General features: G+C 40.8%; 35 protein-coding genes and 1 pseudogene (1 of these 36 only partly in view). 22 read left to right on the top strand and 14 right to left on the bottom strand.

The genetic code is table 11. The features are described from left to right. The 4 genes from DXC10_RS02220 to DXC10_RS02205 form a co-directional block, all read right to left on the bottom strand. Positions 1 to 2,751, bottom strand: partial view of a chondroitinase family polysaccharide lyase gene (locus DXC10_RS02220; RefSeq protein WP_370448197.1) — the 5' portion only. Its footprint begins 300 nt before the window's first position; the window shows 2,751 of its 3,051 coding nt (coding positions 1-2,751); its start codon is at positions 2,749 to 2,751; its stop codon lies beyond the left edge, outside the window. Between the two features lie 42 nt (positions 2,752 to 2,793). Continuing rightward, positions 2,794 to 3,483 (bottom strand): DUF6250 domain-containing protein, encoded by a 690-nt coding sequence (locus DXC10_RS02215; RefSeq protein ID WP_117737264.1) that lies wholly within the window; start codon positions 3,481 to 3,483, stop codon positions 2,794 to 2,796. A gap of 172 nt (positions 3,484 to 3,655) precedes the next feature. Then, positions 3,656 to 4,162, bottom strand: coding sequence for a DUF4348 domain-containing protein (locus tag DXC10_RS02210; protein WP_117737263.1), 507 nt, complete (start codon positions 4,160 to 4,162; stop codon positions 3,656 to 3,658). Positions 4,163 to 4,219: 57 nt separating this feature from the next. Next, on the bottom strand, positions 4,220 to 5,497 hold the full coding sequence (locus tag DXC10_RS02205; RefSeq protein ID WP_101542110.1) for a DUF2851 family protein: 1,278 nt from the start codon (positions 5,495 to 5,497) through the stop codon (positions 4,220 to 4,222). A gap of 96 nt (positions 5,498 to 5,593) precedes the next feature. Between DXC10_RS02205 and dapB the strand changes: the two genes are divergently transcribed. The 4 genes from dapB (at position 5,594) to DXC10_RS02185 (ending at position 9,862) form a co-directional block, all read left to right on the top strand. After that, positions 5,594 to 6,355, top strand: coding sequence for a 4-hydroxy-tetrahydrodipicolinate reductase (gene dapB / locus DXC10_RS02200; protein ID WP_117737262.1), 762 nt, complete (start codon positions 5,594 to 5,596; stop codon positions 6,353 to 6,355). Positions 6,356 to 6,375: 20 nt separating this feature from the next. Beyond that, on the top strand, positions 6,376 to 7,869 hold the full coding sequence (gene lepB, locus DXC10_RS02195) for a signal peptidase I (protein WP_117737261.1): 1,494 nt from the start codon (positions 6,376 to 6,378) through the stop codon (positions 7,867 to 7,869). 39 nt (positions 7,870 to 7,908) lie between these two features. After that, positions 7,909 to 8,841 carry a signal peptidase I gene (lepB, locus tag DXC10_RS02190; protein WP_117737260.1) on the top strand — a complete coding sequence of 311 codons (933 nt, stop codon included), beginning with the start codon at positions 7,909 to 7,911 and terminating at the stop codon, positions 8,839 to 8,841. Between the two features lie 394 nt (positions 8,842 to 9,235). Further along, entirely contained in the window at positions 9,236 to 9,862 is a 627-nt protein-coding gene (locus DXC10_RS02185) for a WbqC family protein (protein ID WP_117737259.1), read from the top strand. A 60-nt stretch (positions 9,863 to 9,922) separates the two neighbouring features. Here the strand turns inward: DXC10_RS02185 and DXC10_RS02180 are convergent, their stop codons facing one another. Beyond that, positions 9,923 to 12,763 carry a triple tyrosine motif-containing protein gene (locus DXC10_RS02180; RefSeq protein ID WP_233519848.1) on the bottom strand — a complete coding sequence of 947 codons (2,841 nt, stop codon included), beginning with the start codon at positions 12,761 to 12,763 and terminating at the stop codon, positions 9,923 to 9,925. A gap of 346 nt (positions 12,764 to 13,109) precedes the next feature. On the opposite strand from DXC10_RS02180, the gene DXC10_RS02175 reads away from it, so the two are divergent. The 9 genes and pseudogenes from DXC10_RS02175 to DXC10_RS16275 form a co-directional block, all read left to right on the top strand. Next, complete coding sequence (locus DXC10_RS02175; RefSeq protein WP_117737257.1) at positions 13,110 to 16,247, top strand: TonB-dependent receptor; 3,138 nt, start codon at positions 13,110 to 13,112, stop codon at positions 16,245 to 16,247. A 15-nt stretch (positions 16,248 to 16,262) separates the two neighbouring features. Beyond that, positions 16,263 to 17,969 (top strand): RagB/SusD family nutrient uptake outer membrane protein, encoded by a 1,707-nt coding sequence (locus DXC10_RS02170; protein WP_101542103.1) that lies wholly within the window; start codon positions 16,263 to 16,265, stop codon positions 17,967 to 17,969. Between the two features lie 45 nt (positions 17,970 to 18,014). After that, positions 18,015 to 18,536, top strand: a complete 522-nt coding sequence (locus DXC10_RS02165; RefSeq protein WP_233519847.1) for a hypothetical protein — start codon at positions 18,015 to 18,017, stop codon at positions 18,534 to 18,536. A 201-nt stretch (positions 18,537 to 18,737) separates the two neighbouring features. Next, complete coding sequence (locus DXC10_RS02160; protein ID WP_233519864.1) at positions 18,738 to 21,335, top strand: glycoside hydrolase family 2 TIM barrel-domain containing protein; 2,598 nt, start codon at positions 18,738 to 18,740, stop codon at positions 21,333 to 21,335. 18 nt (positions 21,336 to 21,353) lie between these two features. Next, a complete protein-coding gene (locus DXC10_RS02155) occupies positions 21,354 to 23,720 on the top strand; it encodes an alginate lyase family protein (protein ID WP_117737256.1) in 2,367 nt (788 codons plus the stop codon). A gap of 104 nt (positions 23,721 to 23,824) precedes the next feature. Further along, positions 23,825 to 24,634 carry an SDR family oxidoreductase gene (locus DXC10_RS02150; protein ID WP_101542099.1) on the top strand — a complete coding sequence of 270 codons (810 nt, stop codon included), beginning with the start codon at positions 23,825 to 23,827 and terminating at the stop codon, positions 24,632 to 24,634. 81 nt (positions 24,635 to 24,715) lie between these two features. Continuing rightward, the gene (uxuA, locus tag DXC10_RS02145) at positions 24,716 to 25,888 is read left to right on the top strand and encodes a mannonate dehydratase (RefSeq protein ID WP_101542098.1); all 1,173 of its coding nucleotides are present in this window, start codon (positions 24,716 to 24,718) and stop codon (positions 25,886 to 25,888) included. Positions 25,889 to 25,998: 110 nt separating this feature from the next. Next, a complete protein-coding gene (locus DXC10_RS02140; protein ID WP_117737255.1) occupies positions 25,999 to 26,181 on the top strand; it encodes a hypothetical protein in 183 nt (60 codons plus the stop codon). 251 nt (positions 26,182 to 26,432) lie between these two features. Next, positions 26,433 to 26,642, top strand: a pseudogene (locus tag DXC10_RS16275) (hypothetical protein); the annotation flags it as partial. Between the two features lie 34 nt (positions 26,643 to 26,676). On the opposite strand, the gene DXC10_RS02135 reads toward DXC10_RS16275, so the two are convergent. From DXC10_RS02135 to DXC10_RS02120, 4 genes are all read right to left on the bottom strand, one after another. Beyond that, positions 26,677 to 28,899: a glycoside hydrolase family 3 C-terminal domain-containing protein gene (locus DXC10_RS02135; RefSeq protein ID WP_101542096.1), complete on the bottom strand. Its 2,223-nt coding sequence runs from the start codon at positions 28,897 to 28,899 to the stop codon at positions 26,677 to 26,679. Positions 28,900 to 28,920: 21 nt separating this feature from the next. Further along, positions 28,921 to 30,171 carry a glycoside hydrolase family 5 protein gene (locus DXC10_RS02130; protein ID WP_117737254.1) on the bottom strand — a complete coding sequence of 417 codons (1,251 nt, stop codon included), beginning with the start codon at positions 30,169 to 30,171 and terminating at the stop codon, positions 28,921 to 28,923. 31 nt (positions 30,172 to 30,202) lie between these two features. Continuing rightward, entirely contained in the window at positions 30,203 to 31,687 is a 1,485-nt protein-coding gene (locus DXC10_RS02125; RefSeq protein ID WP_101542094.1) for a glycoside hydrolase family 30 beta sandwich domain-containing protein, read from the bottom strand. A 186-nt stretch (positions 31,688 to 31,873) separates the two neighbouring features. Beyond that, positions 31,874 to 33,466 (bottom strand): DUF6377 domain-containing protein, encoded by a 1,593-nt coding sequence (locus DXC10_RS02120; RefSeq protein ID WP_117737253.1) that lies wholly within the window; start codon positions 33,464 to 33,466, stop codon positions 31,874 to 31,876. Between the two features lie 93 nt (positions 33,467 to 33,559). Here DXC10_RS02120 and DXC10_RS02115 point away from each other — a divergent pair, with 93 nt between their 5' ends. Beyond that, positions 33,560 to 34,744, top strand: a complete 1,185-nt coding sequence (locus DXC10_RS02115) for a DUF5009 domain-containing protein (RefSeq protein WP_117737252.1) — start codon at positions 33,560 to 33,562, stop codon at positions 34,742 to 34,744. A gap of 36 nt (positions 34,745 to 34,780) precedes the next feature. Continuing rightward, positions 34,781 to 35,365 (top strand): epoxyqueuosine reductase QueH, encoded by a 585-nt coding sequence (locus tag DXC10_RS02110; RefSeq protein ID WP_117737251.1) that lies wholly within the window; start codon positions 34,781 to 34,783, stop codon positions 35,363 to 35,365. A 1-nt stretch (position 35,366) separates the two neighbouring features. On the opposite strand, the gene DXC10_RS02105 is transcribed toward DXC10_RS02110, so the two are convergent. Beyond that, positions 35,367 to 36,908, bottom strand: a complete 1,542-nt coding sequence (locus DXC10_RS02105; RefSeq protein ID WP_117737250.1) for an arylsulfatase — start codon at positions 36,906 to 36,908, stop codon at positions 35,367 to 35,369. 130 nt (positions 36,909 to 37,038) lie between these two features. On the opposite strand from DXC10_RS02105, the gene DXC10_RS02100 reads away from it, so the two are divergent. Then, entirely contained in the window at positions 37,039 to 41,064 is a 4,026-nt protein-coding gene (locus DXC10_RS02100) for a two-component regulator propeller domain-containing protein (RefSeq protein ID WP_117737249.1), read from the top strand. 340 nt (positions 41,065 to 41,404) lie between these two features. On the opposite strand, the gene DXC10_RS02095 is transcribed toward DXC10_RS02100, so the two are convergent. The 3 genes from DXC10_RS02095 to DXC10_RS02085 all read right to left on the bottom strand — a co-directional run bounded on the left by DXC10_RS02095 (position 41,405) and on the right by DXC10_RS02085 (position 49,608). Continuing rightward, entirely contained in the window at positions 41,405 to 43,282 is a 1,878-nt protein-coding gene (locus DXC10_RS02095) for a RagB/SusD family nutrient uptake outer membrane protein (RefSeq protein WP_101542088.1), read from the bottom strand. Between the two features lie 11 nt (positions 43,283 to 43,293). Next, positions 43,294 to 46,506, bottom strand: coding sequence for a TonB-dependent receptor (locus DXC10_RS02090; protein ID WP_101542087.1), 3,213 nt, complete (start codon positions 46,504 to 46,506; stop codon positions 43,294 to 43,296). Positions 46,507 to 46,659: 153 nt separating this feature from the next. Then, complete coding sequence (locus tag DXC10_RS02085; RefSeq protein ID WP_117737248.1) at positions 46,660 to 49,608, bottom strand: glycoside hydrolase family 88 protein; 2,949 nt, start codon at positions 49,606 to 49,608, stop codon at positions 46,660 to 46,662. 236 nt (positions 49,609 to 49,844) lie between these two features. Here DXC10_RS02085 and DXC10_RS02075 point away from each other — a divergent pair, with 236 nt between their 5' ends. Together DXC10_RS02075 and DXC10_RS02070 are read left to right on the top strand one after the other, a co-directional pair. Further along, positions 49,845 to 50,441, top strand: coding sequence for a YhcH/YjgK/YiaL family protein (locus tag DXC10_RS02075; RefSeq protein ID WP_117737247.1), 597 nt, complete (start codon positions 49,845 to 49,847; stop codon positions 50,439 to 50,441). A gap of 43 nt (positions 50,442 to 50,484) precedes the next feature. Next, positions 50,485 to 51,390: an alkaline phosphatase gene (locus tag DXC10_RS02070; RefSeq protein ID WP_101542083.1), complete on the top strand. Its 906-nt coding sequence runs from the start codon at positions 50,485 to 50,487 to the stop codon at positions 51,388 to 51,390. Between the two features lie 5 nt (positions 51,391 to 51,395). On the opposite strand, the gene DXC10_RS02065 is transcribed toward DXC10_RS02070, so the two are convergent. After that, the gene (locus tag DXC10_RS02065) at positions 51,396 to 52,643 is read right to left on the bottom strand and encodes a pitrilysin family protein (protein ID WP_101542082.1); all 1,248 of its coding nucleotides are present in this window, start codon (positions 52,641 to 52,643) and stop codon (positions 51,396 to 51,398) included. 193 nt (positions 52,644 to 52,836) lie between these two features. Here DXC10_RS02065 and DXC10_RS02060 point away from each other — a divergent pair, with 193 nt between their 5' ends. From DXC10_RS02060 to DXC10_RS02045, 4 genes are all read left to right on the top strand, one after another. After that, positions 52,837 to 53,442, top strand: a complete 606-nt coding sequence (locus tag DXC10_RS02060; RefSeq protein WP_101542081.1) for an SIS domain-containing protein — start codon at positions 52,837 to 52,839, stop codon at positions 53,440 to 53,442. Beyond that, entirely contained in the window at positions 53,430 to 54,353 is a 924-nt protein-coding gene (locus DXC10_RS02055; RefSeq protein WP_101542080.1) for a carbohydrate kinase, read from the top strand. Before DXC10_RS02060 ends, DXC10_RS02055 begins: the two co-directional genes overlap by 13 nt. A gap of 195 nt (positions 54,354 to 54,548) precedes the next feature. After that, the gene (locus DXC10_RS02050) at positions 54,549 to 55,616 is read left to right on the top strand and encodes a tyrosine-protein phosphatase (RefSeq protein ID WP_101542079.1); all 1,068 of its coding nucleotides are present in this window, start codon (positions 54,549 to 54,551) and stop codon (positions 55,614 to 55,616) included. 129 nt (positions 55,617 to 55,745) lie between these two features. Then, the gene (locus tag DXC10_RS02045) at positions 55,746 to 57,659 is read left to right on the top strand and encodes a DEAD/DEAH box helicase (RefSeq protein WP_101542078.1); all 1,914 of its coding nucleotides are present in this window, start codon (positions 55,746 to 55,748) and stop codon (positions 57,657 to 57,659) included. Positions 57,660 to 57,671 lie beyond the last annotated feature (12 nt).

The following is a 57,671-nucleotide window of genomic DNA, read 5'->3' as shown; positions in this document are numbered from 1 at the left end:
CATCACAAGGCAGGAGGTATCAACTTTCTGTAACAATCCTTCCGCAGGTAGTTCCTGGGGAGTTTCAAACAATACGTATGAAGTCAAATTATCTGCTAAGGAACGAACGATATGTGCGTTACGGTCTTTTTGGAGAACCTTATAAGTAGGTTTCTTGGCGAAAACTTTCAAAGAAATAACATCAGTATGGGGCAACACAGCATATTCATAAGAAGCAGCTTTGGGTGCTATACCATGTTCCAAGACAAGTGACACCCAATTGCCAGAAGTAGATTTGGTACTACGCTCACCTACAGTTACTTGCGGAAAATTCTTTTCATAACGTGCGTTTGCCATAGAAGTCTTAGACAAATAATATCCTACCCCATTCGGATCTATATAAGTGCATCCGTCACTCCGGTAATTATCCCAATAACGATGAGTTTCAGGAGTAGTGGCAGCTAGCTGGAATACAGTGGTTTCTGTAGGATATTCAGTATTTGTATTCTCAATATCGGTACCGAGACATACAATAGTACCATCAAAGAAGTGGAAAGATTTACGCGCACGATGTGAACCGTTATACTTATCATGTTCGTGCAACTTCATGCCGAAATTGCCATTGAGACGCGCTTGTGACAATCCTCCAGCAAATGCTTCATCGGAATAGAGCATCTCCTCCATACCTGAAAAAGTATCTACATTCAACACCTTAGCACGTAACTGGTCGAAAGGCAAATGAATACTGGTTACCCCCGGAATACGATTCCAATCAAAGCCGTTTTCTTGCCAACCACTAGTAGCAAAAGTAACCATTTCATCGGGCTTTCCAGTCAAGATCTGCATGCTACCGTGTGCCAAATAACGCCCGTAGAAGTTGGCTGGCAGATAATGTTCGGCAGCCCATAGATAGCGAGAATGCCCGCGTACCACCGCCGCCCAATTATCACGACGCTGCACAGATACACACCCGTAACCCAACGCAAGATTACCCTGTGGGTCAGGTTCAGGACGGAAACCTTGTGTTTCGAGTAACTTTTTCATTTTCAGTTCTTGCTTAGTAGAAGCTTTCGGCAAGTAATCGGGAACATCCTTATCCGGTGTTTCCGTATAAGCAACCAAACGCAGATAAGCGGTAGCCATTTCAGAGTCATATTTTTGTTTACCATCCGGTGTACCAGCCATTGCCATAGTGGCGTAGTGAATGGGGATCAGTTCTCCCTTCCCATTAGGATGACGACCAGACATAGAAAGTGGCCATTGTTTCAGGTTACAATAGAAACGCATTGTAAGGAGTACATTTTTCACCGTTTCGTGTGCTAACTCGGAAAGTTTGAATTCCGTACCACTCAACAGGTAAATCATACTTGTAGCGCCATCCAACCCACCTACTGCATATGCAGGATAATTATTACAATGGTGGAAACATGCTCCGTCTTTCTTAAAAGAACCTCCCAAGCCTATTGCCGGACGGCATCCATAGTCTAACCAACGGGAAAAAGAGCGTAGATATTGCAATTTCTCAGGAGTATCTTCCATAATCAAGATACTGGCAACACGACCTTGTAGCTTCGTATTAAAAGTATCTATATCAATACCATTGACAGTCGGTTTAGGATATACTTCATTCGTAATGGCATACCAATTCAACGTACGTTCCGCTTCATCCAGCTTACCGGCATCACGCAATACATCTTTCATCAGGAAATAAGAGACAAAGAGTCCGCGCATACTGTATCCATAATGATGTATATTCCCCCAACAACTACCATATGCAACTCCTTGATCAGTAATATTGTCATACATAGCCAGAAATTTCTGTTTCAACTCACTTTTCACAGCTATGTCATGCGCATCCAGATAAGCTATAGAAATACGTTTCATCAGATTAAAGTAGTCACTCATCTCCACTCCCAGTTCAGTAAACATACCTTGGTTCCAGTCAGGCAACATTCGTTCATACGCCTCTGAATGGCGCACAAAGTACACGGGAATTCCCGATACCTTTCCATTCTTGTAAGTTATCTTGTAAAAATCGTATTTCTTACGAATTGTCTCCATTTCTTTTTCCGAAAGCTTGGAAGGGGTATAAAGCATATCTCGAAAACGATTTTCCATGATTTGTATATCCCGCTTTTGTTTCCCGGTGATAGGCGTAAGAGGAATTTCCGGTTTCCAAAGAGAATGTTCATAGATTACTAACCAGTGATTGGTAGTTCCCTTGTTGACAAACGGAACCTGCACATCGGCCGTTTGCTGGCGGGCATCCACCTTACTGGCAGTAACGACATGATCCAGAAAAAGTTTTCCTTTTATATCCGGAGCAATAATACGTATCTCATTCATCCCTTCTTCAGGTATGCCCTCCATATCCCGTTCATAGCACACCCATGCGGCACGCCATCCGGTGAAATTAATTCCAAAAGGGAAAGAGGTACATTTCTTACCGTCTTTCAGGAATTCAAACTCTATCTTCTTGTCTTGTGCCTGTTCGTTGTATACCCACACAATAAAAGCGGAAAGATAAGTATCTTTTCCTGTCGGATCTTTCTTCTCAAATCTCAAATCTTTCTCAATGGTAAGGACTGCTCCCGGTCGAAATGTCCAACTCAAGCTTTGCCGTCCATCTCTATAATGTTCATCACTAATACCCAGTTGGGAGTTTGTTCCTGTAATGAAAGCCGGTACCTGTGTATCTTCAAAAGAAAGTAAACGTTCATTTTTCACTATCTGAGCTTCACCTTTCACAGGCATCCACATCGTAAGAAGCATACCTGCTCCTATTGTCCACTTACTGAATTGCATCATGTTTGTTTATTTAAGGTTTTCTATTTTATTCACTTTAAAATCTGTAAAAAATACATGGTTCTGCCACAAGCGTAGAGCAAAATACCCCTCTCCTTTACCTTTTGTCACAGGTAGACTGAAAAGTTCTTCCCCATTCACCCGGAAAGTCGTTACCCCGTTCACCACACGGATACGTATTTCGTACCACTGCCCAGCCTTGAGCAGATGAGCGGCGTCTGTATACTCTTTCAATACAGGTTTGATTTTGGCATCATCTACTCCGTAGTATTCTGCATGATACTCGCGGAAACGTGTTGTCTTGTTTTCATTACCACCATAACCTACATAATATAAATTCAGAGTATTATAATTTTTAAATTCCCCATTACGCCATCGGCTACGAGTAAAGAAGTCATTAGGATAAGTGGGGTCATTAGCACCCCAAAAGCAGTTCATATCACTAAGACGATCGTACTTACCGTTCTCCAAAATAAACTTAACACGATAGCTGATTTCATAATTACCCGTCAGACGGTGTTTATACCAGAGGGAAAGTCCATCAGGAGAAACAATATCCATAGTATCTCCCATGCATGTGATACACACTTCACCAGAAGAGTCTTCAGGTATCCAATCCGAAAGTTTATTGGTAGCTTCCACTGCTACACCAGAGAAAAAACAGAATATGAGTCCTATCAATAAAGGTTGTAATCGCATATTTAGTTAATCCAATAATTTTACATTATACAAAGAAACCTCTCTTTTTTGGAAAAGAGAGGTATAAATCGTTCAAAAGAAGTATAAAAATGTAGTTATCTACCCAAATCGAAGAGTACTAAATAGGAATTTATATTTTTTCCCCTTTAGTTTTAGTGGAACGAGGAGTACCTTACGGATGCAGTTCCTCAAAAGCTCTGTTTTCTTCTTGAATAGTACGAACCGTTTCTTCCAGCTCTCCAATAGGCAAATCGAAATTGTACCAATCATTATAACAATCTGTAACGTACCATTTATCTCCTATCAATTCAAAAACGATACGAAGAGAAGGTTCAGACTCATCATAACCTGCTTCAAACTCTTTGAGAGTGGCTTTATTCACGGTAAAACGGGAAATGTATACTCCTCCTTCTTCCTCCGTGATACGTCCTTCTTTCAAAGTTTCCTCATCGAGCAAAGGCCATTTGTCCCGTGTGAAAGGGAATTTCTGTTCTGTCTCACCATCATCTTTCAATAAGATAATAGGAGACTTTAAAGGAAACTTGATACGGGAATACTGAAATGAAGCACTGGATGTAAACTTCTGAAGGAATGTTTTAAAATCTTCCTCGGCTACCAGACTATTAATTGATAGCATAAGTGCTGTACACAGACAAAAGACAAAGTGAATTACCTTCATATAAATACATTGTTATTCAAGGCGCAAAGATAATATAAAAGTGATAAGATGATAGATTTACCATCTTTTTTTCAAATACTCATATCCAAAGCGGCACCGTAAGCAGTCTTTTTTGTCGCAATATTCCTTTTGCAATTGAAGTAAAGCTTGCGAATCGGCAGCCGTATAAACAGGTAATCCGGCACCACTCCATAGGCGGGTGACATAGTTGTTTTCAGCTTTCAACGTTTCAAGAAAATGGGTAGCCCGGTTACAAAGGGATTCATCTGCTTTGTGTAGCCCGTAAGCATAAAGGAAAGGAATGATCGTATTGATGAGGATCAGGTTCAAAGCATTCTCTCCTACCCGTTTTTCCTGTTTCGAAGATATTTTCTTAAAAGTAAAGTGTTCTTCCCAATAAGAGGAAGTTTTTATAGTAAGCATCTTTTTTACCTTTTCCAGTGTACTAGCTTCCATGACGCGAGAAAAAAGAGATTGCTCTTTATGATATAAATAAGCTAGTTGTGCCAGACGGACATGAGGGAAGTTACCAGGGCGTAAACGGAGGAAACGCCATTGTTCGACAGCCATCGGAACAGATAATTCAAATTTATGTTGCAGATAATGAAACTCTTTCCGGAGTTTTTGATAATATTCATCGTTTTCCGGAAACTCATCTTCTAACAATCCGGCCTGTCCCAGGAAAAAAGCTTCTATCTGAAACAGATTATCCCGATGCTTGTCCATCGCACGGAAAGGTAAATGATTAGCCCATGCTTCAAAAGCATCTCCATTCAACCCGAAGCCAAAATTACGGGCAAGGGTAATAAAAAAAACATCCTCCCAATGATTATTACACTTTTCTAAACGTCTTGTAATGGCATAGGATTTCTGCTCGAAACGTTCTACCTGTAAAACTGACAACCAAGAATGAATGGTAAATTTAGGAAGTGAACCGAGAATGGAGTAACAAGGTGGATAAATCTCTGCCTGACGCAGTTCTCCGTATCGACGGCTGACGCTTTCGGGACATTGAAGTAGCAGTTGGGGAACAGTCTCTCCGTTAGTACGGGTGACTTCACAGTCAGCTTCACCCACTACATGAAGGATAACACTGTTATATGCATTATCTAATTGATGCCCATGACGATACCAATCGGAAGAGCGGGTATGTATCTCTACATTTCCTACCCAAATCGTACCGTCGATTTTCAGCTTGGCGTTAAAGAAATCGGGGCCTGCATTCATGTTTGGCAATCCGGTATCTATTACTTCGACCGGCTGTCCGGAGGTCGTTTGGAGTGCAGTCAGGGGAAAAATCTTATGCCTCCAAACGTAATGCAGTAATTGTTCCATTGTTAACAAGACGTTAATGTTGTGTGCAAATGTAAGAAAAAGATTACCTTTGCGTCCTATAGTTTGTTGATAAACTGAATAAAATACAAAAAAACAATGAAAATAGCATTAATCGGTTACGGGAAAATGGGTAAGGAAATCGAAAAGATTGCCCTCAATCGCGGACATGAAATCGTCAGCATCATCGACATCAATAATCAGGAGGACTTCGAATCGACAGCTTTTAAGGATGCCGATGTAGCCATAGAATTTACTAATCCGATGGTGGCTTACAATAATTATATAAAAACTTTCAAAGCAGGCGTAAAGTTGGTTTCGGGTAGTACCGGCTGGTTGGAAGAGCATGGTGAAGAAGTAAAGAAACTTTGTACAGAAGGTGGTAAGACATTGTTCTGGTCTTCTAACTTCAGTTTAGGAGTAACTATATTCTCTGCCGTCAACAAATATCTGGCAAAGATAATGAACCAATTTCCCGCTTACGACGTCACCATGAGCGAGACACATCATATACATAAATTGGATGCTCCAAGTGGAACGGCAATCACTCTCGCCGAAGGTATTCTGGAAAATCTTGACCGCAAAGACCATTGGGTAAAAGGGAGATTACAGGCTGCCGACGGAACAATTTCTGGTTCTATGGAGTGTGCTGCAAACGAATTATCAGTAAGCTCTATCCGCGAAGGAGAAGTTCCAGGTATACACAGCATCCGTTATGATTCCGAAGCAGACAGTATTACAATCACCCACGATGCAAAGAACCGTAAAGGTTTCGCACTGGGTGCCGTATTGGCTGCCGAATATACCGCAAAACATGAAGGTTTCTTAGGAATGGACGACTTATTCCCTTTCTTGAAATAAACAAAATTAAATGATACATTATGAGAAAAGCAACACGTACCCAATGGATTAAATTCGGTATTGTTACCTTATTATATTTTGCATTTCTTATCTGGGTGAAAAGCTGGTTGGGACTGATTGTCGTTCCTTTTATATTCGACATTTACATCAGCAAAAAGATACCCTGGGGTTTCTGGAAGAAGTCCAAGAACCCGGCAGTGCGTAGCGTAATGAGTTGGATAGATGCTATAGTCTTCGCTTTGGTAGCTGTCTATTTCGTTAACATCTACATATTCCAAAATTACCAGATACCATCTTCTTCTCTGGAGAAATCATTGCTGGTAGGCGATTTTCTATACGTCAGTAAGGTCAGCTATGGTCCGCGTGTACCGAATACTCCGCTCTCCATGCCGTTGGCGCAGCATACACTGCCTGTCTTCAACACAAAATCGTACTTTGATTGGCCACAATGGAAATATAAGCGTGTACCGGGTTTCGGAAAAGTCAAGCTAAATGATATTGTGGTATTCAACTTTCCTGCCGGAGATACGGTTGCTACTAACTACCAACAAACCACCGACTTCTATACCCTTGCCTACAATGAAGGACAACGTATGTATCCGAATAAAATAAACATGGATAGCTTGACGCGCGATCAACAGCGTACTGTCTATGACTTATATTATAATGCCGGACGAAATCTTATTCTTTCCAATCCCAAAATGTATGGCGAGGTTTTAGAACGCCCTGTAGATCGCCGCGAGAATTATGTGAAACGTTGTGTCGGCCTGCCAGGAGATACTTTACAGATTAAAGGTGGACAAGTTTACATTGATGGTAAAGCTATTAAAAATCCGGAAGATCTACAGTTCAACTATTTTGTGCAGACTACCGGCCCGTATATTCCCGAAGAAATGTTTCGCGAACTGGGTATCAGTAAAGACGATCAATCGCTAATGACGAATGACCTGAATTGGGAGGAAGGGCTTATGGAAATGGGACTAGACCGCCGCGATACTCAGGGGCGTTTAACTCCGGTCTATCATTTACCGCTTACCCGGAAAATGTACGACACGCTTGCCGGAAACAAGAAACTTATCAGCCGTATCGTTATGGAACCGGAAACCTTCTCGGGACAGATGTACCCCTTGAACCTATATACCCAATGGACACGGGATAACTATGGTCCTATCTGGATACCTTCCAAAGGATCTACTATCACTCTGACAGCGGATAACTTACCTATCTACGAACGCTGTATCGTGGCATACGAAGGTAATAAATTGGAACAAAGACCGGATGGCATCTATATCAATGGTGAAAAAACCGATACTTATACTTTCAAAATGGACTACTATTGGATGATGGGCGATAACCGTCATAACTCCGCCGACTCCCGTTATTGGGGATTTGTTCCGGAAGACCATGTAGTGGGTAAACCTATTGTGGTTTGGCTTTCTTTGGATAAAGACCGGGGGTGGTTCGACGGAAAAATCCGATGGAACAGAATATTTAAGTGGGTAGATAATATTTAGGGATTAAACTAATTAAAAATGATAAGATAAAATCGGAAAATGAAAGTACGGAAGATAACAGGAACAGTAATCGGAGTAATATTCGTAGTAGTATTACTCCGTAGCTGTGTAGCAACTTCCTATCTTATTCCTTCTTCGGGCATGGAAAATTCTCTTTATTGCGGAGAACGTATTCTCGTAAACAAATGGAGCTATGGCCTGCGGCTTCCATTTATAAATATTTGTGGATATCATCGCTGGATGGAAAAGCCGGTACAGAAAGAAGATATTATCGTATTCAACAACCCGGCAAGCCTCTCGGAACATACCATCGACCAAAAGGAAGTATTTATCAGTCGCTGCCTGGGAGTACCTGGAGACACATTGTTAATAGACTCTCTTTTTTCCGTAATTCCATCGGAAAAGAATGCACCAGACCAAAAGTTTCTCTATACTTATCCACGACAAAAAGAATGTCAGCTGGATTCACTGCTCATCATCCTGTCTATCTTCCCCAACAAGTTGTTGGGACAAGATAGTGTCAGAAGTGTACGAAGTTTCAGCCGATATGAGTATTACTTACTGGAACAGGCACTGGGAAACAATAACTGGATAGAACCTATAAGCAAAGAAGACTCTACCGAAGTGTTGAAACCACTTATCATTCCAGGTAAAGGAAAACCTGTACGAGTATATCCATGGAATATAACTTTACTGCGGAATACTCTTGTATTGCATGAGAAAAAGCATGCCGAGATAAAAAATGATACACTGTACGTAGAAAGTAAACCAGTACAGCATTGCTACTTCACTAAAGACTATTACTGGGTAGGTGCCAACAATTCTATCAACCTCTCCGATTCACGTTTATTCGGTTTTGTACCTAAAGACCATATCATCGGAAGAACTTCCCTCATCTGGTTCTCCAAAGAAAAAAAATCAGGACTGTTTAGGGGTTATCGTTGGAACAGGATGTGGAGGGAAGTAAAATAAATAGAAAAAAGTTGCCTTCATCTCTTATAACATCCTCAACATCTCACACTCAAATGTATTTTCTTTCTAGTCATCAGCACGGTAAGAATTACCTTATAGAACAGGGAAAATTAACTGTAAATCTACCAATGAGTATTCTTACTACGGCAATGATTAAGATTAGTAATCAGAAAAAGAGAATAATTTTTAGAAAATAGACTACTAATATCCAGGAGACATATTAAAAAAATTGCAGAAATTATCTACCTAAAAAAATATTTCAATAACTTTGTTTTCGGTAAACATAACGATAAAGAATTCGTAAATCTTATAATTGAGTATTATAAACTTATTACTTTATTGCTATTCAACAAACAATTAACTACAATTTATCAAATCGGCGTTAAATACATTAATGAAAACTGTATATCTTTCTTCTGCCTATTTGGCACCCATAGAATATTATACCAAACTTCTGGTATACGATGAAGTGTTTATCGAACAATATGACCATTATGTGAAACAGACATACCGTAATCGTTGCACCATTGCTGCACCAGACGGTGAATTAATTCTTTCTATTCCTACGGTAAAGCCTGATACACAGAAATGCCTGATGCGTGATATACGTATTTCTGATCATGGAAACTGGCGACATCTTCATTGGAATGCCATTGAATCTGCTTACAACCATACACCTTTCTTTGAATATTACAAAGACGATTTCCGACCTTTCTACGAAAAGAAATATGAATTTCTAGTCGATTTCAATGAGGAACTTTGCCACCTTATCTGTTCATTGATTGATATACAACCAAACATGAATCGTACGACTGAGTATCGTATGGAATTTACACCAGATGAAGCAGACTTCCGAGAACGCATTCACCCTAAAAAAGATTTCAAGAAAGAAGACCTTGACTTCTTCCCCAAACCTTATTATCAGGTATTTCAGGAAAAACTTGGTTTCTTACCCAATCTCAGTATTATCGACTTATTATTTAATATGGGACCAGAAAGCCTATTAATACTCCAACAATGATCTTTTGACTTTTCAACTATATATCCTGATGACAGGAATTAAAGTAATACCTGGAAATTCTCACTCCTCACGAGAGAATTTCTGTAGGAACTCTACCAAGTTCTCCCCTTCCGACAGATTTAGCTTCTTACGTAAACGATAACGGCTAATTTCCACCCCTCGTAAAGATATGTTCATCAACGGAGCTATTTCCTTAGAAAGTAGGTTCATCTTGATATAAGCACAAAGTAATTTATCCTTATTATTCAAGTCCGGATAGGCTTCTTCCAACCTTTTGAAAAAATCATGATGCACAGAATCAAATGTACTCTGAAATGCCTGGAGATCATTATCATGCTCAATATTCGTCTCAATTTGTCCCAATAAACGTAATGTTTTCCGACGGAGCATAACCAGATTTTCCTCACTGATGGAATGTGATATTCCAAGTACTTCTTTCTTGATGTCCAACAGAATTTCGTTTTTTCGTACTATATTCAAAGTACTTCGAATAAGTTCTTCCGATTTATGTCTTAACTCCGATTGTAGATTTTCTTCCTTTAGAGAATCAATCTTCTGGTCTTTCAAATCACTCTCTTTCTTGAATTGCTGTTTTTGACGATAAAGTTCAAGCTCTTTCTGTACAACCAAACGTTTTCGCCCGATAGAAATTCGATAATATACATAGCCTATCAACAACACAATCAATACAGAATATAGCATATAGCTCCACCAAGATCGATACCAAGGTGGTAATACCTCAAAAGAGAAAGATGCTGTTATCGGGTCTTCCTGATTGACCCGTGTACGAACATAGAATGTATATTTACCTTCGGGCAGAGCTGTATATTCCTTGATTGTGTTTTCGGTAGACTGGCTCCAAGGTTCTGATACCGGCCCCTCCAACTTACAAGAATAAAATAAAGCGAGCGACTTATCATAATTATTAGCACTATATTCTATACGAATAGAATTATGTTTATAAGGAACTTTTATTTTACGTTCGTTGGGTATATAACTGCGACCATATATAAGAGAATCTTTCACACCTCTCAGGTACACATATCTAACTTGCAAATTCAATGGATATTTCTTCACTCGTTTCTGCATAAAATGCAGTATAGAGAAACCTTCCTCCATACCTATAATAGCTTCATTACTCGTAAGTAAATTAACATGTTCAAAGTCTTCTATCAGATAATCCTTCAAATAAACTTCATTTTCACTACGATAATATTTTTTTTGAGCTGGGTTATAATGCAATAGTTTTAAAGCTCCATCCGTAGCATACCAGATATTTTTCAACGAATCCTGCATTATATAGGTATAAGCAGTTCTGCCACTCAATTCTTTTTCAAGTACATCGCACCTTTCCAAACAGTCTTTCAAACGATTATAACGAAATAGTCCTTCTCGTGAAGCAATCACCATTTCACCATTAATCGCTGCAATACATACATTGTTTCCGAAAGGTAATTCTTTGGAATTATAACACTTTTCCCGAACAATAGAGTCACATTCTTCTGAAAGAACCAGGCGATACACACCTCCTTCTTTGTTTGCAGTCCATAAAGCATTAGTTATCGGTTCTATATACAAACTCTTGGAAGAATATGCTTTCCCCTTGATTTTTTGATCCAGTTTCCAACGACCAGCCACTTTCTTCAATAGATATAGCCCATTATAAGTGGCAATCAATAATCGGTCTTTACGTTGTAAGGGTTTCACCCACCATACTCCGCGAATATTAATGTAATATAACTCGTCTCTGTCCAAAACTCCAAGAGAAGTAGTTCCTGCACAAAACAGTTTATCATCATACACGGCCAAAGAATAGATTTGCCCTACTATCCCTTCAACAGGATTTAGTTCCTGATCTTTGTTTAACATCACCGGATAATCAGACATAAACACACCTTGGTTAGTACCCAGATACAATTTATCATGATATAGACATGAAGCATATCCACTCCCTATGGGTACACTATTCTGAAAAGCCGGTGAATGTAAATGGACACAATCAATACCATTGTCCAATCCCAACCAGAGATTATCCTCTCTATCGAAAAACAAAGATAGTATCGTTTTATTCTGTAAACCGTTATGAGTCGAAATATGCTCTACTTCTCCCGTATCTAAATTTAATAACATTAAGCCATCTTGTACCGTCCCTAATGCCAATATTGAATCCTTGATATCTGCGCAAAAAAGACGACTCCTCTTCAGAAAATCATCCGCAGATGTTTGAAAAGGTACTAATACTCCATTTTCATAAGAAAGTAAACCACCTTCATTTCTTACTACAAGTAGTTTATCTTGATAAGAAAATATACCTACAATTCTTTTAGTTACATTATCTATTTCAGAAACTGTATTAGGAAGTAATGTAAATTCATCCCCATTTAAAAGGAATAAGCCAGTTCCTGCCACATAAAGTTGATCGCCCACCAAGGCCGAATGAACGATATTATTACAAGTTATCCGATGGATACGTCCTTTTTCAAAACAAAAGACAGCATTATCCGATTGAAAAAATACCCTATCTTTAGCCACATGAATATTCCAGATATTTCCAACGATCTTTTTATCTATAGTATCTGAAAGACAAACATAATCTAAACGTCCTAATGAATCAGGAACAAAATAACCAAACTGTTGAAGTCCACCTACATAAATACGTCCGTCATTACCCGCCTTCACAGCCCGCATCTTTGCATTGTGAATAGGATAAACAGACCAATTGGTCCCATCAAACTCTAAAAGGCCATTATTATTAGCAAAATACATCCAACCATTATCACACTGCATTATCATCCAATTCTGAGAAGCGGCTTTATATGAGTGGCGGGCATAATTCGTAATGGAACGTTGCCAACTACCCCACGAAGGAGTACATGTTAACAACATTAAAAAAAAGAACATATAAGACTCTCGTTTCATAGTAGTTAAGTTATTGAATTACGAAAAACAAAGGTATGTTTTTTTCTCTAAATCTCATACATCCCATACACTTTTTTCAAATTTGTTCATTCATGAACTTCAAAAAGTTCTTTTAAAAAAGAAATATTTACAGTATATAGATGTACCAATATAAATATACTAATTCATTATTTATCAATAAATTATTTTTTCAAGAGAAAGTTTTGATGTAGTTAAAAATAAAGAATGAGAAAGTTTTGATGTAGTTCTTAATAAGATATTATAATGCAATATACCTATTTTTGTTCTGTTCAAACGCAAAAATTAATATTAATTAAATCTATGTATTATGAGAAGAAAGATTTTTTCTTGGAAACTAATACAGCTATTATCCCTCTGCTGTATGTTTTTTCTCTCTAATTTAGGGACATTTGCCCAAAGCAGCATTACCATTAAAGGGCAAGTGGTAGACGCTGCGACTAATGAAAGCCTTATTGGTGTATCCATTCAAGAGAAAGGTACGACAAATGGAGCTATTACGGATATGGATGGTCATTATAGCCTGAAAATAGCCGATAACTCAACGATCGTCTTTTCTTATATTGGATATCAAACTGTAGAGTTAAAAGCTTCTGCTGCCAATGGAGTTATTAAACTGAAAGAAGACAGCGAAACTCTGCAAGAAGTCGTAGTAGTAGGTTACGGTGTACAGAAGAAAGTAAATCTTTCAGGATCGGTATCAGCAATTGAAGGTGAGAAAATCGCAGAAAAGCCGTCAGCCAATGCCCTTGCAGCTTTACAGGGTGAACTTCCCGGTGTAGCAGTATTGCGTAGTAGCGGTCAGCCTGGTAGTGAGACATCAGGTATGCGTATCCGCGGTTTCTCATCTGTTAACTCTACCTCTACCCTGGTATTGATTGATGGTATTGAAGGGGATATGACCTTATTGAATCCTAACGACATTGAGTCTATTTCTGTACTAAAAGATGCTGCTTCAGCAGCCATCTATGGTGCACGTGCAGCTGCAGGTGTTGTACTGATCACTACAAAAAGCGGTGTAGAAGGTAAGCCCAGGATCAATTATAACGGTTCTTTTTCATTCAACACGCCGGGTAATATGCCTGAACGTTTAACAGCTTGGGAAGAACAAGCGTTCATTGACCAAAGCCGTCTTGCCGCTACAGGTAAAACTGAATGGACTGCAGAAAAAGCATCTTGGGTAGGTAACCCGAATTTCAACTATCGTCCGCTATCCAATGGACGCTGGGATTATTTTGGTGCAACCAACTGGGTTGCGGAAGGTACTAAAGACTTCACTACTCAACAAAATCATTCTCTTTCTGTCAGTGGTGGAAGCAAAGCCATCAACTATATGTTGTCAGCTAACTTTTTCACAAAGAACGGTTTATTGAAATATGGTCCAGACAGTAATGACCGTTATAATCTACATGCCAAAATCAATACCTCTATTAATAAGTATATAGATTTAGGTGTAAACGTTCAATATCAATCCAAAGAAGTTGAATCATCTTCTTACGGAGCAGGTGCATTATTCGGCGCACTCTATTCCGGCCGTGGTCGCCAAGCTATTTATGTCCCAGAACCAGATGATAGTGGTAGTATCTACAATGGTGACCTTCAAGTAAACCCCATTGACATTATGAAAAACGGTGGGGCAAAGAAAACAAAATATGAAGCATTCATCGGAAAAGCAAACCTGACAATCAAGGACTTGGTTGAAGGTTTACGTATCAACTTAAGTGCATCACGTAAAGCAGGATACTATTCTGAAGTAAATGAAAAGCATGCTTTGCTTTGGTATGATAGAGTCGGAAATACTGTCAGAAGTAGAGCTAATGACCCCAACTCTCTTTATAAGAAAAAGAACTCGGATTTTCACGATTTGTTAGAAGCTACCGTTAACTACTCATTTGATTTAGATGACAAAAATCACAATTTCAGTATTTTGGCAGGTTCTTCTTACGAAAATTATCGGAAAGACGAGATTGATGTAACTGCCAAAAATCTCATTTCTGATGATTTCTTCTCTTTCAATGGTGGTTTCGATACTTCTGTAGCAACCAATACAGTAATAGGTGATAATATAGAGCCATGGTCTATGATGTCTTATTTCGGCCGTCTTAACTATAACTATAAAGAACGCTATCTGTTAGAAGCCAATGTACGTTATGACGGAAGTTCTCGTCTAGCCCCAGACAAACGTTGGAGAGCATTCCCTTCAGTTTCCGGTGCATGGCGTGTCAATATGGAAGATTGGTTCAACGTAGACTTTGTAAGTAATCTGAAACTTCGTGCTTCTTGGGGACAATTGGGTAATGGTGCCGTGTTAGGCCTTTATGACTATATATCATTACTCAGTGACACACAAGATAACACTCCTGCCACTTATAACGGTGAAAAATGGTACTATCAAGCCAATCTGCCTTCTACAGAGAAAACATGGGAGGTTATCGAAACAACCAACATCGGTGTAGACTTCGGTTTTTTGAATAATCGTTTAACCGGTAGTTTTGAATATTACTGGAAATACAACAATGATATGCTTTCATCTCCCCAGTTGCCTCATCAAATCGGTATCGGTGTACCCAAGCTCAACATCGGTAAATTGAAGACATGGGGTTGGGATTTCAATATCAGTTGGAAAGACAAAATCAAAGATGTAAGTTATCAAGTAAGTTTCAATCTTTCAGACAGCGATAATAAATTGGTAGAATACAATGGAGCCAGCGTAATCAAAGCAGGTGCTGTAGAATTATTGGAAGGTTATTCAATCAATACGATCTGGGGATACGAAACAGATGGTTTCTGGAAAAGCCGTGAAGAATACGAACAATATAAGAAAGATCATCCGGGCTATAAATCCTTCAACGATGGTAAAATAAGTGGTGGTGATGTAAAATACGTAGCACAAGGTAAAGCAGACCATGAAATTGGTGTAGGTGGTGCCACTCCTGAAGACCCGGGAGATTTGGTTTGTTTAGGTAATTCCAACGGTCGTTATCTTTACGGTATCAATTTGGCTGCACAATGGAAAGGTTTCGACATTTCTGTCATGTTCCAAGGTGTCGGCAAACGTAAAGTTATGATCAACCCGGAAGCATTTGCTCCATTGTGGCAAGATTATCAGATGCCGTGGACTATCCACAAAGACCACTGGACTGAAGACAACCAAGATGCTTATTTCCCGCGTATCTACCAATACAAAGGAAATGATTTCAACTTTAAAACGTCAGATAGATGGGTACAGAATGGTGCATATTTCCGTCTCAAGAATTTGACATTAGGCTATACAGTTCCGGTATCCAAGAAATACATTGACCGTCTGAGAGTATATGTAGCAGGTGAAGACATCTGGGAACACAGTAATATGCTTTCCGTTTTTGACCCGGAAATTGGTAATGATGCCAAAAGAAGTATCTATCCGTTCTTCCGTACTTGGACAGTCGGATTAAATGTTTCATTCTAAACCATTAGACACATTATGAAAAAAATATATTCACTTTTAATATCCGCTCTACTGGTTACCGGTTGCACACTGGACAGAGAACCGGAAACATCTTTAGCAGATAATAACTTCTGGACATCAGAAACTTTCCTGAGAGGTGCTTGTAACAGACTATATATTGACCTTCCGGGTTTTTCTCATGACAAACGTTCAGACGAACTTGTTGGTCCTAACCAAGATTTAACTTCCAGTGGTAACCGTAGCGTTCCCGGCACTTCCGGTGATTGGACTGATCCTTACAATAAGATAGGAAGATGTAACAATATTATTATTAAAACAGAAGCAAGTACTTCTTTTTCACAAGCTGTAAAAGACCGTTGGACCGCTGAAGCCCGTTTCTTCCGTGCCTATCACTATTTTGATTTGGTAAAGAAATACGGTGATGTTCCTTTGATCTTAAAAGCATTTGAGAATACCACAGACCCGGATATTGTCAAAGGACGTGATCCGCGTGAAACAGTCATTCAACAATGCTATACAGATCTCGAGTTTGCAGTAAAACACTTGCCAACCATTGAAGAAACAACAAAAGAGACCGATGGTATGCAAAAAGACTGGGGACGTGTTTCCCAATCCGCTGCATTGGGTATGATTGTTCGTATCGGACTGTATGAAGGTACCCACAAAAAATATCATCAAACACCTGGTGGCGACTATAGAGCTCACCTGAAAAAAGCCATTGACGCAGCAGAAACTATGATCTATACGGAAAAGAAGCATGATCTCTATCCGGATTTTGAAAAACTGTTTGGTTTTGATGGTGAAGGCTCATCCAATAAAGAAAATGTATTCGTAAAGATTTATGGGCCGAATGGAAGTTCCGGTATTGTTACCCATAACAATGTACGTGGTCTGGAAAATAGTGTTGCCTTGACTCGAAGCATGTTGGACAACTTCCTTTACAGCGATGGTTTGCCACGTGAAAAATCACCTTTAAGGGTCGTTCCTGAAACAAAATTCAGCGATATCACAGCCAATCGTGATCCGCGTCTTAAGATGACTCTGTTCTCTCCGGGTGAAGAAGCTTTCAAAGGTCCTTATAAACCATTTAAGACTGATGACCAGACACATGGTTACGGATATGCCATTAAGAAAGGATGGGTTGCAAGTGAATGGTCTCTGAACAGTAAAGGAACTATCGATAAAATGATTATCCGATATGCCGAAATATTACTCTCTTATGCAGAAGCATTATATGAATATAACGGAAATATTAGCGACCAAAAACTGGAAGAGACAGTTAACTATGTACGTCATCGTGTAGGTTTCGACGTAAAACTGACCAACGCTTTCGTTCAGGCAAACGGTTTGGATATGCTTCAGGAAATCCGTCGTGAACGTATGGTCGAATTTATCGATGAAAGTTTGCACTATGATGACATTATTCGCTGGAAAACAGCCGAAGAAGTGTTACCCAAAGCTGTTCTCGGTCTTCTTTACAATTACGATGACACAGAAGGTACTGTAAAAGAAGAGGTAGTAAAAGATCGTTTAACCGATGCCAACGGTTATTATAAGGGAGAAAAAGTATATGACGAAGGTAATATATATGTCATTGAAGAAGCCAACTCGCGCAGTTTTGATCCCAAACGTGATTATCTCTATCCGATACCTTCTTATGAAATCGGTACTTCCGGAGGAAACATCAAACAGAATCCATATTGGGGAAATGCAGCAGAATAATAACAAACAACAAATGTAATTATGAAAAAGTTAATGATATTTTTAATGATAGTTGCTACATGTGGTTTATTCACCAGCTGTGGTGACGATGATTGGGGTAATAACAATCCGGAAATGGAACATATCTATTACTATGGATTGGGTAACGTAAAATTCCCCGGTGGAAATGAACTTAAATATAACGTGAATCAGGGAGAAACAATCGCCATCCCTACTTATTTTTGGAGTGCATATACACGATCTTACAGTCCTGTAGTAGCCTATTACACCAGCTCTGACAAGTTAGTGCTCGGTACCGATTATCAAGTAGTTGACAAAGATGGTAAAGTATTGTCTCCGGATAACAATGGCGGTTATAGTATGACTTGGCCAAATGCCAAACAAGGTAGCCAAGACGTCTATATAAAAGCTTTAAACGGTGCTACAGGTTCACTAAAGGTCTTAACTTTCGACCCTACAAAAAAAATGGATCAAACCGATGTCAGCAGTACTATTATCGTCAAGACCAACGAATACGAAGTACGTGCCTTCACCGAGAATTACTACGTTACAGTAAACATAAAGTAATTTCATAGGTATTTGTATTAAATAGGTTAATTGAATTTTAGGATTAGAGGGACGGAAATTAAAGTATATTCTTTTCCGTCCCTTTTTTTCTCACTAATTTTACCTCCATAAACTAAAACAATTAAAAGCCGCCTCAGAATTATGAAACAAACAAGTATCCGAAAAAAGATTACTACAATATGGATTGCGGCCACCGGTTTCATGCTACTCAGTACATCTACAGCCTTGGCACAACGTGAAAGCAAAACGATTAATGACAGCTGGAAGTTCTTGCAGGGAGAATGTACAACTGCTGCAGACAGTACTTTCAACGATGATACCTGGACATCCATACATCTGCCTCACACATGGAATACAGATGCTTATACAAAGAAAAATTACTACCAAGGCACAGGTTGGTATCGCCGCCGGATATCTTTACCACAGGCATGGAAAGGAAAGCAGATTTATCTGAAACTGGACGCAGCAAGCAAAGCGGCTACCATTTATATCAATGGGAAAAACATAGGTGAACATGCCGGAGGATACACTGCCTGTACATTTGATCTTACCCCTCATCTATCTTTCACTTCTTCCAATGTACTTGCCATACGTGTAGACAATGCGAGACAAGACATTGCTCCTATTTCTGCCGATTTCACTTTCTTCGGAGGTATTTATCGGGATGTATGGCTCACTGCTGTCCCGAAGCAACACTTTAATCTGACCAATCATGGTTCAGACGGTATTTTTATCAATACCCCACAGGTATCAGAAGAGAAAGCAACCATACAGATACGTGGAGAAATAATGAACGACTCCAAAGAAAAAGCAACACTCGAATTGATTAATACCGTCTATCATCCGGATGGAAGCCTTGCACAGACACAAAAGCAATTGATAAAATTAAAAGGTGGAGAAGTTTTCACTTTCAGAAATGAAACCTCTCCCATTCTTCAGCCCCAACTATGGACTCCGGAAACTCCCAATCTCTATCGTATAGAGACCGTATTACGAGACCGGAAAACTCAGGCTATCCTGGACCATAGTGATCATTATACCGGTTTTCGTTGGTTCCATTTCGATGGAGATGAAGGTTTCTTCCTGAATGGAAAACCCTACAAATTACGTGGAATATGCCGCCACCAGGATCAAAAGCCCATCGGTGTAGCCTTGACTGATGAAATGCATCGTCGTGACTTCCAATTGATGAAAGAAATGGGTGCCAATTTCATCCGTATCTCTCATTATCCACAAGACGATGCATTATTAGAGATGTGTGACAAATTCGGTATGCTTGCCTGGGAAGAAATTCCTGTGATAGATATTGTACCCGACACACCGGGCTATGCCGAAAACTGCGAACGTAACCTGCGGGAAATGATCCGTCAACACTACAATCATCCTTCCATTATTACATGGGGATACATGAATGAAATATTATTGGTTACCCAACGGAAATATAAAACCCAAGAAGCGCTAAAACCTGTACTGGAACGCACGTTAGCGCTGGCAAACCGTCTGGAGAAAGCTTTGAAAGAAGAAGATACTACCCGCGTCAGTACCATGGCATTTCACGGAAGTAATGTGTACAATACGACAGGAATAAGCAAAATTACCGACATAGTCGGTTGGAATTTATATCAGGGATGGTATGGGGGTAATTTCAATGGTTTTGACAAATTTTTGGCAGAACAACATCATAACTACCCCACACATCCGATGATTATCAGTGAATATGGTGCCGGTTCCGACCAACGCCTCCATTCATTACTTCCTCGTGCATTTGATTTCAGCATCGAATACCAGCAAATGTATCTGGAACATTATCTTCCTGTACTGGAAAATACGCCTTATATCTGCGGTGGTACCCATTGGAATTTCATTAATTTTGCATCAGCTCTACGGGACGAATCCATGCCGCGCATCAATAACAAAGGATTGGTTTACGCAGACCGTACCCCCAAAGATGTATACTATTATTATCAGGCAACTTGGCGTAAAGACATTCCTGTATTGCACATCGCCAGCCGGGATTGGATTTACCGTACAGGGATACAACGAGGAGATACTCCTGTAATACTGCCCGTGAAAGTATACACCAATTTACCGGAAGTAGAACTTTTTATTGACGGTAAATCTATAGGAAAACAAAGAACTCAAAATCATACTGCTACATTCGGAGTTCCATTCAGTAGTAAACGACCATTCCTACTTGCACAAGGCAACTACAAAGGAAACAGGATACAAGATGGTTTGAATGTACACTTTACCCCCATTCCCGCCAATCTAAATACGGCCAATCTGCACAACCTGGAATTGGCCGTCAACGTGGGAAGCAATTGTTTCTTCACCTCCGACGACAGCCAATTGACTTGGATACCCGATCAACCTTATACAGAAGGAAGTTGGGGGTATATCGGCGGTAAAGAGCAAGGTACTCAGACAGAAATAATAAACACTACCGACGATCCTTTGTTCCAGACTCTCAGGAATGATATCAAAGGTTATCGTTTTGATGTGCCCAAAGGTATTTACGAAATTGAATTTCTTTTTACAGATATATTCCGTGAGAATGCCGGAATAGCTTACCAACTCGACCGGGATGGACAGCAAGAAAACCGTGAAAACTCATTCAGCATTTATGCCAATGGAAAATTATTGGAAGAAAACCTTTCTCCATGTCACGAAAGCGGATATTTCCATGCATTACGCAAAAGATACAATATTACAAACGATAGAGATAATATTGATATACGCTTCTATTCAACAAGTGGAAAAAGCTTTTTGAATGGTATTAAACTACGAAAAATTTACTAACTTTAAAATAAAAACACCATGAGACTGAAAGTAATACAATGGATGGCCGTTTTATTGCTGTTAGCAACCAATCTTCAGGCACAATCCATTTGGGATGCAACACACCTCGCAAATGTAAAACAATCATTACAAACTCCGTTCTATGCAACGGCTTATCAAGAGCTAAAATCAGAAGCAGACAAACTGCTGGATGTACAGCCACTTTCCGTTATGATGAAAGAGAAAACACCCGGAAGTGGAAACAAACACGATTACATGAGTCTGGCACGCTACTATTGGCCCGACCCGACTAAACCGGACGGACTTCCCTACATCAGCCGTGACGGTGAATCAAATCCGGAGTTGGACAAATTCGACCGTAACCGTTTGGGAGATACTGCCGGACGTGTCACTACTCTTGCTTTGGCATGGTATTTCAGTAATGACGAAAAATATGCCCAAAAAGCAACCGAACTTCTTCGGGTGTGGTTCTTCAATAAAGATACACGTATGAACCCAAACTTGGAATATGCCCAGGTAATTATGGGACGTAACAATAACAAAGGCCGGAGTTTCGGGGTTATCGACACTTATTCTTTTATAGAAATGTTGGATGCCGTACAGTTGTTGGAACAATCCGAGTCGTTCACCAAGAAGGATTCCAAGCAACTGAAAGCGTGGTTCAGCAAACTGCTCGACTGGATTCTTACCAGCCAGCAAGGAAAGGATGAAGCCTCAGCCGCCAACAATCACAGTATTGCTTTCGATGCGCAAGCCATCGCATTCGCCCTTTATGTAGGAAACTTGAATGTAGCTCGTGACATCATCAACGCATTGCCCGAACAACGTATGTTCAAACAGATAGAACCTGACGGCAGAATGCCGCAAGAGTTACGCCGTACTCGTGCCTTCCACTATTCCCAATATAACCTGACCCATATCATAGACATCATGACAATGGCTCAAAAGTTGGGTATCTATTTGGATAACTCAACTTCGGCAGACGGACGTAATTTCTATAAAGCCATGGACTATATGGCCGGATATACCGGAAAATCTCTGGCAGAATGGCCCTATAAAGAAATCGGTAACTGGACAGAAACACAACAGAATTTCTGCAAAGACTTATACCGTACGGCTATCTATATAGGAAATCAACAAGCTACTCCCGAAAAGCTTGCCCGTAACAAGCATTATCTCCGCCTGTATAATGATAACCGTATCCTCAATCCGAATGACCGTTTCAACCTGTTATACATGCAACCGACTGCAATCGACAATGCATTCGCCTTTGCCTGCAATCAGATGAAGTTGGCCATTCAATGTGCCAACAAAGCCAGAAAAGAACAAGATAATCTTTGTAAAAGACGTGTGGTACCACGTACTATCAGTAAAAGTGGTTCTTTGACTATGATAAATCCCAATGACTGGTGTTCCGGCTTCTTCCCCGGTTCATTGTGGCAAATATATAACTATACCAACGATAGTTATTGGCGCCAGCAAGCCATCAGTTTCACCTGGCTCATAGAAGATGCCAAATGGAATACCGGTACTCACGATCTCGGTTTCATGATGAACAATAGTTTTGGTAAGGCTTGGGAACTCACTGGAGAACGTTCTTACAAAGATGTAGTGTTGCAAAGTGCCAAAAGCCTCATTACCCGTTACAATCCCAAAGTTGGATGTATCCGTTCCTGGGGCAGAAACAGTGACACCAAAAAGTTCACCGTCATCATCGACAACATGATGAACCTGGAGATGCTTTTCCGTGCTACACAGGAAACAGGTGACTCCATTTACTATAAAATTGCAGTGAAACACGCAGATACCACAATCAAAAACCATTTCCGCCCCGATTACTCGTCCTATCACGTGGTAGAATACGATCCTGCCACAGGAAATGTACAAAGCCGGCACACTGCCCAGGGATTTTCCGATGACTCTTTCTGGAGCCGTGGACAAGCATGGGGATTGTATGGTTATACATTGTGCTATCGTTTCACCAAAAATCCGGCTTATCTGGCACAAGCCCGGCACATTGCCGATTTCTTCTTCGGTTTGCCTAATTTACCGGAAGACCTCATTCCTTACTGGGACATGAAAGCCCCGAATATCCCTAATACTCCAAGAGACGCTTCGGCGGCCGCCATCATGGCATCGGCCCTTTATGAGCTTTCTGCCTATGTTTCACCGGCAGACAGTAAACGTTATAAAGACATCGCCGATAAAATAGTAGATAGCCTTAACAAGCATTATCAGGCAGAACCCGGTACTTCTTATGGTTTCTTATTGCTCCATTCCACCGGTCATCACCCCGGAAACAGTGAAATAGATGTACCGCTGAATTATGCAGACTATTATTATTTGGAAGCATTGGGCAGAAAAAAAGCACTTGAGACAAATTAAATATTTTCTGATAATATACAGATAGTAAAGAAACGATTAAATCCCTATCTTTGCGATTATAAACAGAAGAATATAATCCATGTTATTAACTAAATAAAAAAATCATGAAGAACTTATTTGACATTAAAGGCAAAGTAATCGTAATTACCGGCGGTTGTGGTATTTTAGGAAAAAACATCGCTAATTATCTTGCAGAGCAAGGTGCGAAGATCGTTGTTCTGGACCGTGTAGAAGAAATAGGTAAACAACTCGAAGCAGAGTTGAACGAAAAAACAGAAGCATTGTTCCTGATGACCGATGTACTGAATAAAGAAGTATTGGAAGATAACAAAAAAGCAATCATCGAACGTTTCGGTACTATCGACGTATTGCTGAATGCGGCAGGCGGTAACATGCCGGGGGCAACCATCGCTCCGGATAAAACCGTACTTGATCTGGATGTAGATGCTTTCCGCAAGGTAGTAGATCTGAATCTTTTCGGTACCGTACTTCCTACAATGGTATTTGTAGACGTCATGGCAAAGAACAAAAAAGGCGCTATCGTCAATTTCTGTTCCGAATCAGCTCTCCGCCCGTTGACCCGTGTAGTAGGTTATGGCTCAGCTAAAGCCGCTATCGGTAACTATACCCGTTATATGGCAACCGAACTTGCCACCAAATTCAGCCCCGAACTCCGTGTGAACGCCATTGTCCCGGGCTTCCTGTTGACAAACCAAAACCGTGCCCTGTTGACGAACCCCGACGGTTCTTATACAGATCGTGCGAAGACTATCATCGCCCATACTCCTTGCGGTCGTTTCGCAGAACCGGAAGAACTGTTCGGAACGATCCATTATCTCATCAGTGATGCATCCAGTTTCGTAACCGGTGCGCTTTCTGTAGTAGATGGTGGTTTCGATGCATTCTCTATCTAACCGGCGTAATGCCGGAGCAAGGTTTCCTTGCGGTATATTAATAACAATATAAGTCAAACAAAATCACTAAACATTATATATATGATATTATGTGAACAAACCTGGCGCTGGTACGGTCCTAATGATCCGGTCAGCCTTTGGGACATCAAGCAAGCCGGAGCTACCGGCATTGTAAACGCTCTGCACCACATCCCCAACGGTGAAGTATGGACAGTGGAAGAAATCATGAAACGTAAAGAAATGATTGAAGCTGTCGGCCTGCGTTGGTCTGTGGTAGAAAGTGTACCCGTACATGAACATATCAAAACCCAGACCGGAGATTTCCAGAAATATATCGATAATTACAAAGAAAGTCTCCGTAATCTCGGTAAATGTGGCGTAAACATCGTTACATACAACTTTATGCCCGTATTGGACTGGACCCGTACCGACCTTGCGTACGAACTTCCCGACGGCAGCCGTGCCCTCCGTTTTGAACGTGCAGCTTTCATAGCTTTCGACCTCTTTTTGTTGAAGCGTCCGGGTGCCGAAGCCGAATATTCCGATGAAGAGAAGGCAAAAGCAAAAGTCCGGTTCGAGCAAATGACGGAAGCAGACAAGCAACTGCTCGTTCGCAATATGATTGCCGGTCTGCCCGGTTCGGAAGAAAGTTTCACACTGGAACAATTCCAGAAAGAGCTGGATCGTTATAAAGACATCACTCCCGAAAAGCTACGTGCCAACCTGATTTATTTCCTCAGCGAAATTTGTCCCGTTGCCGATGAAGCCGGAGTAGAATTGGTTATCCATCCAGACGATCCTCCTTGCTCTATCCTGGGCTTGCCGCGTATCATGAGTTGTGGCGCCGACTTCCAAGCGCTTATTGATGCCGTACCTAATAAGAGTAACGGCCTTTGCCTCTGTACCGGTTCATTGGGTGTAAGTAGCGCTAATGACTGTGCCGCCCTGATGGAGCAATTCAGTGACCGCATCAACTTCGTACACTTGCGTAGTACTCAACGTGATGCCGAGGGTAATTTCTACGAAGCCAACCACCTGGAAGGTAACGTAGACATGTACCACGTTATGAAAGCTTTCCTCGAACTCCAGCAACGCCGCGGTGTTTCCATCCCGATGCGTCCTGACCACGGCCACCAAATGGTAGACGATTTGAAGAAGAAAACCAATCCGGGATACTCTTGTATCGGACGTCTGCGCGGACTGGCAGAGTTAAGAGGACTTGAAATGGGAATTGCCAAATCTCTATTTAAATAAGATTTTCTGAGATTTACATTTAGAAAGCCATCCAATTGTGAAATATTACAATTGGATGGCTTTTTTATAAATTTATCTTAAACTCACTCTCTAACAAACTCCAAATACAAATGTATATAAAAAGAATAATTAAGAGTGACATGGATACCATTAACCTGCAACCTTCTATGGAAGATGTAGTGCCAATAAGTTGGCACAGTTTTGCCAATATAGTGGCACGACAGTGCCAATACTGTGGCAAGAGCGTGCCACTACATTGGCAACAACATGTCAATGGATGGTGGATTGAATAGAGCCGTTGTAGGACGACAAATGGATATCGATTATATGTCATATTTCTTGAAAGGTTATCCATAATCCTATTTTTTTCATTAACCTTTGTTCTATATCCTAATACAAAAGCGACATTATGATTACCGTTACGGATGTGAAGAGTGATGAACCTATGTTTGCTTTTTATGAACCTGCATTTTGAAATTGGTTGTCTGACCTTTGATACGGCAGTAGAAAGATATTTTTTCACTAGTGGGCACTTTAAATTAAACTACGTGCCATCTATCGCCTGCCGGGAAGGACATATCAGTATTATCTGTTGGCAAAATTGTACGCAGAACCGGACTTCTGCCAATCGGATAAATTTGAAGAGATGAAATGGATAGTGCGGACAAAGAAACCGAAGGTTGATTCTACAGCCATACGGAAAATGGGAAAAGAACTTGAAAATATAGACCCGTTGGCAGAATTAAACATGTAGTAATTTAATTCCACCAACGGATCCAGATCTCTTGTTATTGCAATTCAAAAGGAACCACTCCCTTGATGTCCGTTGCCGAAGCAGCGATAATCGCTTCAAATTTACCCGGTTCGGCCACCCAGGTATGGCGGGCATCATCAAAGAAACTTAAAGCCTCCTTATTGACAGTAAACGACACTTCCTTCGATTCGCCCGGAGCAAGTTTAATCTTTTGGAAACCTTTCAACTCCTTGACAGGACGTGGAAGAGAAGATTTCTTGTCGCTGATGTAGAACTGCACGACCTCTTGCCCTTCACGAGCTCCCGTATTCTTCACAGTAACTTTCACAGTCAGCTTACCATCGGCAGACATCGTCTTGCTGTCGGCTGTGGGCTTACCATATTCAAAAGTAGTATAACTCAGACCATGACCGAAAGGAAACAAAGGTTTCACCTTCTTCTGTTTGTCTGCCCAGCGATAACCCACAAAAATGCTTTCGTTATACTTTATATCCATCACCTTCTTGCTTTTTTCACCACTATATTCGCCCAAGGCATGAGCAGAATTATCTTCCAGTTTCGCAGGGAAGGTAAACGGCAATTTACCACTGGGATTTACATCCCCCATCAGTACGGCCGCCAAAGCACTACCCGCTTCAGAACCCAAATACCAATCTTGCACAATGGCAGGAACCTCATTTACCCACGGCATGGCAATAGCATTACCGGAAATATTCACAACTACCAGATTTTTATTAGCCTTTGCCAAAGCGGAAATCACGGCATCCTGCCCATAGGACAAACCCAGTTCTTTGCGGTCGGAATCCTCACAATCCTGTCCGGCGCTCTTGTTCAATCCACCAATAAAAATTACATAATCGGCATCCTGAGCCACTTTTACCGCCTCAGCTATCAGTTCTTCAGGAGAACGGTCGTCTTTCAGGTTCTGACCGGTCACCACTCCATTATATTCACCGGTAGCATCCCCCACATATCCACGTGCATACACTACTTCAGCCTGATTACCTACACGTTGGCGGATACCATCCAACGGAGAAAGTTCACGCTGTACTTTCAAAGATGAACTACCGCCGCCTACTGTCATCATCTTAACAGCATTCTCACCCACCACAGCAATCTTCTTCGCCTTGTTCAAATCTATCGGAAGCACGGCATTTTTATTCTGCAACAATACGATACCTTCTTCACCAATGCGACGGGCCGCCTCGTAATGTTCAGGAGAAAGTAATGTACCAAAAGGACGGTTCACATCCATTGTGGTGCGAAATGCCAGACGGAGGATACGGCGTACTTTATCGTCCAATTCTTTGGTACCCGCTTTACCTTCCTGAATACGTTGCAAATAAGGCATAGCCAGATAATAATTATCATATGCATTGCTGGCACCGTTAGAAAGACCGTTGGTCCAACTTCCAAACTCCATATCAAGGCCATTGGTAATAGCCTGATCCGTATCGTGTGTCCCCCCCCAATCGGAAACAACTACACCGTCAAAGCCCCACTCTCCTTTCAGGATATCATTCAAGAGATACTGGTTGTGACAGGCATGTTGCCCTTTGTACAAATTATAAGCACCCATAATAGCCCATGCCTTTCCTTCCTGGACAGCAGCTTTGAAGGCAGGTAAATAGATCTCATACAACGCACGGTCGTCTACAATTACGTTAAGGGTATGGCGATTGATTTCCTGATTGTTCAGCGCAAAATGTTTCACACAAGCAGCTACTCCGTTTTGCTGTACGCCCTGTATGTATGGTACTACCATACGGGATGCCAAATACGGATCTTCGCCCATATACTCAAAGTTACGGCCGTTCAATGGAGTACGGTAAATGTTTACTCCGGGACCAAGCAGAACAGTCTTGTTACGATAACGCGCCTCTTCACCGATACTCTTTCCATAGAGCAGCGACATTTCCGGGTTCCAGGTTGCGGCAAGACAAGTCAGCGCCGGATAGGCTACGCAAGAGTCGTTCGTCCAACCTGCCTGATTCCACTCATCCCACAACACTTCGGGACGGATACCGTGGGGGCCATCTGTCATCCAAAACTCAGGAATACCCAGGCGAGGTACGCCCGGACTGCTAAACTTGGACTGCGCATGTGTCATCGCAACTTTTTCTTTCAATGTAAGGCGTCCTAACGCATCTTCTACTCTCTCTTCAATGGGTTTGGTGGCATCCAGATAAACAGGTTTCTGTTGTGCCGAGAGAGGAAGCACAATTGCCAGAGCCAAACCTAATAGAACTTTCTTCATACTTATTTATTTTATCATTTATTATTTCATTCCCAACGACTGTATATAGCCTTCCTGTACTACGCAATTCTCCAATTTACAAGCTTCGATAAAATCCATCATCGCCTTACGTGCCATTGCCTGATCGGGACGTGCCTCACGGATTTCACGGTAAGTGGTACGTGGAGCTTCGGAGAAATTCACAATATTCGTCCAATTCTCCGGAGGAGTGATACCGACGAAAGACGAACCATCCATCTTTTTATAAGGCCAGAAGGTATAACCGATATTATTTTCACGCATCGTCCGGCAGAAAGCAGCCTGCCACTCATCTGTGTTATGCCCTATTTCGCCCATATACATCGGCAGATTGACACTATCACGGAAATTGATGAAACCCTGAATAGCTTCTTTGGTGGGCTCACCCCCGTAACGGTGACAAGTATACATGATTTTATCATCGAACTTAGAATCTTTGAATGGTTTAAAGTTACCGTTCCATTGTGAACCACCCAATAGAATAATATGATTTTTATCTACTTCACGAATAGCTGCAACACCCATCTTATATATATCTTCCAATTTCCCATTCAGCTCGTTCATATTTTCAAAATATGGAGCGATAGGTTCATTGAAAAGCTCATAACCCAGGATTACCGGCTCATTTTTATAATAAGTCGCTATTTTACGCCAGATATCGCAATACAACTGTTGACTGGCTTTACTCTCGAACAACCACGGATATCCATAACTGTCGTCAATGTTATCACCTGTCTGTCCACCCGGAGCATCGTGCATATCAAGAATAAGGTAAAGATCGGCTTCACGACACCATTTCACTACGCTGTCCATACGGGCAAACCCATCTTGGTTGGCTGTCAACCCCATATAATCTTCATCGGTGAAAAGTTTGTAGTGAAAAGGCAGACGGATGGTATTGGCACCTGTATTCTTGATAAATTGAATATCCTCACGCGTTACATAGTTATCTTTAAACGCTTTCCAGAACTCAGCCGTAAAGTCGGGTCCTACCAGCTGACAGAACATTTCATTGATGAAACGACCGGAATTGGTCTTGCTGAAACGAAACATATAACCTTCGGGATTTAGCCAGTTTCCAAGGTTTGTTCCTTGAATAAAAAGTTTAGAGCCATCAGGCTTTATCAGATCCTGTCCTTGAATGGTTACGAATGCATCGGCAGAAACCTCCCGAGAAACTTGTTTATCACTACAGCCTGTCAGACCTAATGACAACAGGGCAATAGAAATGCCCGTTACTAATAGATTTTTCATGGTAAATAATTTTATATAGTTAGTGTTCGTGTCACTTTTTCCAAAGATAAGAACCGACGGACTTAGCAGGCAACTCACCATTCAGATAGTTCTTGCCATCTATAGTCACACTGAAACCGGAAGTATCTTCACTGGCGTTCAATACGACAAAAGCAACCGTTCCATCGGGGTTTTCAAAGGCTGAATATATCAATCCGCCGTCTCTGTCTGACTTACTTTCTATACGGAATGCACCAGGTTTTACTACAGATGACAAATGTCCTATGATGTAGTAATGCGAATTATAAGTCATCGTTTTATAGTCGGATTTGTCAATATCCACCGCACCATAACAAGTCCGGCAACCTCCTTCACGATTAGGACCACGCTCAGTATCCAGCATCAGGTTCCATACAATGACACCTTTACACCAATTGTTGACAGTACCCAAAGCAACTTCACGCATATCTTCTATCAATCGACGCTGTAGGTTGCGTCCATCATTCCACATCCCGATCGAAGTTTCCGTAAAAATAAGCTCTTTATCGGGACGCTGGCGTTGAATATCATTTAACTCTTCACGATTTCCACCATAATTATGATATGCCGCACCGGTCAAGAAGGCGGCAGCTACTTCGTCATCGTACATCCTGACAGGATAATCATTTTGTTCTGCCATATTATCATAATTATAATTATGGTCGAAAGCATAAATCCTTGTATCCAGTCCGGCAGACTTGAATGCAGGACCAAGCGCCTCTCTCACAAAAGCAAGTTCTTCTTTCCAACCCATGAACAGGGAAGCTGAATTTCCCCTATTCAACGGTTCATTTTGGGGTGTTACCGAATAAATCCGGATACCTTCTTTTCCAAATGCCTGTATCCATTTCACAAAATAAGCGGCATAGTCTTTATAATATAGGGGATTCAATTGGCCACTCGTCCAAGAATCGAAAGGCTTTTTTTCTTCCAGATTGTTTACCTTCATCCATTTGGGACATGTCCACGGGGAACCTAAAATTTTAATTGTAGGATTAATCGCCAGAATTTCCTTCAATATAGGTATCACATAGTCTTTCTCCTCACTCTGCAAAGCAAAGTTTTCGATACCGGGAGTATCACAACAAGTATATTCACTCAACGAGAAATCCGAACATCCAATTGAAATACGTATATAGCTAAACCCAAGCCCTTCCTTTTCCGAGAAAGTACGGACAAGGAACCTAGTACGCTCAGACGGAGCCATTTTCATCAGATTATAACAAGTAGAACCTGTCACAGCAGCACCGAAACCATCCATTGATTGATATCGTACGGTAGGATTTAATGTAATGATAGAAGACGAACAAGCTTTGCCGGAGAAATTTAAAACTGTTCGGTCGAAACTTTGTGTACGGTCGGCAGTCGTGATGTATGCCTTTACCTTGACCTTCTCTATACCGGAAGGTGTATTTACTGACGACATCCGTGTGTTGGCGCATGCAATAACAGCAGTAGACATGTAACACGCTAAAATCAAAGGTAATTTAAATTTCATGGTATTATAAATATTGGTTACTTAAACTTTTTCAAAGTTAGGAAAGATAAGAACAAGTAGTATCCACCCATCGGTAATAGGTGGATAAGATGAAGTAGAAAATTTACCTAAATTATTATAATACAATATATTGTATATAAAAAATGAAAGTCAAAAAGTGGATAAGAAAGGTTGTTTGACGTATTATCAACGTATCATCATCAAGCGGCTTTCAAAGTCCTCACGAGAAATCCGCGCCTTATTCTTGACTTTTGCGCGATAATTATAAATTGTATTGACGGAATAACGAAGGAACTCTGCAATCTTTGAACTGTCATCAATACCCAGACGTATCAATGCAAAAATACGAAGTTCCGTATTCAGCAATTCGCCCTTACGAAGTATTATCCGCTCTTCGGGTTGCAACAAATCGTTGAACTTCTCCACAAAATCGGGGAAAAGATGAAGGAAAGCCGTATCAAAGTTCTCATACAACTCTTTTAGGCCGGTATCCAACACGTCACGTGAACGTACCATTTTCAATAATTCTTCAGTTTGCCCCGATGAAATCTTCTTATTCACCATACGCCGGTATGTATCCAGACGATCAATATAGATGGAACATAAGTTCAAGAAACGTCCGATATATTCTTCCTTGATATGATTGGAAATCTCCAGTTGCTCATTACTCTGTTGCAAATGGTTACGCGCCACAGAAAGACGTTTCATTTGGTTGTAAATATAGAATACAGCCACTATCAGCAAAAGGGTCAACGCACTAATCAAAATGAGGTACATGCGTAACCTTTCGCTCTGCTTCTCTTGCATTGCCTGATAGGTGAGATCTATCAACGACAGAATACCTGCCGTCTGAAGGCTGCGGCTACGGGCGTTATAGCGATTAGTCTCACTCCAAGAAAAACGGATGTACTGGTAGGCACGCTCAATGTCACCCTCCTCATAGAGTAATTCTGCCAAATTCCAAAGAGAGGCATGGTCTGTAATCGCCAGCCGGACATCGGTCAAGGCAGACAACATGAGATATCGTTTTTCTTCCTCCCTATTCCCCATCTGCCGGTAAAGACGGGAACGATGGTAAGTAACCAAAGCATACTCCGGAGTATCGGGCGGAGTACTTGCCAGGCGAACGTCATTAATTTGCAGAGCTTCTTCCACACGTCCGGCCGTAGCCGCCCGCATTTCTTTACGCTCCAGATAAAGAGAAGAGGTGGGTGGAAGCACCTGCATCAGGGAGTCATCATAGCATGCGGCTAACTGCTGATATTGTCTGCGGAAAGAAATATCCTGTGCATAAGCTCCCGACTCACTGTAGAGACGGCGATAGCATCTATAATATTCGGGTAATAAACGAGCAGACAACGTGGCGCGTTTCACTTGCCCCAACAATTCAAACGCTTCCTGATACATACCCGTAGAAGCCATCAGGTAGGCAGACTCCAGACGGGTTTCATCGACAAATTCCTGTAATCCGCGATACTCGGCCCAACGTAAGTTACAATTCAGATAATGAATGGCAGAATCGCAAAGATAGGCTTGGTATTCCTTATAAATTTCCCCATTCCATCGAAAAAAGTCAATACTTGAGGTATCTGTCTCCAACAGTTGTTGTTTCAATCCTGCTATGCGGCTTTCACGTATACCGACAGATTGTTCATGCTCACAGATAGCCTCATCCAATGAAGCTGTCAGCGCAGCAATCGACGTATCATCAACAGAGGCGTCTGCATATTCTACCGTCACCGCCAAAGAAAAACAAAACAACAGCGTTTTCCACTTCATGGCAACAAATATAGCAAGAAATCACACAAAGCTGTATCAACATGAAAAAATCTTTCCTATATTTGCCACTTCAACCCCCAAAACTATTATGCAATGAAAAACTTAACACTTCAACGGGTTGCCGCGGTAGATGTATTCCGCGCACTCACCATGTTCCTCATGCTCTTTGTCAATGACATTCCGGGATTGAAAAATGTTCCCCACTGGCTGATGCACGCCAAAATGGATGAGGACATGCTTGGATTTTCGGATACAATCTTCCCTGCCTTTTTATTCTGTATGGGTATGTCGGTATCATTTGCCATCCAAAACCGATATAAAAAAGGAGATACGACATTACAAGTCATCGCGCACATCTTCTGGCGTACAGTAGCATTACTTACCATGGGAGTATTTTCACTCAACAACGGTGGTATAGAAGGCGGACTTTCGTATCCGTGGTTCACTATACTTATGGTTATCGGATTTTTCCTGACATGGGGAGTTTATCCAAAGTCGGAAGGTATTAAAAAATCCCTTTTCACCGGAATGAAAGTAATGGGGGTACTATTATTGGCTTTCCTCATAATATATAAAGACATTAATGGGAAACCGTTCCAAACAGGTTGGTGGGGTATCCTCGGATTAATCGGTTGGACGTATGCCGTATGTGCGGGAATTTATCTGTTTACACGAGAAAGCCTGCGAAATAACGCCATTGTCTGGTTTGTGGTGATGGTACTTGCTGTTGTCAGCCATTCTGATTTGATCCCGTGGGAATATGGCAGCCGTATTGTTCTGTTGCCATTCATCCCCAGCGACTGGACATTACATGCTTTTGGCATGTCAGGATTACTGACTTCCCTTCTGATGCAACGTTATGCTAATCGTGAACACCCGGGCAAATTCATCAGTACGCTTTGTGTCCTTGGCACGGGAATGTTTATCCTTGCGCTAGTTTCACATCCTTATTGGATTATTTCAAAAATACAGGCTACCCCCTCCTGGCTATTCTATTGCCTTGCCATGTTCTTTCCACTTTTCGGTTTCTTCTATTGGCTGACGGACGTTAAAAACAAGACAAATTGGTTCAATGTGATTAAACCTGCCGGTACAGCAACGTTGACATGCTATACTCTGCCATATGCATGGTATTCCGCTCAACAGATACTAGACTGGTGGTATCCTGAAGTTCTGGGAAGTGGCATACCGGGATTACTTAAATCGCTTGTCTTTTCACTCATTATCGTCCAACTAACAGGATTATTGGTGAAAGTCAAAATTAAATTGAAGGTATAACCAGAATAATAAAATGATCAGTAAAACATCAGGTATATGTTACAAATACAAGCTCCTAACAACGAAACGCGGGTATTGCTGCATAGCTGTTGCGCTCCGTGTTCGTCGGCCATCATTGAATGTATGTTGGAAAACGGTATCCGCCCAACTGTATTTTATTGCAATCCCAACATTTATCCGCAGGAAGAATATGAGATACGGAAAAATGAGGCTATCCGCTTTGTAACTTCCAAAAACCTCGATTTCATCGATGTAGATTATGATTATGCGTACTGGCTACATACTATGAAAGGATTGGAAAAAGAACCGGAACGCGGTGGACGATGTCTGAAATGTTTTACCTTGCGCTTGACAGAAACTGCCCGTTATGCTGCCGAACATGGATTTTCAGTTTTTACCACAACCCTCGCCTCTTCCCGCTGGAAAAGCCTGGAGCAAATAAACGATGCAGGACGGCATGCCTCCGCCCTGTATCCGGGTACTATCTTTTGGGAACAGAACTGGCGGAAAGGCGGACTACAAGACCGCCGTAACCAGCTCCTCAAAGAATATGACTTTTATAACCAGCAATATTGCGGATGCGAATTCAGCATGCGACGGCTGGAACAAGAGAAAAAATAAACTAAATACCCGTATCCACCGGGTTTTCATCCGGGAACAAAGGACTGTAAAGAATGGTACGTTTCAAAACCTGAAGCTTGCCGTCCTTTACATATTCTTCACCTCTTTCGGACAAATGCTTCACCATCGCTTCACGCATAAGTAACAATTGGGACTTATACTTCTTGTCTTTGGCCACATCTTTCAATTCATGCGGATCTTTAGACAGATCGAATAATTCTTCTTCACCCGTATGGAAACGCCAGGTATATTTTAGTTTTCCGTCTGTCAGTGCGCACCAGTAATTGTCATCACTATAACAAGTGGAGTGTTCCAAATCCAAATATTTACGCCATTTTCCCGTATTACCATTCATCAAGTTGAGCAATGACTGTCCGTCCATATCAGCAGGTACTGTTCCTCCTGCCATTTCAAGGAAAGTGGGTAACAAATCACGTAGTTCTACCGGTGTTTCAATCTTGGTTCCCTTGTCAAAATTATATGTAGAGGGCCACTTCACAATATAAGGAACATGAGATGAACCTTCGTATGGATAGGTCTTGCGCCAATGATGGTGGTCACCCAACATATCACCATGGTCGGATATATAGCAAATTAAAGAATTATCGTACATCCCCTGCTCTTTCAGAGTTTGAATTACCTTACCAATTTCTTCATCGATAAAAGTCACGTTGGCATAATAATAGCGACGGGAGTTCTTGGCATATTCCTCACCGAAATTCCCGAACGGAGCATCTTTTTTGGCAGTAGCTACATCTTGAGGTACGGCATAGTCTTTATCCTTACACCATTCCCCTATAAACGGCGCAGGTACATCCTTGTCTTTATATAAATCGACCAAACGCTGTGGCGGGTCGTAAGGGCTATGCGGACGGGCAAAAGAGACTTTCAGGAAAAGTGGCTGTCCGGTACCTTTCTTGTAATTACGGATTATTTCACAAGCTGTCTTTCCGGTCCAAGCAGTAGGATGTAACTCTTCCGGTAACTTATACGTCCCTGCACCATGAGCATTCCAACCAATACCGGTTGAGTCAGGGTTTAATCCCGGAGCCTGCATCTGGAACCACAAACGGTAGTCGCTGATAAAATCTTCTGACTCCACTCTGCCGCTTTCATCTACCAACGTACCGTGGAAACCATGCAATGCTTTTTGCGGAAACCAATGCATTTTACCTATACCGAAAGTATAGTAATCAAGGTCGCGTAACATCCGCGGCATTTCATAACGATAATGACTTCCTACTCTTCCATAACCCAACATACCATGATGCCACGGAGACAACCCCGTAAGTAATCCCGAACGTGCAGGCGTACTACTCGGTGTAGAAGAATAACCATTCATAAACAATGTACCATCTGCAGCCAAAGCATCCATATTAGGGGTTATCACAGAAGGATTTCCCATGCAGTTCACGGCATCACCGCGATGCTGATCCGAAATGATGAGAATAATGTTGGGCTGCTGTGCAAGTGCCTGTTGATGTGCAGCAAATGTTCCGGCAAACGTAATTAACGAGGTACTCCAAAGAGGATGTGTTTTCATTATAATATCTATTAAATTATCATACTCAATTAAGTACGCAAATATACATTTTTACAGTCAAATATTAAGCTGATATTTATTTAATTTGTTACATTTGCTAAGTCAAAATCACATAAATCACTCCGTAGATATGAAAAATGCGCTGATATTTCTACTTTCTATTTCGATAAGTATCACAATACAGTCCAGAGACTTTCATTTTAAGCATTTAGGGATACCTGACGGACTTTCTCAAACTTGTATATATTCCATTTACCAGGATGAAATCGGCGCCATGTGGTTCGGTTCGTCCGAAGGCTTAAACCGTTATAACGGTAAAGAAATAAAAATATACCAACCCTCACAGGACAAACAAGGTTTGACGAATAATGAAATCAATGAATTATGCGGTGACAAAAAGGGACATATCTATATCCGTTCCGGTAATGACCTTGTCATATTCAATATTTACAAAGAACAATTTACTTGTCTGCGAAAGGATGATGTAAAAGGTTTGTTCTGCAAAAACGATACATTGTGGGTAATTTGTAATAATGACATCTATACTTATCTTCCAGAGAAACCATCTTTACAGTTATTTGCATCTTTACCAGATAGTTTAGGCGAAGGAAGAGCCGTCCATGTAGATGGAAAACATGCATGGGTCGTCACTCACAACCATCTGATACGTATAGACCTGGAAAAAAAATCATCGATGAAAGTAATAATCCATTTCGAAAAGGGTGGAAGATGTATCACCAAAGATCGTTCGGGAAATATATGGGTAGGTACCTGGAACGGTTTGTATCGAAGGGATACGAAGGGAAATATCCATTATTATACCGATAAATCCAAAGATAGAGGATTGTCGGATAATCAGGTTCGATGTGTTACAGAAGATATCAACGGTAATATATGGATAGGGACTTTCAGAGGGCTTGACTGCTATAATCTTGCCAAAAACGAATGGAGCCACTATGTACATCAGGACTATTCTCCCAATAGTCTCAGCCATAATTCGGTATATGCTCTTCACAAAGATAATCATAATAATATCTGGGTAGGCACTTATTATGGCGGCGTTAATGTTTTTACCCCGTACCACTTCAATAAACAATTTTATACAGCCTCTTTGGAACATAAAGATTGTCTGAGTTTCCCATTCGTAGGTAAAATGACAGAAGATGACTCCGGAAACTTATGGATATGTACCGAAGGAGGGGGATTGAATAAACTGGACATTTCTACCGGCAGTTTTTCACGCTATACTCATCAGGAGGATAATCCGCAAAGCGTGGGAAACAATAATCTGAAAACAATCTATTATCATCAGCCTAATCAACGTTTATATATCGGTACACATACAGGAGGCTTATCCATTTTCGACATCAACCGCAATACATTTAAGCTTCTGAACAAAGATATGCCCAGTACCATGAAGATTGCAGGTAATATCGTCAATGAAATACGGAAATATAAGGATGGACTTGCTATACTGACACAAGGCGGTTTGTTTTTTATGGATCTACAAACCGAAAGTTTCTCTCCTCTTTCAGACCAACCTGAGATAAAACAATTATTGGAAAAACAGTATTCTTACGAAACATTCTTTATCGATAGTCAGGAACGGCTTTGGCTGGCTCTTTCTATGGGCGGATTGACATGTATAGATTTACCTACCGGCAAAATAGAACATTATCAAACCAATGCAGACAATCCTTCTTCCATAGGAAAGTTCAGAGTAGTGCACATCTTTGAAGACAGTCGTGGAGAAATTTATTTCGGTACTATCGGATCGGGGCTGTTCAAGTATCAGCCTCAAAGTCATTCGTTCAAGGTATATAACACACAGAACAATTCTCTTCCGAATAATTATTGTTATTATATTCAGGAATCGCCCATTAGCCACAAGTTACTATTGCTCTTGAATAGAGGACTGTCGATATTCAACCCGGAGACAGAAACAGTAGAGCAAACCTATCGCCTGTTTCAGCAGAGTTATAGTCAGGGTTCCACATTATATATAGCCAAAGATGGTACCATATACATAGGTGGTACTAACGGATTAGCTTCCTTACCGGAACAATATCTGTACACTACCCCTGACGAAGGGAAACTATGTTTTGAAAAACTATTGATATTTAATCAAGAGGTCTTGCCTGACGATGCTACCGGTATCTTGAAGCAGACTCTTGCCAGAACCTCAGACATCAGGTTAAAACATAACCAAAATAATATCACTGTCACATTCAGTACTTTCAGTTATCTTCTGGAACGTGATCATATATTTGAATATTATTTTGAAAATCTGGATAACCACTGGACTCAGACAACAGGTAATTCTATCACTTATACCAATATTCCACCCGGAAATTATACATTGCGTGTTCGTTCAGCAGATACTGTTTCTGCATCTGATCAGGGAATAGCCCTAAACATTCATGTAGCCGCACCTTTTTATGCCAACCCATACGCTTATACCTTGTATGCCTTATTATTCATGGGAGTATTGTATATTTTCTTCCTTTTCAAATTACGGCAAACCCGCCTACAGTCTTCTCTGGAAAGTGAGAAAAAAGAAAAAGAACGTATTGAAGAGCTGAACCAAAGTAAACTACGTTTCTTTACGAATATTTCGCATGAATTCCGTACTCCGCTTACACTTATCATAGGCCAACTGGAAGCAATCATGCAAATTAATAAATTAGAACCATCTATTTACAAGCGTATTTTGCGTGTATATAAAAATGCTTGGCACATGCGTAGCCTTATCACAGAGTTGCTTGACTTCCGTAAGCAAGAACAAGGATATCTTAAACTCAAAGTCGAAAAACATGATTTGGTTTCCTTTACTCACGAAATCTACAGCAGCTTTTATGAATACTCGCAAATAAAAAATATCAATTACAGTTTTAAACATGCAGAGGAAACTCTCGACGTTTGGTTCGATCCGGTACAATTGCAAAAAGTTATATTCAATCTGTTATCTAATGCATTCAAATATACTCCGAAGGATGGTAACATCACAGTTAGCCTGCACCATACATCCACTCAAGCCATCATCACAGTCAGCGACGACGGTCCGGGTATCCCCGAAGAAGCTATCAACAAAATATTCGACAGATTTTATCAAGCAGATTCTACTTCCTCGGCATTTAGTCTTGGTACAGGAATAGGCTTAGCGTTAGCTAAAGGTATTATGGAAGCGCATCATGGAAAAATTGAAATAAAGAGTGTGGTTAATGAGGGAAGTAATTTTATACTGTCATTACTTTTAGGAAACCAGCATTTCAATAAAGAAGATTTCGCAATCAATAAGCAACAACCTGATGTGATAAGCATGGAAAATATTACCCCGGATTTTCCTGTGGAAACATTCACTCCGGAAACAGCTCCCGAAATTAATAGAAGTACCTCAAAACCTATTCTTCTTTTAGTAGAGGACAATGAGGAATTACTTGAAATGCTCAATGATATGTTCAGTGCATTCTATGAAGTACATACAGCCCGAAATGGCCGTGAAGGACTGGCAGCTGTAGAACAAGTACAACCGGATATTATTGTAAGCGATGTGATGATGCCTGAAATGTCTGGTAAAGAGATGTGTTACAAATTGAAGAATAATGTCGAGTTCTCTCATATCCCCATTGTGTTACTCACCGCACAGAATTCAGTGGAATATATCGTAGAAGGATACATGTTTGGTGCTGACGATTATGTAACGAAACCCTTCAACGTGAAAATTTTACTGGCACGTTGTAGTAATCTGATCCGTAATAAACAGCAAATCATAGCCCACTATTCTAATTTGCCCGCTACAAAAATTACTGAATCAATACCTGCTGTAAGTGCAACAGATAAAGAATTATTAGATAAAAGTATCGCTATCGTCAAGAAAAATTTCGATAGTCCCGACTTTGATGTCACCTCGCTGGCATCCGAACTCTGCATGGGGCGCAGTAAGCTTTATACACAGTTCAAACAGATGATAGGGTTGACTCCCAATGAATTTATCCTAAAAGTGAAACTGGATGAAGCAATGTCCATGCTCAAGAGTCAACCGGAATTGAATATCTCGGAGATATCCACTACTCTAGGTTTTTCATCCCCACGATATTTCAGTAAGTGTTTCAAGGCATTTTTTGGAGTATCACCACAAAGAGTAAGAAAAAAATAACAATCAATCTTCTCTATTTTACAATAATTCAGTAATAACAGAAAAAGAATAATTAGAGAAATACTGCATAAAAAAATACTTTATCTTTATTTTATATAAATGTAGAAGCGATATCAACTTTATATTTGATATCGCTTCTATTTAAGAGAATTTAGACTAAGTCAGAAATCGTGGATGTTTATCAGAAAGGAAATATATATCTGATAGATTATCTATAGTCATTAGTTTCATAATGATGAAACCTGAAAGCTCAATTTTGTTTTCGTACGACTAATTATTTAAAAACCACTAAAAAAGAGAGGGTAAAAATACCCTCTCCCAACAATAAATTTATTTCATCTTACCATTCCGGGTTCTGGCCTAACTCTGGATTTTTAGAACGAACAGCCGTTGGTATAGGACGTAAATAATCTTTTTTAGGATTAAATACACGCTTTTCTGCTGCATAATTAGTTCCCGCATATACATCTACATAATGTTTTCCATCAACTTCATAAGTATATACAGGAGCAGCTGCTGCAGGATCACCCGGTTTATAAACACGTCCAGTTATTTTACCCTCTGTATCACGTTGGATATAACGTTCATTGTCATAATCAGAATCCTCAAAACGGATACCTAATACACGTTCTTTTAGCTTATCACCTTGTGCCCAACGCATTAGATCTTGGTAACGTAAATTTTCAAATGATAATTCAACGCGACGTTCACGGCGAATTTCAACAAGATCAGAAGATATACCTAAATCTGCATATTTAGGATCCATCGGTGGATTTAAGGTCATATGGGGCATATCAACACGATCACGTAATACGTTAATAGTCTTATCTAGATCCGTTTGCTCCAATGTTCCCAACTCAGCCTTAGCCTCAGCTAAACTTAATAGGACTTCAGCATAACGGATAATCGGGGCATCATGAGTCTCGTTTCCATAACCTTTTTTATCTTGCTCAAGAATGTAATACTTAATCAAATGATAACCTGTAGCACTTGGCCAACTACCCATATCACCTAAACGCGGAAAACTTTTACTTCCCATATTTGTATTAAGAATACTTGCTTGATCACCCGGTTTAAGGAAAGTCTGAGCCATACGGGGGTCACGGTTAGCAAATGTCTTTTCCGGCGTGCTATCATCAAATGTAAGACTTAAACCTGTTGGCAAAGCTGTTCCATCCGGTTCCTTACACAGAAAATCATCTGCAAAATCTTTTGTTCCACCTGCTCTAATGTTAATAATATATCCACATTGGCGATGCATTAACAGACCTTTCGCATATTTTCTGTACATAATCATTTCCGGATTACCCTCTAAATCATCTGAAGTGAAAAGAGTAGCATAATCTTTATCAGGATTACCCGTATCATATATCTTGTATCCTAAAGTCATACATTCCTCAGCTGCAGACACAGCTTCTTCCAACCAACTCTCATAGTCGGCTTTATCACTCAGGTTATGATACTTCCGATATGTTCCTTCATATAAGCAAATACGTGCCTTCAAAGCCAAGGCTGTTCCCCTCGTAACACGATTAGGAAGATTTCCCGGCCATGCATCAGGCAAATTCTTACATGCGTTATCAATATCTATCAATACTTGAGCCATAACATCTTTTCTTGGAGTACGGCCTACATACAATTCTGGAGAATCTGTAGTTAAAGCATGAGTAATCAAAGGTACATCACCATATTTTTGTACTTTATCAAGATAAAACCAAGCACGGAATAGAGATGCTTCACCAAAAAAACCTTTTTTAAGCGTAACTTCAGTAGTACTGGCAACTTTTACCTTATCATAATTATCCATGAAAGTATTGATACGATGAAGCGCAGTCCATACCCAACCACCATATAAAGGGCTATTATAATTGGAAGGAATTGTTTCCAATCCTGCAGCAATAGCAGAGGCCCAAGTTTGTGATCCATCCACCGTAGCATAATTATCAGACATTGCCTCAATAGGAATTACACTATTTGTTTTTCCATTATAAGCATTATTGGTAAAGCCCAAAATAAAGTTATAATTGTCAGTACCAGCATTATCAGAAACTGCATTGTAAATACCATTACAAAAACTCTGAAGGTCTGCTGTAGTATTCCAAAAAGTCTGGGAGTTCAAATCATTAGTAGGAGTACGTTCCAAAAATGAATCATTACAGGAAGTACTTACTAAAGCAACGACACCCAATAAAACTGATTTACTAAATATATTTTTCATTGTTTTCAATTTTAGAAAGTTAGATTAACACCGAATGAATATGTTCTCATGAAAGGATACAGCATTGTACCATTTCCACGGGCAGCCTCGGGGTCGTATGGGCCCTTAATTTTAGAGAACTCAAACAAATTTTCAGCACTAATATAAACAGTTGCCTGAGATAAAAATACCTTCTGAATCCATTCTTTTGGCAAATTCCATCCCAAAGAAATATTCTTCATACGCAAATATGAAGCATCTTGTAAATAACGAGTTTGTTTTTGGCGGTTACGTTCATCTTTGGCTATTGGACGTGCAAAATAAGCATTCGGATTACTTTCACTCCAAGAATTCTCCAAGAACCATTTTTGAGTATTATAGTATTCTGTAGCAGCCGGCCAGAACGGTTGACCAGATGGCCAAAAATCACGTTTACCCACTCCCTGCATGAATATATTCAAATAATAGTTCTTATAGGTCAGATTAGCAGTAATACCATATTGATAACGTGGAGTAGTATTACCGATAATCGTCAAGTCTCCATGATCTTCTAAAGTATTCTTACCATTACTGATTTCTTTATCACCATTAAGATTCTTATATTTAATATCTCCAACTTTCCAAGTTGTATTCTTAATCTTACTCTGTGTAGGATGATTAGCTATTTCCTCCTCCGTTTGGAAAATACCTTCAGTCTCATAACCCCAAATTTCTCCAATCTTTTCACCTACATAATGAGTAGTCAAAGAATTAGTTGGATTATTGTATTTAGTAATTTCTGCTTGAGAGTCAGATAATATAAAACCAAGTGAATAGCCAAAATCCTTTCCTATTTTATCTTTCCAACTCAAAGAAAGTTCCCATCCATTCGTACGCAATTCAGCTAAATTGGAAGGAGGAGCAGTAGTACCCAATACTTCAGGATATGACACTTTAATCAACATATCCGAGGTAGTACGCTGATAATAGTCAAAACTAAAATCTAAACGTTGATTAAAGAATGTCGCATCCAAACCAACATTGACAGTCTTTGCTTTTTCCCAAGTAAGATCTGGAGTCACTAATGCACCAGGATTTAAATATAATGCCTTTTCATCTCCAAATATCCAGTTTCCAGATGTTCCTGAACTGATAAATGGAATATATGGATAATATTTAGTATTTCCCGACCAATCACTCGCTGTCAGCATCTGATTGCCCAATTCACCATAAGAAGCACGAATCTTCAAATTATCCAACCAAGAACGAGTAGACTGCATAAATGGTTCCTCACTGATACGCCATGCAGCAGAAAAAGAAGGAAGGAATACAAAACGATTATCAGATGGGAAACGTGAAGTACCATCATAACGTCCATTTACCTCAAACAAATAACGGTCATTATAAATATAATTCAAACGGAAAAATGCACCACGCAACGCCCATTCATAACCATCATCGCTAACAGTTTGCTGACCTGTTCCCAAACCTAATGCAGGTTGGTTTTCGTTCAACAATCCTTTACGTTGAGCAGAGAATGTGGAATATTTCGTCAACTCTTGATTATATCCCAACATACCCTTCAAATAATGTTTTTCTTTGAATGTACGTTCATATTCTGTATAAGCATTAAATGAATAATAGTTCTTATCAACATTAGTCCACTTGAAGAAATTATCACCTGTGTCACCATTTGTAGCCTGAAAATCTTTTGTCCAGAATGTTAATGTCTTCTTATGATCTGAATTACGCTTATAATTTAAATTATAAGAGAAATCCACGCGGGCTTTCCAGCCTTTCATAAACTCAAAATCGGCACTTGCAGTAGCCCAAATATCATGGGTCTTGTTATTGGTACGACCACCATCTTTCAGCATGGCATAAGCATTATTTTGGGCATACATTCCATCCCATTCATCCAATTCAGGATAACGGCTATCTTTGTGCCATGGCTCAACCACATCTGTCGGTGAAGAAAATACAACGGACTGCCACACATCATCTTTATATTTATAAGGCTTATCATGAGTAGCATAGTTATACATTACTTTTGCTCCCAATTTCATCCAAGAAGTAGTTTGATTCTCAACAGTTAAACGAGTGTTCAGTTGTTGATACTGATCTTCGCCGACCTTATATAAACCTCTTTGGTCTAAATAACCAACTGAAGAATAAAACTTAGTCTTTTCATTTCCACCGGAAATAGTAACATTATGACGATGAGTAGGACTAACCTTTCTCAACATCTTTTCTCTCAAATTACTAAATCCATAAAAACGAAGAGAACCATTCACCATTTCATATTCAGGATTGTTCTCAGGATCAGCATCCCATGCTTTCATCTTTTCAATATAAGCAGCATCCCACAAACGGTTTACACTACCATTATCACAGGCCTGATTAATAAATTCAGCGTGCTGCCAACTGTGTTCCACCATATCAGGCATAACCGTTGCTTTTGAAATAGACACATTACCAGAATAAGATATGGAAGTTTTCATGTCCTTACCAGCACTCTTAGTCGTAACCAATACAACACCATAAGCTGCACGTACACCATAAATAGCAGATGCTGCCGCATCCTTTAACACAGTTACACTTGCAATATCATTAGGATTAACTAAATCCAAGCTCATTTCCACACCATCTACCAATACCAGCGGACTACCACCATTAATAGAAGTGGTACCACGAACATTCAAAGATGCACTCTGTCCAGGTTCACCACTTGTGTTTGTAATTTGTAAGTTAGGAATGGTACCTTGCAGTGCACTCGCAGAAGAAGTAATAGGACGGGATTCCAATACTTTTGAATCTACCTGTCCGATAGACCCTGTCAAGTTTACCTTCTTTTGAGAGCCATAACCTACTACTACAACTTCTTCCAAAGCTTTGGCGTCCTCACTTAATGTAATTTCAAACGTATTCTTACCGGCTACTTTTATTTCTTGAGTAACATAACCGATAAAAGAGACCTGCAATACTGCATTTTCAGGAACATTAGATAGAGTAAAATTACCGTCCATATCGGTAATTACACCATTGGTTGTTCCTTTTACAAGAACATTAGCACCCGGAACAGGACCGAAATTGTCCATTACAACACCTTTTACTGTTTTACTACTTTGTTCAATAGTTTGAACAGCGTCGACTCCGGAAGAATTTCCATTACTCATAGGATTTGCTGCTACACCAGCACTTGCCAATGCCCAAACAGCACAGAATAAAATCCTTTTTGAGAAATCAAGAGAGACTCTTTTTTTCATAAGTACAATAGATTAATTATTAATTAGATTAAGATAACGTTTATTTTTAGCTTTTAATCTTTCGCTGCAAATATATGTAATTTAATAAAACAGGAAATTAATTCCCTGTTTAAATGTTATGGTTTTATAATATTATGGAAAATTAGATACCTATCACGGACGTTTTGGGCACATTATAAGACGAATTTGACCATCTTTTACCGTTTTTTTTAAGATTATTCCAATTCGTGTATAAGCCGGACCATTCACTTGGATAGTATCTGATGTTAATTCTACCTCCCCAGACGCATCTATTGTAACAAGCATCTGTTCATTACCTACCGCCAGCAGAAGATGATTGGCATCTATCTGCTTCCAGTCGGCGGATGTGGTTAATGCTGTTTCGAATCGGATAGGTGCATTAGCAAAAAACTTATCTTCAACTGTAAAACTACCGACATCAGTACGGTCGTAGGTAAATGTACGGAGTAATTTCTCTAATTTGGGGGTATTGTAAGCTGAAGTTAAATCTATGGAAAATAGATCTTTAGTCCTTGTCAGTTCTCTATTTAGTACTATCGCTTGTGCTCTAGCACCAGTTACTTGCTGCAAACCATCTACTAAAGGTACCGGATGGCCGAAAGAACCTTTAATAGGATATTTATCAGGAGCATCTGCCGAAAAGTAATCACCGGGATAAGAAAAAGGACCGCCCTGATCACCGGCAACTGTTTCTCTTCCTAAAGAAACAGCATAAGAACCAATGTCATTATGGTTATGATTTTCTGCATTATTACCACCCTTTGCCGAAATGGCAAGATCACAATTACTTTTTTCAGACGGACGAGCTACCAAGATACCCGCCTTTTCGTAAAAGGTATGAAGAGGATCATATTCTTCTTGTATAGCTTGTTTTATTTCATCACTTTGTTCCAACTTCCATGCTTGATTAGGGAAAAATTCAATACTATAAAGAGAAAGGTTTCTGCCATTGGAAGGAAATACACACTTCTCAAAATAAGGAGCAGTACCCAATACATTGTCACAGTAATTATTTATAAACCAATCGACAGTCAGACCAATCCTACAATCGGAATAGGCAGGACAAATACCGTTCAACATTTGTATTTTTTTTCCATATTGTGCAATACGCACAAATTTCGGCGTACGAAAGAAATCCACTTTACCTTGCGTAGCACGGCAAACCTCTTCTCGAAGCAATATATAAGCACGAAAACCATAATTATAATACCCTACTCCTTCACTACAATAACCATCATCCGCATAACCTTTCATCCCATAAACATGATATTTCTCGGCTGCCGCAACAAAATAAGCACGTTCTTCTCGATCGGGTAATAAAGCAAGAGCAGCTCCCGTAACACCTGCCAAGCAGACCGAATTCCAATTATTGGTCACTGTAAACCACCAGAAAGGCTTATTGGTTTCCAGGCATCGATGAATAGGACGGAAAACTTTCTCCCGGAAAGCACATTGAACGCGAGCTCTCACCTCGGGTGATAGACGGTCGCCCAGCAGCGATACACACTGAGCAATTCCATTTCCTGCCGTGGCTACAACAAGATCCACATAGTAATCGGTTCCATTATAATTTTGCAAACTGCGGTCATGAGCCGGAATAGACCACGGTTTCTGTTCACACAAAGCAATCAAAGCTTTTTCTATTGCCGGGATATAACGGCGACGATTTTCCAGACATTCTGCCAGTGTCAATTTATAAAGATACTGAAAACGTGCATTCATCATATTTTCACCCGGCAAACGGACATTGGTTTTATTGAGGTGTAAATAAAGTGAATCGACAAATGGCGGTATTCCTTGCTTCAACAATCCGGGAACTTCCTTCAATAATTCCTGTGCGTCGGCATCTTGCTTCATTTGTTCCCAGAAACTGCGGTCTTTATAAGATACACCTATACCTTGAGGAGTTTCCGGTAGAAGGGTAGCGATTTCGCGTACCCTTACTGATGATATATTGACATTCTGTGTTTTTGTATCTTGTACCAAACGATACATTTCAGTACCGGCCAATAAAAATGCTCCGGGGCCATATACTTCCGTCATTTCCCGGGTTACTTTCTTCGGATCAGCACCAATGGGTTGCACATATCCTAATTTTCCGTCTTCTTCTACAGCAGAAAGTAAAGCGCTCCAACCTTTTTCCACAATCGGCAGAAAACGTTCACGTGGCAATAGTCCTTCATTAACACCATAAGCCAAGGCATACACAAAAAAACCGGTAGCACTGGTTTCAGGAGAAGGATAAGCATCCAGATCGAGCATACTTGCATGCCAAAAGCCGTCTTTACCCTGGCAACGCACTACACGTTCTGCCATGCGGACAAACAAATCCTGATAAAACGGACGATATTTACTCCCCTCCGGCAATCCGCGAAGTAATTCCACCAGTCCGCCAAGAACCCAACCATTACCACGCCCCCAGAAAACTTTGGCTCCATTCGCCTCTTTCCGGCTGATATAGCGGTGATCGCGATAAAAAAGACTGTCAGCTTTATCGAACAGATTATTATAAGTAGCCTTATACTCTTTATCCATAAACCGGATAAATTTCTTGTCACCCGTTATATTATACAGATGTAAATATACCGGTGGAGCCATAAACAAAGCATCGCACCAAGTCCAATGTTCCAACGTCGACACATCCGAATAATTCAAGACAAAAGAACCTTGTGGCGGATTGGCTATCACCCACTCGGTACGCGCACGTGTTGGAATCAGCATTTCCGGCCGCTTATATTTATCATACATCAAAAGATAGGTTTGCGCCACACAGATATCATCGGCATGATACATCCGCTTATCTACCTGCCAATAATTACGGCGTCCAAGACGCATTAGCCAATCAAAATAAAAAGAATCCCGGTTATCACGCTCCGCTATTCCAGCCCAGCGACATAAACCCAAATAGAAAGTAGCATTTACCCAGTTCAAATCACCATAGGGAACTTCTTTGATATGAGCAATCTGCCAATCGGCCACCCGTCGCATAGCCTGTCTCACCTCTTGCCGTGTCTGAGACTGTACCTGAAACAGGTATGCCCCCAATAAAACAAATAATAAGGATAATAGTGACTTTCTCATAATAAAAGATTGTTTTTCGGATGCAAAAATACGTAACTTCCCATTTGAGACATACACTTATTTTCCATACATATGCCCTTATTATCCATTAAGGCATTTGATGCATGTTTTTTATACGATATAAATAACCATTTTTTATTATTCCCAGTAATTTTGTCATTAACAGATAAAAACAGTAAGGCTTCTTTTTTTATTAAAGAAGTACTACCTTTAGCCCAACTAAAATATAAAAACAAATGAAAACACTCAAACGAATTGCACTCATTGTCTTTCTGGCAATTGCACCGTCCTCAATGATTCAAGCACAATGCAGCATTCAACAATGGTTATTATCACGCAGTTGGAGTAACGGCTTCAATGCCTTGCCCGATGTCTGTACCAACTTAAAAGAATTTCACGATCAATACCAAAAGAACCAACCACAATGGGACGCCATGTTCAAGTGGCTGGCTACACACGACCTTCAAAGTATCCCTGCCGGTAAACACTCGATAGAAGGTACCTCATTGGTTGTCTCAGTAGAAGATAGTGAAAACCAACCTTTGGAAAAACGCGCGTCCGAGTCACATTATCATCACATCGACTTTCAATATGTAGTGAAAGGCAGCGAACGTTTCGGGCTTTTAGACCATGACAGTTCCTATCCCAACTGTGCTTATAAGCCGGACGCGATCCACTATAGCTATGACATAAATAAAACCATGTTCATAGACTCTACTCCCGAACGTTTCTTCCTGTTTTTCCCCAGTGACTGGCACATAGCCAAAGTCCGTACGGACAAAGAGTCGCAATCCATACGCGTAATCGTTGTAAAACTGGACTACATAAAATAATTTTTATTCAATAAATATCTTAATACTTAAAAACAATCAAAACATGAGAAAATTTACCTTTTCACTGCTTTTATCATTTATTGCAGTGTGTTTCATCTCCACTCCCTGCCAAGCAAAGGGAAAAGCAAAGCATGTCATTTTAATAGGTCTCGATGGTTGGGGTGCATACAGTGTCCCCAAAGCGGAAATCCCCACTATCAAACAGTTGATGGCAGAAGGTTCCTATACATTAGAGAAACGTTCTGCCCTGCCTTCTTCCAGCGCTATCAACTGGGCATCCATGTTCATGGGAGCCGGCCCGGAGTTGCATGGATACACAGAATGGGGTTCCAAGACTCCGGAATTGCCTTCACGAGTACTGAATGAACACGGCATCTTCCCCACAGTCTTCCAATTACTACGCGATGCACAACCGGAAGCGGAAATTGGTTGTCTGTACGAATGGAATGGAATTAAATATCTCGTTGACACGCTAGCTCTGAGTCATCATGCCAAAGCTCCCGATTATAATCAACATCCGGAAGCATTGTGCGGTATGGCCGAAAAATACATCAAAGAAAAAAAACCGACATTACTCGCCGTTTGTTTTGACAACCCCGACCACGTAGGACATAAGGCAGGGCACGACACTCCTGAATACTACGCTAAATTGAAAGAACTCGATACATACGTCACCCGTATCGTACAAGCTGTAAAAGACGCAGGAATGTTAAAAGAAACTATCTTTATCGTTACTTCAGACCACGGAGGTATCAAAAAAGGCCATGGAGGAAAAACGATGCAAGAAATGCAGACTCCTTTCATCATTTCCGGAAAGAACGTGAAGAAAGGACTGGAATTCCACGAAAGCATGATGCAGTATGACGTAGCATCTACAATCGCCTATATCTTCGGATTGAAGCAACCGCAAGTGTGGATAGGCCGCCCGATGAAACAGGTCTTCAAATAAGACACTTATTGATAAATAAGTGTCGAGAGATAATCTTCTGCAAACATTTCGTTTGCCACTTCCAATAAAATCTCCGGAGTGAGTTGTTCGATACGTCGAAACACCGCTTCGGAGGTTTCGTATTTATTATAGTGCAAGAAAGTCTTACCCATACCCAAGGCATTATTCTCGTTATTATCCGAAGCCACACCTATTTGTCCGATAAGTTGCTTTTTAGCAGCCGTAAGCTGGGAAGAGGTCATCTTGACATCGCGCATCAATTTCAGCTCCTTATAGACTAGGTGTTTACAAAGATCGGAATCTTCGGGATCACAACCGAAATAGATACAGAAAGTACCCGTATCCGTATAGGAGGTAAGGTTGGATTCTACATTATAGACCAGCCCACGACGCTCGCGGAGCGACACATTCAGGCGACTATTCATACCGGGACCTCCCAGAATATTATTCAACAGATAAAGCGCTGTCCTCTTATCATCGTATGCATTATAGCCACGACTACCAATCATGACATGTGCCTGATGGGTATCCTTATGCAACACAAGATGTTGCGGAACATAAAAGGGCGGCGGAGTACGGCGGTTATCCACCGTAACAGCAGGAATATCGGTCAACAGCTTTTCCGCCCAGCGCACCACTTGTTTAAAATCCATATTACCCAGAACGAAAAAGACCATATTGCCCGGATGATAATAACGGGAAGTGAACGAAGCAGCATCTTCACTGCGGAATGTTTTCAATAGTTCGGGATTACCCAGAATGTTGTGTCCCAACGGGTGTTCGCAAAATATCAGGTCCTCAAAATCATCGAATATCAGTTCGGAAGGATTGTCTTCGTATGATTGTATTTCATCGATAATAACTTCCGTTTCCTTTTCTATCTCACGTTGCGGAAAGGTAGAATGAAATACAATATCCGTCAGCAACTCAAAGGCACGTCCAAAGTGCTCGGTAAGGAAAGCCGAATAAATCATGGTCTCCTCCTTATTAGTATAAGCATTCAGGTCGCCACCCACATTTTCCATACGGTTCAGGATATGCCATGCCTTGCGTTTCTTTGTTCCTTTGAAGATAAGATGTTCCACAAAGTGCGCCATTCCATGTTCATTTTCAAACTCATCGCGTGTTCCGGCATCTACGGCAAATCCACAATATGCCACTTTAGAGAGTGACGGCTCATGAATGATACGCAAACCATTCGGCAAAGTATATTGATTGGTTCCCGGCGTTATTTTTTCTATTAACTTCTTCATTCTGATATCTCAAACAATTAGTGGGCACAAAGATAACGCAAACCGAAATCAGTACAAAGCAAGCATGCTTGTTTTTAGTGATGAGGTGCCGCCTATCTTCATATCAATAAAAATACAATAAAACTTATTGCCATTTATGGAAAATTACAGATATTTGTAGGCTATAACCTAACTACTAACAAAATTCAAAATAATGATAGAATCCATTCAGGAGCTTTTGCAGAAAGAAGCACAAGCCGTATTGAACATCCCTGTGACGAATGCATACGAGAAGGCAGTAGAGCTTATCGTTGAGCAGATACACCGTAAAAAAGGCAAGCTGGTTACTTCCGGCATGGGAAAAGCAGGACAGATAGCTATGAATATAGCCACGACTTTCTGTTCCACAGGTATACCTTCTGTTTTTCTACATCCCAGCGAAGCACAGCATGGAGATCTCGGCATCTTACAGGAAAACGATTTGTTGTTGCTTATCTCCAATTCCGGCAAAACCCGTGAAATCGTGGAATTGACGCAGTTGGCCCACAACTTGAACCCGGATTTGAAATTTATTGTAATTACCGGAAACCCGGACAGCCCGCTGGCACATGAGTCCAACGTATGTCTCAGTACCGGAAAACCTAAAGAAGTCTGTGCCTTGGGCATGACTCCCACTACATCCACTACCGCAATGACAGTGATTGGCGATATTTTGGTAGTACAGACAATGAAAGAGACCGGATTTACAATCGAAGACTACTCCAAACGCCATCATGGCGGTTACCTTGGAGAAAAATCAAGGTCATTATGCGTAAAGTAATCGGTATTGGCGAAACTATATTAGACATTATCTTTCAGAATGAACAGCCTACGGCAGCAGTGCCGGGCGGTTCGGTATTCAACGGTATTGTCTCACTGGGACGGACAGGAGTCCCCATCAGTTTCATCAGTGAAACGGGTAATGACCATGTGGGAAATATTATCTTGCGGTTTATGCGTGACAATAATATTCCAACCGATTATGTCAATGTATTTCCCGACGGTAAATCACCTGTATCGCTCGCTTTCCTGAACGACCGGAGCGATGCGGAATATATTTTTTATAAAGATTACCCCAAACAACGGTTAGATGTCATATTTCCACGTCTTGCAGAAGACGATATCGTGGTTATCGGTTCTTATTATGCTCTAAATCCTGTGTTGCGCGACAAAGTATTGGAGTTGCTCGATCAGGCACGGGAGAAAAAAGCAATTGTCTATTATGACCCGAACTTCCGTTCTTCGCATAAAGAAGAAGCTCTCAAACTGGCACCTACCATTATAGAAAACCTGGAATATGCGGATATTGTACGTGGTTCACAGGAAGACTTTTTCTACATGTACAACCAGTGTGATGCGGACAAGATTTATAAAGACAAAATAAAGTTTTACTGTCCCAACTTCCTATGTACGGCAGGAGCGGAACAGATTTCACTCCGTACAAAAAACATTTCCAAAGAATATGCCATTCCGCCACTGGAGGCGATAAGTACTATCGGTGCAGGCGACAATTTCAACGCAGGTATCATCTATGGTTTGTTGAAATATGATGTACGCTACGAAAACCTGAATAACATAGATGAAGCCACTTGGGATAAAATCATCCGTTGCGGTATGGAGTTTGCGGCAGAAGTTTGCATGAGCCTCAACAATTCCATATCAAAAGAATTTGCGGAAAAGTATAAATACTGATCCTGCCGCAGATTTACCTTCGTTCAACATCGCTTTTGCTTATCATAATAAGGTATAACCACGGATTTATATGGATTTGAATTCTTAACGCAGTGAAAGAACTAATAAAAAATCTGTGTAAACCCGTGTAATCTGTGATAAAAGTTCTCAAAATAATTATATTTGCCATAAGACGACTTTAGAGAGTTACGAATTATGTACAAAAATCTGTTGAACTGCCTTGCTCTGGTATTGCTGCTGTCATCGTGCAGTGGTATCGCTCCCCACATCTCCGTTGTATGCGAAGAGAATAATGTAGGAAATTGTATTGTAAAATGGGAAACGGCTCCTGTCATCAAAGGAAACGTAAAAGTATATGCTTCGACCGACCCGGACTTGATCCCTGAAGATATTCCTGTTGCCATAGCAAGCATTTCCGATCAACGGATGACGATTATTACCACCGATCCTACCCAACGTTATTATTATACATTGGTGTTTGCAGACAAATACCGCGTGAAGATTGCCACCCGAAACATCAATATTCCCGGTATACAGAATTTCCGTGACCTGGGTGGCTATGCCTCCCATACCACCCAGAAAAAAGTCCGTTGGGGCATGTTATACCGTTCCGCCGAGATCGACAGTCTGGAGTGCTGTTCGCGTAAAGAGTTAAAAAATATCGGCATCAAGACCATCATCGATTTACGCACTTCTGCCGAATATGGCAAAACCACCCCTCTCCAAAAAAAGTTTAAAGTCGTACATATCCCTATCGCCATCGGAGACATGCAAAACATCCTGAAAGGTATTCAGCAGGAAAAGATAAAAAGTGATACCGTTTACCGGATGGTAGAACAGATGAATCGGGAAATAGTAGACCAATATACCAAGGAGTTTCATCAGATTTTCGAGATACTGCTGGACAAGAACAACTATCCGGTAGTTGTTCACTGCTCTTCGGGTAAAGGACGTACCGGCATCGTCTCTGCCTTGATACTCGCCGCACTCGGCGTAAACGAAGATATCATCATGGAAGACTATCGTCTCAGCAATGACTACTTTAACATTCCAAGCGCTTCCAAGTACGCTTATCAATTACCGGTACGCTCACAGGAAGCTATCACAACCTTGTTTTCCGCCCGCGAAGATTTCCTGAATGCGGCGAAAGACGAGATCGAAAAGAAATATGGCGATATAGACACCTATCTACAGAAAGGCATAGGGTTAAGCAAAAATGAGATAAAAAGACTACAAAGCATTCTGTTAACTGATAATGAATAATTGATAGCGGATAATGAACTGTAAATAGTAAACTTTGAAGGTAATCACATAATTATCAGTTATTCATTATCGATTATCCATTGGAAAACACTATCTTTGCACCCGAAAATAAAGATATACAAAGATTTAATGAAGACATTTGAAGAGCTCGGTGTGTCGGCGGAGATACGCCGTGCCATTGAAGAAATGGGTTACGAGCAACCCATGCCGGTACAGGAAGAAGTAATTCCCTACCTTTTAGGAGAAAATAATGATGTAGTAGCACTGGCGCAAACAGGAACAGGAAAGACCGCAGCGTTCGGTCTGCCGCTTATACAGAAGATTAACGTCAACAACAGAATTCCCCAATCTCTTATTCTTTGCCCCACACGCGAACTTTGTTTGCAGATAGCGGGCGACTTAAACGATTACTCCAAATATATTGATGGTTTGCGGGTATTGCCCGTTTATGGCGGTTCGTCTATCGAAAGCCAGATACGTGCCCTGAAGCGTGGCGTACATATTATCGTTGCTACTCCGGGCCGACTGCTCGACCTGATGGAACGCAAGACGGTTTCCCTGTCCACCATTCAGAACGTAGTGATGGACGAAGCTGACGAAATGCTCAATATGGGCTTTACGGACAGTATCAACGCCATTCTGGCGGATGTACCGCAAGAACGTAACACATTGTTGTTCTCCGCTACCATGAGTCCGGAAATTTCACGTATTTCCAAAAAATACCTGCGCAATGCCAAAGAAATCACGATCGGACGTAAGAACGAAGGAACCAGCAATGTGAAGCATGTGGTTTTCACCGTTCATGCCAAAGACAAATATGCAGCCTTGAAACGTATTGTGGATTATTATCCGCAAGTATACGGCATTATCTTCTGCCGTACCCGCAAAGAGACGCAGGAAATAGCCGACAAGCTGATGCAGGAAGGTTACAATGCCGACTCCCTGCACGGTGAGCTGAGCCAGGCACAGCGCGATGCCGTAATGCAGAAATTCCGTATCCGCAATTTACAATTGTTGGTAGCAACGGACGTTGCCGCACGTGGTTTGGACGTAGACGACCTGACACATGTCATCAACTATGGATTGCCGGACGATACGGAAAGTTATACACATCGTAGCGGACGTACGGGACGTGCCGGGAAAACAGGCACCTCGATCGCTATCATCAATCTGCGCGAAAAGGGCAAACTCCGCGAAATAGAACGCATCATCGGTAAGAAATTCGAAACAGGTGCCATGCCCACCGGCAAGCAGATTTGCGAGAAGCAGCTGATTAAAGTAATTGATGATCTTGAAAAAGTGAAAGTCAATGAAGAAGAAATAGCCGACTTCATGCCAGGTATTTATCGTAAGCTGGACTGGTTGAGCAAAGAAGACCTGATAAAGCGTATGGTTTCCCATGAGTTCAATCGTTTCCTGGAATACTACCGTGACCGCGAGGAAATAGAAACAGCCACCGGCAGCGAACGTGGCAGAGACGGAGAACGTAGCGGCAGAAACGGGGAACGTAGAGAGCGGAAGGATGGAAACCGCCAGGCACAACCGGGCTTTAAACGATTGTTCATCAACCTGGGTAAGATGGATAACTTCTTCCCCAGCGAACTCATCGGCCTGTTAAACAAAAACACCCGTGGACGTGTAGAGCTGGGTCGTATCGACCTGATGCAAAAGTTCTCTTTCTTCGAGGTAGAAGAAAAAGAAGCCAATAACGTCGTGAAATCTTTGAACCGTGCCAACTGGAACGGCCGTAAAGTATCTGTCGAGGTTGCCGGAGAAGAAGGTAAGGAAACCACCCCGAAAGGCAGACGTAGAGACAACAAAGACGACAACAACAATTACGGCAAACGTAACAAGAAGTCCGAACCGGCACCTGCCGTTAATAAGAAAAAAAGTAAACCCAGCCGCGAAGAACGTGGTTATACCAAAGCACGTGGTAAAAAGGACGATTGGAAACAATTCTTCCAGGGTGAGAACAACTTCCATGACGCCGAACCTGATTTCAGTGAAGAAGGTTGGGCGAAACGGAGCCCCAAAAAGAAGTGATAGAGCGATAAA

This window comes from Bacteroides sp. OM08-11, assembly GCF_003438665.1.
Taxonomy (GTDB): Bacteria; Bacteroidota; Bacteroidia; order Bacteroidales; family Bacteroidaceae; genus Bacteroides; species Bacteroides cutis.
The sequence above is the reverse complement of the archived record's forward strand: the minus strand, read 5'-3'. Positions and strand labels throughout refer to the sequence as shown.

Excerpts from the sequence above, each read along its gene's own strand:
- DXC10_RS02125 (WP_101542094.1), bottom strand. The coding sequence starts at position 31,687 with ATGAAATTTAAATTACCTTTGATTTTAGCGTGTTACATGTCTACTGCT.
- lepB (WP_117737261.1), top strand. The coding sequence starts at position 6,376 with ATGAGAAAAGCAACACGTACCCAATGGATTAAATTCGGTATTGTTACC.
- DXC10_RS02140 (WP_117737255.1), top strand. The coding sequence starts at position 25,999 with ATGTATATAAAAAGAATAATTAAGAGTGACATGGATACCATTAACCTG.
- uxuA (WP_101542098.1), top strand. The coding sequence starts at position 24,716 with ATGATATTATGTGAACAAACCTGGCGCTGGTACGGTCCTAATGATCCG.
- DXC10_RS02070 (WP_101542083.1), top strand. The coding sequence starts at position 50,485 with ATGAGAAAATTTACCTTTTCACTGCTTTTATCATTTATTGCAGTGTGT.
- DXC10_RS02135 (WP_101542096.1), bottom strand. The coding sequence starts at position 28,899 with ATGAAGAAAGTTCTATTAGGTTTGGCTCTGGCAATTGTGCTTCCTCTC.
- DXC10_RS02175 (WP_117737257.1), top strand. The coding sequence starts at position 13,110 with ATGAGAAGAAAGATTTTTTCTTGGAAACTAATACAGCTATTATCCCTC.
- DXC10_RS02100 (WP_117737249.1), top strand. The coding sequence starts at position 37,039 with ATGAAAAATGCGCTGATATTTCTACTTTCTATTTCGATAAGTATCACA.
- DXC10_RS02050 (WP_101542079.1), top strand. The coding sequence starts at position 54,549 with ATGTACAAAAATCTGTTGAACTGCCTTGCTCTGGTATTGCTGCTGTCA.
- DXC10_RS02185 (WP_117737259.1), top strand. The coding sequence starts at position 9,236 with ATGAAAACTGTATATCTTTCTTCTGCCTATTTGGCACCCATAGAATAT.
- DXC10_RS02060 (WP_101542081.1), top strand. The coding sequence starts at position 52,837 with ATGATAGAATCCATTCAGGAGCTTTTGCAGAAAGAAGCACAAGCCGTA.
- DXC10_RS02095 (WP_101542088.1), bottom strand. The coding sequence starts at position 43,282 with ATGAAAAATATATTTAGTAAATCAGTTTTATTGGGTGTCGTTGCTTTA.
- DXC10_RS02055 (WP_101542080.1), top strand. The coding sequence starts at position 53,430 with ATGCGTAAAGTAATCGGTATTGGCGAAACTATATTAGACATTATCTTT.
- DXC10_RS02170 (WP_101542103.1), top strand. The coding sequence starts at position 16,263 with ATGAAAAAAATATATTCACTTTTAATATCCGCTCTACTGGTTACCGGT.
- DXC10_RS02210 (WP_117737263.1), bottom strand. The coding sequence starts at position 4,162 with ATGAAGGTAATTCACTTTGTCTTTTGTCTGTGTACAGCACTTATGCTA.
- DXC10_RS02110 (WP_117737251.1), top strand. The coding sequence starts at position 34,781 with ATGTTACAAATACAAGCTCCTAACAACGAAACGCGGGTATTGCTGCAT.
- DXC10_RS02045 (WP_101542078.1), top strand. The coding sequence starts at position 55,746 with ATGAAGACATTTGAAGAGCTCGGTGTGTCGGCGGAGATACGCCGTGCC.
- dapB (WP_117737262.1), top strand. The coding sequence starts at position 5,594 with ATGAAAATAGCATTAATCGGTTACGGGAAAATGGGTAAGGAAATCGAA.
- DXC10_RS02115 (WP_117737252.1), top strand. The coding sequence starts at position 33,560 with ATGAAAAACTTAACACTTCAACGGGTTGCCGCGGTAGATGTATTCCGC.
- lepB (WP_117737260.1), top strand. The coding sequence starts at position 7,909 with ATGAAAGTACGGAAGATAACAGGAACAGTAATCGGAGTAATATTCGTA.
- DXC10_RS02180 (WP_233519848.1), bottom strand. The coding sequence starts at position 12,763 with ATGTTCTTTTTTTTAATGTTGTTAACATGTACTCCTTCGTGGGGTAGT.
- DXC10_RS02065 (WP_101542082.1), bottom strand. The coding sequence starts at position 52,643 with ATGAAGAAGTTAATAGAAAAAATAACGCCGGGAACCAATCAATATACT.
- DXC10_RS02130 (WP_117737254.1), bottom strand. The coding sequence starts at position 30,171 with ATGAAAAATCTATTAGTAACGGGCATTTCTATTGCCCTGTTGTCATTA.
- DXC10_RS02090 (WP_101542087.1), bottom strand. The coding sequence starts at position 46,506 with ATGAAAAAAAGAGTCTCTCTTGATTTCTCAAAAAGGATTTTATTCTGT.
- DXC10_RS02085 (WP_117737248.1), bottom strand. The coding sequence starts at position 49,608 with ATGAGAAAGTCACTATTATCCTTATTATTTGTTTTATTGGGGGCATAC.
- DXC10_RS02160 (WP_233519864.1), top strand. The coding sequence starts at position 18,738 with ATGCTACTCAGTACATCTACAGCCTTGGCACAACGTGAAAGCAAAACG.
- DXC10_RS02205 (WP_101542110.1), bottom strand. The coding sequence starts at position 5,497 with ATGGAACAATTACTGCATTACGTTTGGAGGCATAAGATTTTTCCCCTG.
- DXC10_RS02105 (WP_117737250.1), bottom strand. The coding sequence starts at position 36,908 with ATGAAAACACATCCTCTTTGGAGTACCTCGTTAATTACGTTTGCCGGA.
- DXC10_RS02165 (WP_233519847.1), top strand. The coding sequence starts at position 18,015 with ATGATAGTTGCTACATGTGGTTTATTCACCAGCTGTGGTGACGATGAT.
- DXC10_RS02120 (WP_117737253.1), bottom strand. The coding sequence starts at position 33,466 with ATGAAGTGGAAAACGCTGTTGTTTTGTTTTTCTTTGGCGGTGACGGTA.
- DXC10_RS02075 (WP_117737247.1), top strand. The coding sequence starts at position 49,845 with ATGAAAACACTCAAACGAATTGCACTCATTGTCTTTCTGGCAATTGCA.
- DXC10_RS02215 (WP_117737264.1), bottom strand. The coding sequence starts at position 3,483 with ATGCGATTACAACCTTTATTGATAGGACTCATATTCTGTTTTTTCTCT.
- DXC10_RS02155 (WP_117737256.1), top strand. The coding sequence starts at position 21,354 with ATGAGACTGAAAGTAATACAATGGATGGCCGTTTTATTGCTGTTAGCA.
- DXC10_RS02150 (WP_101542099.1), top strand. The coding sequence starts at position 23,825 with ATGAAGAACTTATTTGACATTAAAGGCAAAGTAATCGTAATTACCGGC.